Source organism: Plantactinospora mayteni (assembly GCF_016862935.1).
Taxonomy (GTDB): domain Bacteria; phylum Actinomycetota; class Actinomycetes; order Mycobacteriales; family Micromonosporaceae; genus Plantactinospora; species Plantactinospora mayteni.
Map to the genome: position 1 here is coordinate 57,672 of NZ_BONX01000052.1, position 57,671 is coordinate 115,342.

Annotated in this window: 45 protein-coding genes (2 of these 45 cut by a window edge); 16 read left to right on the top strand and 29 right to left on the bottom strand. The window is 70.9% G+C overall.

Annotation, left to right across the window (positions count from 1 at the left end):
• From Pma05_RS33955 to Pma05_RS33990, 8 genes are all read left to right on the top strand, one after another.
• Positions 1–4,441: the 3' portion of a WXG100-like domain-containing protein gene (locus tag Pma05_RS33955; protein WP_203861613.1), read on the top strand. It extends 2,945 nt beyond the left edge of the window; the window shows 4,441 of its 7,386 coding nt (coding positions 2,946–7,386); its start codon lies off the left edge, out of view; it ends in the stop codon at positions 4,439–4,441.
• Complete coding sequence (locus tag Pma05_RS33960) at positions 4,438–4,722, top strand: hypothetical protein (RefSeq protein ID WP_203861614.1); 285 nt, start codon at positions 4,438–4,440, stop codon at positions 4,720–4,722. The genes Pma05_RS33955 and Pma05_RS33960 overlap by 4 nt, the downstream gene beginning before the upstream one ends.
• Before the next feature lie 193 nt (positions 4,723–4,915).
• On the top strand, positions 4,916–5,545 hold the full coding sequence (locus Pma05_RS33965) for a hypothetical protein (protein ID WP_203861615.1): 630 nt from the start codon (positions 4,916–4,918) through the stop codon (positions 5,543–5,545).
• A gap of 1 nt (position 5,546) precedes the next feature.
• Positions 5,547–6,215: a hypothetical protein gene (locus Pma05_RS33970; RefSeq protein WP_203861616.1), complete on the top strand. Its 669-nt coding sequence runs from the start codon at positions 5,547–5,549 to the stop codon at positions 6,213–6,215.
• Positions 6,216–6,241: 26 nt separating this feature from the next.
• Entirely contained in the window at positions 6,242–6,793 is a 552-nt protein-coding gene (locus Pma05_RS33975) for a hypothetical protein (protein ID WP_203861617.1), read from the top strand.
• Between the two features lie 383 nt (positions 6,794–7,176).
• A complete protein-coding gene (locus Pma05_RS33980; protein ID WP_203861618.1) occupies positions 7,177–8,568 on the top strand; it encodes a hypothetical protein in 1,392 nt (463 codons plus the stop codon).
• Complete coding sequence (locus Pma05_RS33985) at positions 8,565–10,244, top strand: right-handed parallel beta-helix repeat-containing protein (RefSeq protein ID WP_203861619.1); 1,680 nt, start codon at positions 8,565–8,567, stop codon at positions 10,242–10,244. Before Pma05_RS33980 ends, Pma05_RS33985 begins: the two co-directional genes overlap by 4 nt.
• A 163-nt stretch (positions 10,245–10,407) precedes the next feature.
• A complete protein-coding gene (locus Pma05_RS33990) occupies positions 10,408–12,240 on the top strand; it encodes a serine/threonine protein kinase (RefSeq protein ID WP_203861620.1) in 1,833 nt (610 codons plus the stop codon).
• A gap of 6 nt (positions 12,241–12,246) precedes the next feature.
• Here Pma05_RS33990 and Pma05_RS33995 read toward each other — a convergent pair whose 3' ends face one another.
• The 6 genes from Pma05_RS33995 to Pma05_RS34020 are packed head-to-tail and all read right to left on the bottom strand — an operon-like array spanning position 12,247 to position 20,505.
• Positions 12,247–14,472 (bottom strand): transglutaminase-like domain-containing protein, encoded by a 2,226-nt coding sequence (locus Pma05_RS33995; RefSeq protein WP_203861621.1) that lies wholly within the window; start codon positions 14,470–14,472, stop codon positions 12,247–12,249.
• Complete coding sequence (locus Pma05_RS34000; protein WP_239313680.1) at positions 14,469–15,662, bottom strand: DUF58 domain-containing protein; 1,194 nt, start codon at positions 15,660–15,662, stop codon at positions 14,469–14,471. Before Pma05_RS34000 ends, Pma05_RS33995 begins: the two co-directional genes overlap by 4 nt.
• Before the next feature lie 2 nt (positions 15,663–15,664).
• Positions 15,665–16,621, bottom strand: a complete 957-nt coding sequence (locus Pma05_RS34005; protein ID WP_239313674.1) for an AAA family ATPase — start codon at positions 16,619–16,621, stop codon at positions 15,665–15,667.
• Complete coding sequence (locus Pma05_RS34010) at positions 16,618–18,540, bottom strand: fibronectin type III domain-containing protein (RefSeq protein ID WP_203861624.1); 1,923 nt, start codon at positions 18,538–18,540, stop codon at positions 16,618–16,620. Before Pma05_RS34010 ends, Pma05_RS34005 begins: the two co-directional genes overlap by 4 nt.
• A 52-nt stretch (positions 18,541–18,592) precedes the next feature.
• Positions 18,593–19,843 (bottom strand): sensor histidine kinase, encoded by a 1,251-nt coding sequence (locus tag Pma05_RS34015; RefSeq protein ID WP_203861625.1) that lies wholly within the window; start codon positions 19,841–19,843, stop codon positions 18,593–18,595.
• A gap of 5 nt (positions 19,844–19,848) precedes the next feature.
• Positions 19,849–20,505, bottom strand: coding sequence for a response regulator transcription factor (locus tag Pma05_RS34020; protein WP_239313682.1), 657 nt, complete (start codon positions 20,503–20,505; stop codon positions 19,849–19,851).
• A gap of 120 nt (positions 20,506–20,625) precedes the next feature.
• Between Pma05_RS34020 and Pma05_RS34025 the strand changes: the two genes are divergently transcribed.
• From Pma05_RS34025 to Pma05_RS34035, 3 genes are all read left to right on the top strand, one after another.
• On the top strand, positions 20,626–22,395 hold the full coding sequence (locus tag Pma05_RS34025; RefSeq protein WP_203861627.1) for an AfsR/SARP family transcriptional regulator: 1,770 nt from the start codon (positions 20,626–20,628) through the stop codon (positions 22,393–22,395).
• Between the two features lie 63 nt (positions 22,396–22,458).
• Positions 22,459–23,193 (top strand): LuxR C-terminal-related transcriptional regulator, encoded by a 735-nt coding sequence (locus Pma05_RS34030; protein WP_203861628.1) that lies wholly within the window; start codon positions 22,459–22,461, stop codon positions 23,191–23,193.
• A 37-nt stretch (positions 23,194–23,230) separates the two neighbouring features.
• Positions 23,231–23,884 (top strand): winged helix-turn-helix domain-containing protein, encoded by a 654-nt coding sequence (locus tag Pma05_RS34035; RefSeq protein ID WP_203861629.1) that lies wholly within the window; start codon positions 23,231–23,233, stop codon positions 23,882–23,884.
• A gap of 63 nt (positions 23,885–23,947) precedes the next feature.
• Here Pma05_RS34035 and Pma05_RS34040 read toward each other — a convergent pair whose 3' ends face one another.
• The 15 genes from Pma05_RS34040 to Pma05_RS34110 all read right to left on the bottom strand — a co-directional run bounded on the left by Pma05_RS34040 (position 23,948) and on the right by Pma05_RS34110 (position 41,196).
• Positions 23,948–25,078, bottom strand: coding sequence for an ABC transporter ATP-binding protein (locus Pma05_RS34040; protein WP_203861630.1), 1,131 nt, complete (start codon positions 25,076–25,078; stop codon positions 23,948–23,950).
• Entirely contained in the window at positions 25,075–26,829 is a 1,755-nt protein-coding gene (locus tag Pma05_RS34045) for an ABC transporter permease (RefSeq protein WP_203861631.1), read from the bottom strand. Before Pma05_RS34045 ends, Pma05_RS34040 begins: the two co-directional genes overlap by 4 nt.
• A complete protein-coding gene (locus Pma05_RS34050) occupies positions 26,826–27,887 on the bottom strand; it encodes an ABC transporter substrate-binding protein (protein ID WP_203861632.1) in 1,062 nt (353 codons plus the stop codon). The genes Pma05_RS34045 and Pma05_RS34050 overlap by 4 nt, the downstream gene beginning before the upstream one ends.
• Positions 27,888–27,986: 99 nt before the next feature.
• On the bottom strand, positions 27,987–28,727 hold the full coding sequence (locus Pma05_RS34055; protein ID WP_203861633.1) for a response regulator transcription factor: 741 nt from the start codon (positions 28,725–28,727) through the stop codon (positions 27,987–27,989).
• Positions 28,724–29,539, bottom strand: coding sequence for a sensor histidine kinase (locus tag Pma05_RS34060; protein WP_203861634.1), 816 nt, complete (start codon positions 29,537–29,539; stop codon positions 28,724–28,726). The genes Pma05_RS34055 and Pma05_RS34060 overlap by 4 nt, the downstream gene beginning before the upstream one ends.
• Before the next feature lie 209 nt (positions 29,540–29,748).
• Positions 29,749–30,459, bottom strand: coding sequence for an SDR family NAD(P)-dependent oxidoreductase (locus Pma05_RS34065; RefSeq protein WP_203861635.1), 711 nt, complete (start codon positions 30,457–30,459; stop codon positions 29,749–29,751).
• A gap of 234 nt (positions 30,460–30,693) precedes the next feature.
• The gene (locus tag Pma05_RS34070; protein ID WP_203861636.1) at positions 30,694–32,457 is read right to left on the bottom strand and encodes a CE1 family esterase; all 1,764 of its coding nucleotides are present in this window, start codon (positions 32,455–32,457) and stop codon (positions 30,694–30,696) included.
• 386 nt (positions 32,458–32,843) lie between these two features.
• The gene (locus Pma05_RS34075) at positions 32,844–34,088 is read right to left on the bottom strand and encodes a sialidase family protein (RefSeq protein ID WP_203861637.1); all 1,245 of its coding nucleotides are present in this window, start codon (positions 34,086–34,088) and stop codon (positions 32,844–32,846) included.
• A 23-nt stretch (positions 34,089–34,111) separates the two neighbouring features.
• A complete protein-coding gene (locus Pma05_RS34080; protein ID WP_203861638.1) occupies positions 34,112–34,888 on the bottom strand; it encodes an HpcH/HpaI aldolase family protein in 777 nt (258 codons plus the stop codon).
• A 13-nt stretch (positions 34,889–34,901) separates the two neighbouring features.
• Entirely contained in the window at positions 34,902–35,936 is a 1,035-nt protein-coding gene (locus Pma05_RS34085; protein WP_203861639.1) for an aldo/keto reductase, read from the bottom strand.
• A complete protein-coding gene (locus Pma05_RS34090) occupies positions 35,933–36,808 on the bottom strand; it encodes an ATP-binding cassette domain-containing protein (protein ID WP_203861640.1) in 876 nt (291 codons plus the stop codon). Before Pma05_RS34090 ends, Pma05_RS34085 begins: the two co-directional genes overlap by 4 nt.
• Positions 36,805–37,767: an ABC transporter ATP-binding protein gene (locus Pma05_RS34095; RefSeq protein WP_203861641.1), complete on the bottom strand. Its 963-nt coding sequence runs from the start codon at positions 37,765–37,767 to the stop codon at positions 36,805–36,807. The genes Pma05_RS34090 and Pma05_RS34095 overlap by 4 nt, the downstream gene beginning before the upstream one ends.
• Positions 37,764–38,696 carry an ABC transporter permease gene (locus tag Pma05_RS34100; protein WP_203861642.1) on the bottom strand — a complete coding sequence of 311 codons (933 nt, stop codon included), beginning with the start codon at positions 38,694–38,696 and terminating at the stop codon, positions 37,764–37,766. Before Pma05_RS34100 ends, Pma05_RS34095 begins: the two co-directional genes overlap by 4 nt.
• Positions 38,693–39,628 (bottom strand): ABC transporter permease, encoded by a 936-nt coding sequence (locus Pma05_RS34105; RefSeq protein WP_203861643.1) that lies wholly within the window; start codon positions 39,626–39,628, stop codon positions 38,693–38,695. Before Pma05_RS34105 ends, Pma05_RS34100 begins: the two co-directional genes overlap by 4 nt.
• 2 nt (positions 39,629–39,630) lie before the next feature.
• Positions 39,631–41,196: an ABC transporter substrate-binding protein gene (locus Pma05_RS34110; RefSeq protein ID WP_203861644.1), complete on the bottom strand. Its 1,566-nt coding sequence runs from the start codon at positions 41,194–41,196 to the stop codon at positions 39,631–39,633.
• Positions 41,197–41,475: 279 nt separating this feature from the next.
• Here Pma05_RS34110 and pdxA point away from each other — a divergent pair, with 279 nt between their 5' ends.
• Entirely contained in the window at positions 41,476–43,827 is a 2,352-nt protein-coding gene (gene pdxA / locus Pma05_RS34115) for a 4-hydroxythreonine-4-phosphate dehydrogenase PdxA (RefSeq protein WP_203861645.1), read from the top strand.
• A 33-nt stretch (positions 43,828–43,860) separates the two neighbouring features.
• Positions 43,861–44,655 carry a DeoR/GlpR family DNA-binding transcription regulator gene (locus Pma05_RS34120; protein WP_203861646.1) on the top strand — a complete coding sequence of 265 codons (795 nt, stop codon included), beginning with the start codon at positions 43,861–43,863 and terminating at the stop codon, positions 44,653–44,655.
• Positions 44,656–45,061: 406 nt separating this feature from the next.
• Here Pma05_RS34120 and Pma05_RS34125 read toward each other — a convergent pair whose 3' ends face one another.
• From Pma05_RS34125 to Pma05_RS43050, 6 genes are all read right to left on the bottom strand, one after another.
• Positions 45,062–46,465 carry a zinc ribbon domain-containing protein gene (locus Pma05_RS34125; RefSeq protein ID WP_203861647.1) on the bottom strand — a complete coding sequence of 468 codons (1,404 nt, stop codon included), beginning with the start codon at positions 46,463–46,465 and terminating at the stop codon, positions 45,062–45,064.
• Positions 46,466–46,469: 4 nt separating this feature from the next.
• The gene (locus tag Pma05_RS34130) at positions 46,470–46,904 is read right to left on the bottom strand and encodes a hypothetical protein (protein ID WP_203861648.1); all 435 of its coding nucleotides are present in this window, start codon (positions 46,902–46,904) and stop codon (positions 46,470–46,472) included.
• A gap of 326 nt (positions 46,905–47,230) precedes the next feature.
• Positions 47,231–48,013: a hypothetical protein gene (locus Pma05_RS34135; RefSeq protein WP_203861649.1), complete on the bottom strand. Its 783-nt coding sequence runs from the start codon at positions 48,011–48,013 to the stop codon at positions 47,231–47,233.
• A complete protein-coding gene (locus Pma05_RS34140) occupies positions 48,013–48,687 on the bottom strand; it encodes a hypothetical protein (protein ID WP_203861650.1) in 675 nt (224 codons plus the stop codon). Before Pma05_RS34140 ends, Pma05_RS34135 begins: the two co-directional genes overlap by 1 nt.
• Entirely contained in the window at positions 48,684–50,111 is a 1,428-nt protein-coding gene (locus tag Pma05_RS34145; protein WP_239313676.1) for a type IV secretory system conjugative DNA transfer family protein, read from the bottom strand. Before Pma05_RS34145 ends, Pma05_RS34140 begins: the two co-directional genes overlap by 4 nt.
• Before the next feature lie 3 nt (positions 50,112–50,114).
• Positions 50,115–51,407: a M48 family metalloprotease gene (locus Pma05_RS43050; RefSeq protein WP_239313677.1), complete on the bottom strand. Its 1,293-nt coding sequence runs from the start codon at positions 51,405–51,407 to the stop codon at positions 50,115–50,117.
• A 225-nt stretch (positions 51,408–51,632) separates the two neighbouring features.
• Here Pma05_RS43050 and Pma05_RS34155 point away from each other — a divergent pair, with 225 nt between their 5' ends.
• From Pma05_RS34155 to Pma05_RS34165, 3 genes are all read left to right on the top strand, one after another.
• Positions 51,633–54,005, top strand: a complete 2,373-nt coding sequence (locus Pma05_RS34155) for an ATP-binding protein (protein WP_203861651.1) — start codon at positions 51,633–51,635, stop codon at positions 54,003–54,005.
• 479 nt (positions 54,006–54,484) lie between these two features.
• Positions 54,485–54,688 (top strand): ATP-binding protein, encoded by a 204-nt coding sequence (locus Pma05_RS34160; protein WP_275414796.1) that lies wholly within the window; start codon positions 54,485–54,487, stop codon positions 54,686–54,688.
• A 309-nt stretch (positions 54,689–54,997) separates the two neighbouring features.
• The gene (locus Pma05_RS34165; protein ID WP_203861652.1) at positions 54,998–56,671 is read left to right on the top strand and encodes a right-handed parallel beta-helix repeat-containing protein; all 1,674 of its coding nucleotides are present in this window, start codon (positions 54,998–55,000) and stop codon (positions 56,669–56,671) included.
• Here Pma05_RS34165 and Pma05_RS34170 read toward each other — a convergent pair.
• Both Pma05_RS34170 and Pma05_RS34175 read right to left on the bottom strand, forming a co-directional pair.
• Positions 56,663–57,634 carry a hypothetical protein gene (locus Pma05_RS34170; RefSeq protein WP_203861653.1) on the bottom strand — a complete coding sequence of 324 codons (972 nt, stop codon included), beginning with the start codon at positions 57,632–57,634 and terminating at the stop codon, positions 56,663–56,665. The genes Pma05_RS34165 and Pma05_RS34170 overlap by 9 nt on opposite strands.
• Before the next feature lies 1 nt (position 57,635).
• Positions 57,636–57,671 carry the end of a hypothetical protein gene (locus tag Pma05_RS34175; protein ID WP_203861654.1) on the bottom strand. 1,413 nt of this gene lie beyond the right edge of the window, so 36 of the gene's 1,449 nt are visible here — the last part of the coding sequence; its start codon lies off the right edge, out of view; it ends in the stop codon at positions 57,636–57,638.

Genomic DNA, 57,671 nt, shown 5'->3' on the forward strand with positions numbered 1-57,671 from the left:
CATCGACGAGTACGCGGCAATCCGGCCACTGCTGAGCCACGATGCCGCGTGGCGCTCGCCCGAGCGGCGGGTGGCCCAGCTGGCACGAACCGGCGAGGTCGAGACCGTCAAACTCCACGACGGGACCCCCGTGCTTGTGCGGTTCCGTCGACGCAGAGACGGGGGCGGGACCGGATTCACGGTCAACCCGCCGAAACCGCGATCCGATTCGGACGGACTACCCGTACGCGGTCCGGACGGGCGCGTACTCATGGACCCTGCCGAGGTCGTCCTCGATCGGTGGGCCAACATCCCCAAGTTGGTGAAGCACGGCCTCCTCGACCACGTGCGGGCCAGGTTGGAGCCGCCCACCTTCGTACCGTGGACGTCGCGGGCTAGTACGCCGGACGAGTTGGCCAAGCTGGCCGAGGCGGTCCACTCCGCGAGCGACAAGATCAACGATGGTTTGGCCGAGGTCGATGCGAAGCTCATCGGCTGGCTCGATACCGGCGACCAGATTGTTGTCCAGGTTAGGACCAAAGACGGTGACATCGACGTAAAGCTGCGGCTCGGTTCGCTGTCTGAGGGTGAGACAGCCCGGCTGGAGGCGGTTGTCGATCCCAGCCCTGGTACGACGCGTCAAGCCCGGCTTGTCATCGCGGAGAACGTCACGGAGCTGAACGCAACCGTCGCCGAGGCGGTGGTGTGGACGGTCGAGAGGCTCCGCCAGGTCGATGACATGCTGCGCGTCGCCCGCCGCGGCGCCAAGGTGGACAAGGCGCTGCTCGCGGCCGTCGAACAGGCCCACCGGATGGGGAACCCCGACCGGGTCGTGGCGAATCTCGCCAAGGCGGGCCTGCTCAGCGACCAGCCCGGGTCCCGGCAACTGGTCAAGGGACTGCTGAACTGGCTCAGCAAGACGAAGGGGACGATCATCCCGCGGAAGACGATCATCCCGTTGCGGATGTTCGACACCGGCTTGCCGCGGAAGGACGTCGACGCATTGCAATCTCTGCACCGGGCGCTCGACATGGCCGTGAAGGAGAATTTCACGAACGGCCACGTCCGCGGTGCCGGGATCCGTCACCTGAACGGTTTGACGCCGGTGGCGAGGATACGCATCGACGACTCTTACCACCAGATTCCGGTCGAGGTCACAACGCCTGGCCAGCGTGACTTCGCCGTACAGCTCGTACCCGACAAGAACGCCCCGAACGGGTACCGGATGCAGGTGCGGGAGGACGCGAGCGAGGCGGCGATCCTCACCGAGGTCGCCAGCGCACTGGCGGAGTACGACGTTCTCGCGCGTCTGGTCGGCCCCGGCATGGTGGCCGAGCAGGATCCGGAAAGGTTCACCGAAGCTGCGACGCGCAGTGCTCGGCTCGCGGTGCTCACGTCGTTCTACGGCCGTGCCACTCCGGCCGAACGGCTCTTGATCGAACGGTACGCCAACGCGACGATGTCCCGCCCGGAGGATGCCGTCAACAAGCTGCGCGAGGTGACCAGGCATCGGGGGGGAAGACTCAAGGGGCCGCTGGTCGCCGGCCCTCAGGGGCGAAAACCGTACCGGCCTGCCATGTTTCGCCGGCTCGTCTCGCAGGTCGGCAGCGTCGCCAACACCGTGCTGGTCGGCGTGGAGTACGGCCGCAGCCCGGTCGGCATGTGGACGAGCGTGTATTCGGGGCTGGTCGGCAATATCGCCCAGGGCTACGCCGACGGGAACCTCGGCAAGCCGTTCCCGAACGTCCAGCTCGTTGCCGACCCTGAGGCCAAGCTGGTCAACAAGGAAAAGGTGCGCAACCCACCCGCCCGCAGTACGGGCGACCCGATCATGGACAACGTCCAGAAGCGGGTCCTGAATGCCGCTTCTTCAAGCGTGACCACGTATGTCGTCATCCAGCTCCTGGGCGGCGACCCGAGCAGGGCCGGCGTCGGCGGTACGTTCACGCTTGTGGCGTCGCTCAGCCAGGCGGTTGCGGACAAGGCCGCCGATCCGTACGAGATGACCGCGACCGGCAAATACAGCGCCCTGGAAAAGCTGGAGCCGGACACGGTCCGCAACATCTGGGCGGAGAACTTCTACTTCTTGATCCGGAGCCTCCACGACGAGGGGCAGACGCCCGACGCCCAACTGAAACAGCAACTGGAAGATGCTCGGGAAAACATCCAGAAGGCGATCGACAAATCCGAGGAGGAGGTCGAGAACAAGGTCGCCGCCCTGCACCGGCGCCGCAGCGTGGTGGTCCAGCCAGCCAAGAACCTGTGGAACCGCACGGGCGGGCGGGTTTCCGACGGGTGGAAGTTCAAGCCGGCGCCGGGCCAGAGCTACGAGTTGCGCCATCTACTGATGAAGGCGCAGGCGCCCGCTCTGGTCAACCCGCTGCGCGTCGGGTGGCAGCACGCGGTGATGCAGGGGCCATCGCTGTACCTCGGGTTTGGGACAACCCCGGAGCTGATGCTCGCGAACATGCTGGGACAGGCAGGGCGCGGCGCCGGCTACGGGGCGGTCTGGACGCACCTGTCGGCGTGGGAGGCCGACGACAAGACGGCAGTGGCCGCCGCGAGAGCCCTGAACCAGCTCCGTGAGTCCAAAAAGATGATCGATGAGCTGCTCAGCGCCGATCCGCGCAACAGGCGCCCCGGTCCGCCATCCGGACGCCTGGCGATTCTCACGCAGACCCAGCGGGATCGTGCGGCCAATATCCCGCCGGAGCAGTCAGCCCGGTTGCAGTCGCTGAAGCACGTCGCGGGCTTCGTCGGATCGGCGATCGCCGCCAGTCCGCTACTTCTGGCGGACATTCCAGACGGTAGTGAGCACATCTGGCTGATCGGGTCGGCCGCCGTCGCCGCCGCGTACGCCCTCGGTGAGGGCGTCATGCGCGTGGTCACCCCGATAATGAAGCGGATCGATGCCGACCGGCAGCTTGGAGAAGCGGCCAAACGGATCCCGTTAACTCCACTGGAAAGGGCGCAGGACGCGACCAGAATTGCCGAGCAGGCCGCCAAGGCGGCCGAAGAGATCATGCCAATGCCGGTGCCGGACGAGGAGCGGGTGCCGTTGGCGATCAGGATCGCCGAGGGCATGGTCCGAGCTGGGCTTGGCGCTTGGCGCCTCCTCGCCGAAAGTGGCACGGCGTTGCGGCCGGGGGACAATCCCCCTGGTGGCGTGCACCTGAGCCGCCGGGACGCGGCGGCGGTCAACCGCCTGGTCGAAATCGTCCGGGACCTGGATCGGGTCGTGGCGATGGAGCAGAATCATCAGCGGATGCCCGTCGGCCAGCCCCCTGAGATGCTGCGCGGAGACCTGCGGCTACAGCTGGAGTTTCTGGGCCTGCTCGCCGGCCAGGCCGGCTCGGCCGCCCGGTGGGAGGCCGTGGTCAAGGACGTCCAGCTCCGGTTCGATCTGGACCTGGAAAGCGAGACGGCGCTGGCCGAGCTGCGCAAGGACTTCGATGAGGATTGGTCGGACAACGCGACGCGGGACGCGGTGCACACGTGGGTGGACAAGGAACACAAGAAGAACCTGCTGAGGTACAACCTGATTCAGGCACTCGACGTGATGGCCCGTAATGGATGGTCCACGGTCAACGTTGCGGCGCCGGGCGGGCTACGCGATCTGCGTCTCACCCCGGACGGTACGGTCCGGGTCAGTACTTGGAGGGGCTCGTTCGAGCTAGAAGTCCAGCCCCGCCGAAACGGGGACGATGCCGGCGTGGCCATACTCGAACCTCGGCCAAAGGGACCGCACCGGCTCTACGTCGACCCCGCCGTCATCGGTGACCCGACCCCGCCCGCCGTCATCGGTGACCCGGCCCGGCTGGCAAAGGTGCTGCACGGCGCCGTCAATGCCTGGCTCGCCGATCGTGGTCCGGACCTGACCGCTCCGGACTTCGGCGGTGCCACCATCCTGGCCTTCCACGATCCGAGCGAGGGCAGCACCGCAGCAAGCCAGGGAAGCCCCGCACCGGCCGGTGGCGGAAACACGACGGCTGGGGCCGCCGGGAAACCGACGGGCGCAGTGCCGGACGGCGCCCCGTCCATGGCCGGCCCCGGCGGCAACTGGCGTACGATCGACGAAACGCCAGGCGGGGCGATAGGGCAGCAGAACAATGCCTCCTGTGTCTCCGCTGTCGGCGCGATGCTGTCCGGAAAGTCGCAGGATGACCTCATCGATACGCTCGGCGCGCCGGCACCGATCGCCCGCCTGGCAGCGGCGCTCGGCCCCGACTGGCGTGGCGGGTACGTCGGCCCCGACGCGTTGCACCTACTCAACCAACGCGCACCCTGGGGCGCTGAACTCAAGGACCCGCTCAATCCCATCGGACACGCGGTCGTGGTCGACGGGGTACGCCCCGACGGGCGAATCATGATCCGCGACCCGTGGGGCGGCGGTTCGTCATACGCGATGGACGTTGACGAATTCCTCGACTACTGGAACGGAAACGCGGTGTTCAAAGAATGACGGACAACCTACCCCCGGCCCGCTGGCGGCTGACCGGCATGGCAGCCAAGGACGACTCGACCTATACCGTCAGCGTGGTGGACGACGACGGAGAGACCCGCGAGTACGAGTTCACCGCCGAGAATGTCGACATCGCCGGCAGTCCCGTCCTTCTGGTCTCCGGTTTGGAGTTCGGCGACGACACCATCTGGGATCGCGAGGGTGCGGTCGCCGTTTCCGAGGCGGTACGAGCCTTCCACATAGCCCGCCAACGCACCCTCCGCCTCGGTCGCCCGTCGTAGCTTCTTCGCGGACACCAACGAGAACCACCCGGCCCCGGGCACGGTCCAAGACGGTCCAAGACGTAGCTCCCGGTCCTGGCCGCCGACGCCGCCAGGGAAACCCGCCACACCGCACCTGCGGTGCCTCAGGCCCGCGCTCGCTGGTTTCAGCACTCGAGCATCTTCACTGTCTTCGATTGGAGAAGCTGGCTACGTGTCGAACATCGAGAAGATCAACGCCGAGCCGCATGCGTTGATGGCCGACATCGATCGAGCGCGAGGGCTGACCGACCTGGGCCTGCCGACCTCCGGACTGGTCGCGATCGGCCACTACCTGGGCGTCTTTCCCACCGAGGAGGGCCGGTGGCATCACGAGGTCCGGCGCGGACCCGACATCGAGCGGCTCACCGAGCCCGAGGCCAGGGCCTGGGCGGCACCCGGCGACCCGAGCCACGCACCAGCCACCCTGGATGCCCTGGTCAGCCGCGGCCTGCTGGTGCCGGTCTCCTGGGACGACGCCACCGGGTTCGCCCGCGCCCACCGGCTGCTGCCGCTGCTCTCCGGGCTCGGGCCCGACCCGCAGGAACCGGACAACTGCCGCATCGGCACGTTCGGGAAACCGATCGTCACCGTGGACCGGCTCGGCTACGAACTGTGGATCGAAGCGGGCGGCCAGCCGTCGCTGTGGGACGCCTGCCGCAGGTTCGCCGTCACGAACACCGAACCGGCCCTGATCGACCCGTACGCGGTCCTCCTCGCCCTGCTGGACCGGCTCGACACGCTCACCACCGCCGGGGCGGCCTGCCTCGACCTTGCCGTGCCCGCCGCTCCGGGATCTGAGTGACATGCCCACCAGCACAGCACCGCTGATGTTCCCCGTCGGCCACTACCTCGGACCGACCGTCGGAGCCTCCGACCCCCTCGCCGGCCCGCACCGGGTACGCGTCGCCGGACAGATCCGCCCGCTGCCGGGCGGTGACCCGTACACCCTCTGGCTGCTCGCCCACACCGTCGGCGGCGGCCCGCAGCCCTGGGCCCCGGACCAGATTGCCGAGCCGGCCCAATTCGCCACCCCAGCCCAGATCGCCGATCCGGCGCCGTGGCTGACCCCGGAGCGCTTCGACCGGGCCGTCGCCCAGCTCGCCGAGCGCCGGCTGCTGCTCGTCGTCGATCCCGACGACCCGGCCGAGGCCACTGCCATGGCGCGGTCGTACCGGTGGAACAGCATGCTCCACGGGCACGGCATGCGACTCGAGTGGAACGGCCTCTACGGCATCGGTGGACCCGACGGGCCGTGGATTCTTACCGACAACCTGGCTCATGACATCTGGCGGTGGGCACCGGTCACCCCCACGCTGTGGGACGTCTGCGAAGCCCTCGCCCCGGCGTACGAGGATCCGCTCGACGACGACGATCCCACCGTGACCGGGGCCGACGAGTTGCTGCCCTACCTGCTCCGCCGGCTGCATCTGCTGGTCTGCTCCGACGCGGGCTTCCTCGACGAGGCGTACTGAGAGGCGGGTGCCATAGCATGGGCGGCATGGCGTTGCGGCTGGCCCGGACGAGCGCGGAGGCGCACCTCTACATGGAGCTGCACCCGTGTGAATCCTGTGGGGAGAGCGGCTTCGCACCAGCCAGCTCGATCGTCGAGGCCGAGGGTGACCTGGCCAGCCGGTACACCGGCAGTTGCCCGTCGTGCGGCACGGCCCGCGAGTTCACGTTCCGGATCCCCGACGAGATCCTGCTGCCCGGTGACGAGGACCCGCGGTTCGGCGACGATCGGCCGTCCGAGCTGTTGGACGCGGGCGAGTGGCTGTGGCTGGCGGACGCGCTCGCGCGCGACGCGCCGGCCCACCCCAGCGGGGTGGACGCCGAGGATCGCCAGAGCGCCCGGATCGATCTGCTCACCGCGGCCTCGGCCCTCTCCGAGGTGCTGAAGTTCGTCCCGGCGGGTGCTGACGCGGTGCCGGCGGAGGCGCTGTGGAGCGGCCGGGGTCGTGAGGTCTACGCGGCCGGGCCGGGCCGATTCCGTCGGCTCCGCCTCGAAGCCGTCCGCGACACCTACCGTGACGTCGCGGCGCGTTTCGGATAGCGCGGTAGGGCATGGTGCCCTCGGCACCTGACCGGACGTAGGCAACGCGGAGCGTGAACGACAAGCTCAGGACCTGCGGGACAGATCGGTATTCGGACGCGCATGACGCTGCCGGGCCGCCGACGGCGGGACGTTCGACTTCGGATGGATCACGCGGCGGATCGGGCGTCATGGAAACCTCATGTCTTCCGTCCGATCGTGTACGGCGGTGGCGCGAACGCGTCGACCCGGCCGCGACGGACAGAGTGAGGATCCCGTGCGCTCTCCCCTGGTGATGGCCACGCTGGCCACGACCGCCGGCAGTAGCTCAGGCGGCGCATCGCCGCGCGACGCGACCCGCCCGGTACGGGCAGCGGGTGAACCGGCGGGGCGGGAGGTCAGCCATGACCGCCGCTGACCGAGGCGCCGCCTCCGGGGCAACGGTCCCGGCGCCCGACCGGACGGCCGGGCCGCCGGGCGCCGGCCAGGCCACGCCCGCCGAGCCGGCACGGGTCGCCCCCGGCACCGCGCGGCTCACCGTGGCAGCCGCCCATCAGGCCGCCGGCCGGACCGCAGCCAGCCGACAGGCAGCCGGCCAGACCATGGCCGCCCGACAGGCCACCGGTCAGACCACCCGGTCGGTCCCGGACGCCCGGCCTCTGGTCCCAGCCCGGACGACCCCGGCCCGCGCGCCGAACCCCACGACAGTCGCCGCCGGACCGCCGCCGCAGACTGCACCGGACGGCAGCCAGCGCCGGGAGTTTCTCGCCAACCTCAACCTGGTCCAGGTCGTCTGCTGGCAGGTTGCCGTGCTGGCTGTGGCGCTCGCCGTCCGCCAGCCGGTGCCGGTGCTGGTCTGCGTGGCGGTCGGTGCGGCGGTACTGGTCGTGCTGACCACCGTACGGATCGGCGGTCGCTGGCTCTACGAGCACGGCGCGCTGGCCGTCGGCTACCTGTCGCGTACCCGACGCCGCGACCTGCCCGAAGACGCCGGGAAGACTCCGGCGCTGCTGGACCTGCTGATCCCGAACTGCGCGGTACAGGCCGTCGAGACCGGTCACGGGTTGGCGATGACCGCCAGCCACCGCGGTGGCCTGACCGCCGTGCTGCAACCGCACGGCGGCGGCACGGATCTGATCGACCGGTTGCCCACGCCCGCGGCACTGGTCCCGCTCGTCGACGGGCAGCAGCGTGCGTTGGGCGTCCAGACGGTGTACCACGCCGGAGTCCGCCGGGACGTCCCGGCGAAGGTGTGGCTGGCCGTACACGCCACCCGCGGCGTCGACGTTCCCGGCGACGACGAGCTGGCACTGGTCCTGCGCAACGCCATGCGCCGGATGCGACGCATGCTCGGCCGTGCGGGCGTACCGACCGAGCCGCTGGCCGAGGAGGCGGCGTTCGCGATGCTCGCCGGGCTGGCCCATGTCACCGGGGGACGCAACCAGGTACGCGAGGACTGGCGGTTCTGGCGCACCGGGCCCGTCCATCAGGCCGCCTTCGAGCTGCGGGGCTGGCACCGCCTCGCCGACTCGCATGCGCGGCGGTTGGTCGGTGAGCTGCTCACGGCGCTCACCGGCGTCGCCGTCACGGTGACGCTCGCCGCCCGGTCCGATGACGACGGGCCACGGGTGGACGCCGTGCTGCGCATCGCCGCGACCAGCGAGACCGCCATCGAGACGGCACTCGCCACCACGGTGGTACGCGCCACGGCCTGCGGCGTACGCCCCGCTCGACTCGACGGCACGCAGTCCCGTGGCGTGGCCGCCTCGCTTCCGATCGGAGTGTTTCTGAAGTGACCGCACCTGCCGTAAACGACGGCCCCCACCCGGGCCGGCCCGGCCCCCGGACGCTGCTGGTCTCGCCCGGGCGGCACGGCGCGTACCAGACAATCGGGGCGGCGCTGCGCGACGTACCGGACGGTGGCGTCGTCTCGGTCGCGGACGGCAGCTACCCGGAGACGTTCGAGCTGCTCGACCGCTCGCTGACGGTACGGGCGGTCGACGGTGCGACAGTGGTCCTGGACGGCTCCGGCGGCGACTGGCCGGTGCTGACCGTACGGGGCGGGTCGTTGACTCTGGAAGGGGTCGAGGTGCGCGCGAGCGTCGCCGCCATCCAGGTGGAGAACGCGCACCTGACGGTCGAGCGGTGCACGATCAGCGCCCGGGTGGGCCCGGCGATCAGCGTACGGGGCTGCCCCCGGTTCGCGGTGCGCCGATGCGCCATCTCCGGCTCGGCCCAGGGCATCGTGGTGGAGAGCTCGTCCGGCCGGGTCGACGACACCTCGGTTGACGACGTGGCCAGCGACGGTGTGGTGGTCGGGCTCGGTGCCGACCCGGAGATCCGCAACTGCACCATCTCCGACTGCGGGCAGCGCGGCATCTACGTCTACCAGTACGCCCGCCCGGTCATCGAGGGCTGCGACATCTCCGGTACGACCGGCCCGGGCATCGCGGTGGCGCACCAGAGCCGACCGGTCGTCCGCCGTACCCGGGTGCGGAACGTGCAGGGCGTCGGGATCGCGTTCGGCCCCGGCTGCGCCGGCTCGGTGGAGGAGTGCCAGCTGGACAACACCGCCGAGCCGAGCATCGAGGTCGCCGAGGGCGCCACGCCGACGGTGACCGAACCCGCACGACACCCCGCCGCCACCGGCGACGTCGGGCTCGACGACCTCCTCGCCGAACTGGACGGCATGGTCGGCCTGGCCGCGGTGAAGGCGGAGGTCCGGGCGCTGGTGGACGAGATCCAGGTCAACGAGTGGCGCCGCAAGGCGGGGCTGCCGGTGGGCGGCGTCAGCCACCACCTCATCTTCACCGGGGCGCCCGGCACCGGGAAGACCACGGTGGCCCGCACCTACGGAAAACTGCTCAAGGCGCTCGGCGTCCTCGCCCGCGGCCAGTTCCACGAGGTCTCCCGACGCGATCTGGTCGGCCAGTACATCGGGCACACCGCGGAGAAGACCACGCAGGTCTTCGAGGCGGCCAAGGGCGGGGTGCTCTTCATCGACGAGGCGTACACCCTGTCCAGACAGGCCGGCTCCGGCGGCGACTTCGGCCAGGAGGTGATCGACACCCTGGTCAAGCTGATGGAGGACCACCGGGACGAGGTCGCGGTGATCGTCGCCGGCTACACCGGGGAGATGTCCGACTTCCTCGCCGTCAACCCCGGCCTGGCCTCGCGGTTCTCCAAGACCATCGAGTTCGAGAACTACACCCCGGAGGACCTGCTCCAGATCATCGGCCGGATGGTCGCCCAGGGCGACTACCTGATGGACGACGACGCGCGCCCGGTGCTGCTGGACTACTTCGACCGGATATCGCGCGACCCCAACTTCGGGAACGCCCGGGACGCCCGCCGGCTCTTCGAAGGGGTACGCAAGGCGCAGTCACAGCGGCTGCGTGCACTCGGGCGGATGCCGGACGTGACCGAGTTGCGTGCGGTGACCGCCGCGGACGTACGGACGGCGAGTGCCTGACCTGGCCTGGCCCGGAGCCGCTCCCGGCTCGTTCCCGTCCCACGGCAGCAAGCTGCCGCCCCACGCCGGGCCGGAATCCCCGTTGCCTAGCATGAACGAGACGACCCACAGTGGCACCGGCACGACAGCCAGCGAAGCTCGCCGCCGGAGAGGACACCACCGCATGACGACCGATCCCCCCGACGGCGAGCTGGTTCCGCTGGGTGTTGGTCCGGTGGCCACCGTGTTGGCGGGCGTGCATGCCACGGCCGGCGAGGCGTTCGCGCTGAAGGTCTTCCCCGGCCGGATCGACCGGCGCACCCGGGCGGAGCTGAGTCGCGAACTGGCCCGGCTCTCCGCCCTACGCGCGCACGCCCCGGTCCTCGTCGCCGACCGCGTCGAGGAGCGCCCAGACGGCCGCTGTGCCCTGCGCATGGAGCTGTGCGCACAGTCGTTGCCGGAACTGCTCGACTCGTTCGGCCCGCTCTCCGTGGCGGACACCCTGGTGCTGGGGACCGTCCTCGCGACGGCGCTGGCAGCCGCCCACGCGGCGGGACTCGTCCACGGCGGGGTCGTCCCCGGGAACGTGCTGTTCCGGCCCTCCGGCGAGCCGGTGCTGTCCGACTTCGGCCTCACGTTGCGCCACGCGTTTCCCCGCGATCCCCTGCGGACGGCGGACCTCCTGCCGCCGGAAACCGTACGGGACGGCACGGCCGACGAGCGATCCGATCTCTACGGCCTCGGCGTGGTGCTCTACCTGGCCCTGTCCGGCCGCTCCCCGCATCAAGGCCCGCCCGGTGAGCGGCCGGAAGAACGCCTGTTGCGCGTGCTCGGCGACGCAGTGCCACCGCTCGATCGCCCCGGGGTGCCGCCGGAACTGGTGCAGGTCGTCGCGGCGCTCCTGGCGACGGACCCGGCGGACCGCCCGGTCTCCGCCTCGGCGGTGGCCGCGCACCTGGACGCGCTGCGGGTACGGGTCGCACCGGCGGACCAGCCACCGCCTGCCGACCATCGGCCAGAGACCACAGGCCAGCAGTCGCCCGCCGACCAACAGCCAGAACCCCCGGACCATCCGTCGCCGGACCCGGATCACCAACCGGCGCCTGCGGAGCAACGCGGGTTCGACGACTTCGCCACGTCGAGCCCGCCCGAGCCGACACCGCCAGAACCCACGAACCACCCGTCGCCGGACCCGGATCACCGACCGGCGCCTGCGGAGCAGCGCGGGTTCGACGACTTCCGCACGCCAGGCCCGGTGGAGCCGGCAGCGCCAGCGCCGACAGTGGAGAAGTCGCCGGCCCCGGGAGCGGAACCGCCCGAGCCCACGGCGGCAGCATCGATCCGGCCGGCGGAACCGCCGGCGACCGTGGCGGAAGCACCAGCGACCGTGGCGGAACCGCCGGCGACCGTGGCAGAACCGCCCAGTTCCGGAGTCGAACCACCCGACCGGACGGCGGAACCGCCGGAGACCACAGCCAAGACGCCGGAGACCACAGCCAAGACGCCGGATCCCGGCGCAGAGGTCTCCAGTCCTGCGGCACCACGGCCGCACGGGGAGCCGATTCTCGTCTTCGGCTCGGAGAAGCGGCTCCGGCGCGCCACCCGTACCCGATCCCTGCTGATCGGGGTCGGGGGGTTGGCGCTGCTCGCGGCGGTCGCCGTACCGCTCCTGCTGAACCGGCCCGGCGAGCTCACCGTCCCACCGGCCCCGGCGGGGGTCGGGGTGGTCGGCACGGCGAGCAGCCCGGCCCCGGTGGTACGGCTGGAACTGGCCGATCCCGCCGATCACGGCAACTTCGTGGAACTGTCCTGGCAGAGCAACGAGCCGCTGAACTTCGCCGTGATCGTCGCGGCCGAGGGCGAGGCGAACCGGACGATACTGGCGCAGCGGAAAACCACCTATCGGGTACCCGTGGATCCGGTACGCCGGTACTGCTTCGCGATCCAGGGCACCGACGGCAACCAGGTGTACGAGAGCGACCCGAAGCCGATCCGTGGTGCCCGCTGCGTGAAGTGAGGCGGATCAGCGGGGTGGCAGCAGCGCACGCGGGTCGAGCAGCGCCCGGAGTCGGGCCCGCCAACCGCGCCGGGCCAGTCCACGACGTACCGCCCGCACCGCCGCCCACGCCTGGCGGCCGTCCCGCTCCCCCGGCGCGGCCGGCGCCCACAGTGCCCGGTCGACGATGGCGGCCAGCTCGCGGATGGCGGTCACCGTGGATCGATCGGCGACGGCGGTCGCGCTGGTCGCCAGGTCGCGTACCGTCATCCCGGCCGACATCAGGACACCGTGTGCGCGAAGTCGGTCCCGGACCTCCTCCCAGGCGCCCACCACCGCGCCCGTACCCGGGCGGCGCCGGCGGCGCCAGGCCCGTCCGGCCGTCGCCGCGGGTACCCCGACGATCCACACCGCCAGCAGCACCACCGGGGCGGCGAGCAGCAGGCGCCACGCCGCGGTGCCCGGCAGGCCGCCACTGTCGGGTCGCTCCACGGCGGCCTGCTGGAGCGCGACCGACGGGTCGCGGAGCTCCTCCGGTGCGGGAAGCTGCGCCCGTACCTGCGCCGCGGCGGCGGACAGCCCGGCACCGGACGCGGCGCCCGCGGCCGACGACACGCCCGCCGGATCCAGCGGTACCCAGCCGATCCCCCGCACGGCGACCTCGGGCCAGGCGAGTACGTCGCCGTTGCGGACCGTGTACCGCCCGTCCGGGTCGGGACTGGTCGGTGCGCGAAAGCCGACGACCAGGCGCGCCGGGATGCCCCGGATCCGCGCCAGCGCCACGTACGCGGCGGCGAACTGTTCCGTCGTGCCCCGCCTGGCCTGCAGCAGGAAGTCGGCCAGCTGTGGCCAGGAGTGCCCGGTGGGCAGGTCCTGCCCGGTGGCCAGCCGGTAGTTCTCCCGTAGGAAGCGTTCCAGCACCAGGGCAGACTGGAAGGACGGGCGCAACCCGCCGGTCGCCCGCTCGGCGAGTTCGGCCACCCCGGACGGCACCGGGCCAACGCCGCCGAGCCCGCCCGGGGCGAGCGGGTCGATCGCGGCACTCGCGAGCGCCTCGGCGTCGACCGCCGGCTGCCACCAGCTCAACGTGTACCGTGCCGCACCGTCGGATCCGGGCAGCAGCAGCGTTCCGTGGTCCTCCTCGACCAGCGGATCGACATCGCGTACCCCGGCGGGCCAGGTCTGGCTCGGCAACCACGGGCCGGCACCGGCGGCGTACGCGTCGATCTCGGCGGACCGGGCCCGCACCGGTACGGTCACCGCGGGGCCCGGCCGCAGCTCGATACCGAGCCGCCGGTACCGGCCGCCGGGGTGCCAGTTCACCCCGTCGAAGCCTTCAAGCACCACCAACGGCCACCGGTCCACGCCCTCGCCGCCGCTCACCCGGAACACGGCGGTACCGGGGTGGGCGAGCCGGTACGCGATCTCGTCCAACGGGCTGGCCACCCGGGTCTCGGCGAGCGGGGCCGTCCGGTCCGCGCCCAGCGAGTATCGCGGCGGTACGGTCGGCGGCAACAGCCCGGCCAGCATCACCGCCACCCCGGCCAGGGCCACCGCCGGGACGATGCGCGGCAGCAGGGCCGCAGCCGCGCCCCAGGCAGCGACAACTCGGCCTCCGCGCCGGTGGCCGGCGCTCCGGACCGGGCGAGGGCCGGACCTCGGTGGTCCCGCACGGTCGGACTCAGTCCCGCCGCTGGTGGCAAGCAGGACTCCTCCGAGCGCGGCGTAGCCGAGCGCGGCGGCGACCGCCGGGCCGGGCGGCAGCGGGGCGTAGAACTGGCTGAGGAGGGCAACGGCGAAACTCGGTGCGAGGGCCAGCAACGGGCTGCCCAGCCGGTCCAGCAGCTCGACCCCGAGCACACCGGCGAGCACCACCAGCAGCGGGACGAACAGCAGCAGCTCGGGATCCGGCCGGGCCGGCCAGGTCGACTGGAGGGCGAGCTGCCAGGAGTCGGTGAAGCCGGCGGCCAGTGCGCGCAGCGTCCGCCCGGTGGGCAGCCCGGCCACCGTCGTCGACCGGAGCACCGTCTCGACGACGGCCAGCAGGCCGACGACCGCCAGCAGCAGCGGGCGCCAGGGCAGCAGGGCCTTGCGCCGGGCACAGGCCAGCGTGGCCAGCAGCACCGCCAGCGCCGGTACGCCGATCGGGAACAGCAGCGCGGACACGCCGAAGACCGGTGCGAAGAGCATCCCCACGACGACGGCCGTGAGTACCACGCACGTGGCGGGTACGGCCCGGGGTAGCGGGCTCATCCGAGCGTCTCGTTCCACCGGCGTACCGCCTGTTCGGCGCTGTCCGCGTGCAGGACCCGGCACCGGGTCGCCGCGTCGGGCCGGCGGCGCGCCGGCTCCGGCTCGGCAGGGCTTTCGCCGGACGGCCGCCCGGAGCCGTCCCCGGTCCGGCCGAGGACGATGACGACGATCATCGGAAACCGATGCCGCAACGCGGTCAACACGGCGAGCGGCGTCTCCCCGGCGGTGACCGCCACCAGGCAGCCGCCGGCCGGGCCGCTCGTGGCCAGCGACGGCGGCACCAGGCCGGCCGCCCGTACGTCGTCCCGCCCCAGCTCGCACAGCTCGTCGAGCAGCCGGCGCGCCGCGGGTGCCCCGCCGGCGACAACGAGGTCGAGACCGGCCGAGGTGACCAGGCGGGTGTGGTGGCCCGCCCGGGCTGCGGCGCCGAGCAGGGACGCCGCCAGGTCCACCGCTTCCTCGAACTCGGCGGCAGTGAGCGGGGCGGGGCGGGTGTCGAGCAGCAGGGTGAACCTCGGCTGTTCCGGATCGGCCAGGTCGCGAACCATCAACCGCCCCGTCCGGGCGGTCGCCTTCCAGTGCAGGTGCCGTACCTCGTCGCCGGGGACGTACTCCCGGACGTCCAGGAGCTGCGCCGAACCCCGCAGCGCACCGTCGGTGGGGCCCTCGTGGTGGTGCCGGGGGTAGCCGGCCATCGGCGCCCGCGTCGGAAACTGCCGGGGGTGCACCCACAGGGTCGCCGACTCCCCGACGTGCGGCTCGCCGCGGGCCAGCCCGAACGGATCCACCCCGTGCAGCGTCAGCGGGCCCACGGTCAGCCTGCCGCGCACGGCGGTCGGCAACTCGTAGTGGTGGACCGCCTCAGCACCGGCCGCCAGGGCCCGTACCCGGACGGTCCGGGTCGCGCCCCCGGCCGCGTCGGTGGCCACGAATCCGCTCCGCCGACCACCGCCCGGATTGCGGACCCGCAGGCTGGCCAGCGCGGGTCTGCCCCGCTCGACCCGTTCGGGGTAGACCGAGCGCCGCACCTCGACCGGCCGGCGGCGCGCGGTGAGCAGGACGGCTGCCAGCACGGCGCCGAGCAGTACCGCACCCAACGCGCGCAGCATCGGGTAACCGCCCCAGAACCCGAAGGCGAGCAGCGGCACCGCGACGGCGAGCACGACGATGCCGCGGCGGGTCAGGCGCACGGTCAACCAGCCGCGCTGGCGGCGGGCGTCGGGACCGAGGCGAGCAGGTCGGCGACGATCTCGACGCCGGCCCGGCGGTTCATCTCGGCCTCCGGGGTGAGCACGAGCCGGTGGGCCAGTACCGGCCCGGCCACGTCCTTGACGTCGTCGGGCGTGACGAAGTCGCGTCCCTCGATCGCCGCGAGCGCCCGCGCGGTACGCACCAGCGCGATGCTGCCCCGCACGCTGGCTCCGTACCGCACCGCGGGGTGGTCGCGGGTCGCCGCGGTGAGCCGGGCGGCGTACTCGTACACCGCTCGGTCAAGGTGCGACGTCCGTACCTCGACGATGGCCTCCCGCAGCGCCGCGACGTCGACGACCGCCGGCAGGTCGTCCGGGGTCACCCCCGCGCAGTCACCCATCATCACCAGCACCTCGGAGTCGAGGTCGGGGTAGCCCACCGACAGCCGCATCAGAAACCGGTCCAGCTGCGCCTCGGGCAGTCGGTAGGTGCCTTCCAGCTCGATCGGGTTCTGGGTCGCGATGACCAGGAACGGCCGGGGTACCTCGTGTCCGGTCCCGTCGATCGTGACCCGCTGTTCGGACATGACCTCCAGCAGCGCCGACTGGGTCTTCGGGGTACCGCGGTTGATCTCGTCGGCCACCACGATGTTCGCGAACACGGCGCCGGGGTGGAAGGTGAACCGCTCGTCCTTCTGCTGGTAGACGGTGACCCCGGTGATGTCGCTCGGCAGCAGGTCCGGGGTGAACTGGATCCGGCTCCACCGTCCGCCGATGCTGCGGGCGAGGGCCCGGGCGAGGCTGGTCTTGCCGAGCCCCGGCACGTCCTCGATCAGCAGGTGACCCTCGGCGAGCAGGCCGGCGACGGCCAGCCGTACGAGCTCGGGCTTGCCGCGGATCACCCGCTGCACGTTCTCGGAGATCCGCGCGGCGATCTCCGCCGGGCTAGAAGCGCTCACCCTGCCCTCCACAGGTGGTGATTGGACTCGACGCCGTCGACGGTGACCCAGACGTACGACCCGACGGAATCGTACGGGAAGTCCTCGAAGGTGAGGTTTCCACTGCTGTCGGTACGCCGGGTGGCGCCCGGATTGAAGTCCGGCCACCTGCTGGAATCCGGCTTGATCAGGTAGGCGGTGTTCGGGCTGAACCCGCGCAGCACGATCCGGAGGTACGCGCAGTCCGGCTCGTGGCACCTGTCCTCGTACGTGGTGTCGCTGCCCCGGGAGACGGTGACCGACCGGGGTGGTGGTGGCACCGTGGCCCGTACGGTGGCCGGCGATCCGCGCCCTGCGGAGTTCCGCGCGACCACGGTGATCCGGTAGGTGGTGTCCCGGGTGAGACCGGTGATCGTCGTCGAGCGGGCGCCGCCGGGCCGGGTGGCCGAGCGGCTGGTCCCGCCCGCGGCCGGCACCCACGTGACCTGGTACGCGCTGACCGCGGCTCCGTTTGCGGCGGCGCCGCTCCAGGTGACCCGGAGATCGGCGCCCTGGCTGGTCGCGCGCAGGTTCCCCGGCATCCCGGGCGGGCTGGCCGGTATCGAGCGGGGCGTGGAGGCAGTCCGCCGTGGGGAGCTCGGACCGTCCCCCGTGGACCTGTCCGGGGGCGGCGGGCCGGGGCTGGGCGAGCGCGGGCCGGGATCGGGCCCGGTGGACGGGGGAACCGGGGTACCCGACGGTCCCTGCCCCTCGTCGCCCGTCACCGGCACCAGCCCGACCGTGCCGCCGGGGTCGACCACCAGCACGTGCCGGCCCTCGGCGCCGTCGACGTAGACCCGCTCGTCCTCACCACGGAGCAGCGTGGGTTCACCGGCCTCCGGTGGCAGCGGGGTGCTCCGCTGCTGCTCGCCGGCGCTGTTGTAGGTGAGCACGGCGTTGCGTTTCAGGTCCAGCAGCACCACGGACGACCCGGCGACGGACGGGGCCGAGTACGTGCCGTCGGGCAGAGCGACCGTGACCGGCGGCGCACCGGTCCGGCCCGCGTCCAGCCCGGCGGCGTCGACCAGCTGCATCCGCCGCGCGGTGGGATCGAGGATGGCGACCCGGCCACCGGCGTCGACCGGCGCGACGCGTGCGGTGGGCGGGACGTCCAGCCCGATCGGCGTCGGGCGGCCGAGGCCGTGCTCGGTGACCCGGCTCAGCGTGTCCGCCGCGGTGTCGACGAAGACCGGCTGCTTGCCGACCACGGTGAGCGCGCCGGTGTGTCCGGCCGGCGCGACGGCCGGGCAGGAGATCCGGTCGGTGCGGGCCGCCAGCCGGCAGAGCACTCCGGAGTCGACGCGGTGCAGCCAGAGCGTGCCGTCCGGGGTCACGACGGGCTCACCGAGTACGCCGCCGGCCGGAATCGTCGCCGGGGAGTCGCCGAGCCGCACCACGCGCCCGGCCTCCCGGTAGACCAGGTACGGCCCGCCCGCCACCTCGATGGCGACCGGACGCTCGTCGGTGGGCGGGGTGAGGGTCCGTTCGACCGCCAGGCTCGACTTGCCGAACTCGATGACCCGGGAACGGCCGACCACGTAACCGCTCGTGTCGCCCTGCACCACCTGGCTGCCTGGTTCGATGCCGGGCACCGCCGCCCGGGCGTCGACCCGGCGTGCGGACCCGTTGACGTGGACGACCTGGCCCAGCGACGGGCTCGCGACCCAGTGGCCGCCCTGGGCGAATCGCAGCTCCGGGGTCGGCGCGACCGCCCCGGTGGCCGCTGCCGTCACGGCGGCGAGGCTGGCGCCCACCAGCAGCACCAGCGGCAACCGTCGGCGCCACAGCGGCCCGCGGTCACGCCACGAGCGGGCGTCGCACCAGGCGCGAAGGCGGTGCCGCAGGCGCATGCCGCGCCAGGAGCGTACGAGGTGGCGAAGCGAAATGCCCAGCTTGGTCACCCAACGAGCATAAGAGGCCGGGTACACGATCGGTCCATCATCGATACAACGCTCAGGAATCGGAGGTGGGCAGGACGAGTTCGAAGATCGCGCCACCCTCCTCCGCGTTGTAGACGCGCAGCACACCGCCGTGCGCCTGCGCCACCCAGCGCACGATGGAGAGACCGAGTCCGTTCGACCCGCCGCCGCTGTTGAACCGGTCGAATTTCTCCTGCGCCATCGCGGCGTCGATGCCCGGTCCGTGGTCGGCGACCATGAGCCGCCCGCCGGCGACGGTGATGTGGACGATCGCCGAGTCACCCGGCCGCCGGCCGTGGCGCAGCGCGTTGTTCAGCAGATTGCCGACCGCCCGCTGCATCAGCACGGGGTCGACGTCCACTTTCGTCGGCGCGGCGGTCACCGTGACCTGCGCCCCGTCAGTCGGGGTCTCCTCCACCATCGTGGTGACCAGTTGGTCCAGCCAGACCGGCTGGATGGCGAGCTGCTCGACACCGGCGGCCAGCCGGGCCCGTACCAGCAGCCCGTCGATGATGCTGCCCATCCGCACCGCGAGCTGGACGGTACGCGGCAGCAGGTCGGCGCGCTGGGTGGGGTGCTCCAGTGCCGTCTCGGCGAGCGCGCGCAGCGCCGCTACCGGCGTACGCAGGTCGTGCGCGGTGTCGGCGAGTAGCACCTCCTGCTGTTCGAGGGCGGCCGCGGCGGGCCGGAGCGCCCAGCCGGAGAGCAGGTGGCCGGCCACCCCGACGGCGCCCACCAGCAGCACACAGCCGGCGACCGCGAACAGGAGTACCCGGTTGTGCCGGTCCCGCTCCGGTCCCGCGTCGACGGCCGCGACCACGGCGCCGATGTACTGCCCCTGGGAGTTGCGGAACGGCTCGGCGCCGACCCGGACCAGTTCCCCGCCCGTCGCCCGGACGTAGCCGTTGAGCAGGCGGCCGGTGCGCACCGCCTCCGCCGCCAGGCTGGCGAGCAGCGCCGGATCCAGCGGTACGCAGCTCTGCTGACTGAAGTGGCCGGTGAACCCGTCGGCGTCGCCGGGCAGGATCGCGAACTGCGGACACCGGGTGTTGAGTTCGTCCTCGCTGACGAACGCCGTGATGAGGGTGCCGTCGTACTCGATCAGCCGGGTCACGGTGGAGGTCACCCGGCGCAGCTCGCCGTCGAGCCGTTGCTCCCCCAGGTCCGCGTCCAGCCGAATCGCGAGCCCGGCGAACACGATCGAACCAGCGGCGGTCACCATGGTGAAGAGCAGCGCGAGCCAGCGGCGCCGTCGGTGCAACCGGGCCGTCGTCGGGGTGGCCACCGGGGTCACCGCGGCCCGGCGAGTCGGTACCCGTGCCCCCGTACGGTGTGGATCAGCTCTGGTTCGCGCAGCTTCACGCGCAGCCGCCGTACCACCACGTCGACCACGTTGGCCATCGGGTCGGTGCGGGTGTCCCAGCAGTGCTCGATCAGCTCGGCCCGGCCCACCGCCTGCTCCGGCCGGGCGATCAGGTATTCGAGCACGGCGAATTCCTTCCCCGTCAGGGTCAGCAGCACGCCGGCGCGGCGGACCTCCCGGCGGGCGCAGTCCACCACGAGGTCGGCGTGCCGCAGCACCGAGGGGCGCGCCGAGCCGGCCCGCCGGACCAACGCGTGCACCCGGGCCGCCATCTCCGCCACGGCGAACGGCTTCACCAGGTAGTCGTCGCCGCCCTGGGCGAACCCCGCCACCCGGTCGGCGACACTGTCCCGCGCGGTCAGGAACAGCACCGGTACCGCCCACCCCTGCTGCCGGCGGCGGTGCACGTATCCGATGGCGTCGCCGTCGGGCAGCATCCGGTCGAACACGACGCAGTCGTACCTCCCGGCGGAAAGCGCCGCGTCGGCGGCGGCGATGTCGGCCGCCTGGTCGACCCGCAGTCCGGTTCCGAGCAGTTCGGTGGTGACCGCCAGCCGCAGGTTCTCGTCGTCCTCGACCACCATCACGCGCACCGGGGCCCTCCCGTGGATCGTGTCATCGGAACCTCATGTACCGGGACGGATGCTAGTGCCCAGTGAAAGCCGCCGCTGGCGGCGCGGGTCGATCGAGGAGATACGGCATTGGTGCTCTTCCACGTGCTGGGCCCGCTCGAGGTGCACTGCGCCACCGGCACCCGCTCGATCGGCGCGGGCAAGCGCGCGGCTCTGCTGGCCATCCTGCTGACGAAGCCTAACGTCTGGTTGACGACCGACGAGTTGATCGCGACCATCTGGCCGGAACAGGCCGTGCCGACCTCGGCAGAGGCCAACCTGAAGACCTATGTCTGGACGTTGCGCCGGGGCCTGCCGGACCACAACGGTGGCCCGCGGATCGAGAGCCGTCCCGGCGGGTACCGGATCCGGATCGGTCGCGGTGAGCTGGACGTCGACCGGGTCGGCGAACTCGCCGAGCAGGCCCGGCTCGCCTCGGCGGGTGGTGACCCCGGCACCGCGGCCGCCCGGCTCGAACAGGCGCTGCGGATGTGGCGCGGGCGGCCGTTCGCGGAGCTCGACGGGGCGGCGGCCACAGAGGTGCTGACCAACCTCGACGACCTGCGCCTGGGGTTGGCGGAACGGCTCGCCGAGGCCCAGCTCGCGGCGGGTCACGGGCAGGACGCCCTGATCACGCTGCGGGCGATCACCGTGGACGCCCCGCTGCGGGAGGCGGCCTGGGCACAGCTGATCCGGGTACTTCACGTGACGGGCCGGCGGGCCGAGGCACTGGCCGCGTACCGCCAGGCCCGGGAGTTCCTCTCCGCCGAGCTGGGAGTCGAACCGGGAACCGCGCTCACCGAGGCGCACCGGCTGGCGCTGGGCGATTCGCACCGGACGGCGCTCGGCGGCACCCCTGTCGGGTCGGTACGCCGGGAGCTGCCCCGGGACGTACCGCTCGCCGGTCGCCGGGCCGAGCTGGCCGCCGTACGCCGGGCCGCGCACGACGCCGTGCCCGTGGTGCTGGTGGAGGGCATGGCCGGGGTGGGTAAGACCGCGCTCGTGGTACACGCGGCCCACCAGTTGGCGGCGGACCATCCGGACGGACAGTTCTTCGTACGCCTGGGGGACGCCGGTCACCCCGGTACGTCCGGAGCGGCGGCCGCGCTGGACCGGCTGCTGCGCGGCGTCGGCGTACCCGACTCGGAGATCCCGCGCGACCTGGACGAACGGTCCGCGTTGTGGCGCTCGGAGCTGGCCCGGCGGCGCGTACTGCTGGTGTTGGACGACGTCCCCGACCCTGATGCGCTGGCACCGCTGCTGCCCGCCGCTCCCGGCTGCCTGGCCCTGGTCACCACGCGGAACCGCGGCTGGCATCCGGGCGGCGCGACCCGGATCAGGCTGGCACCGCTGGGAGCGGAGGACTCGGCCGCGTTGTTCCGGTCCGCGCTCGGTGGGCGGGGTGCGGACGCGGACCAGCGGACCCTGCTCGCCGTCGGGCAGCGCTGCGGTGGGCTTCCGGCCGCGCTGCGCGACGCCGCCGCCCGGTTGCAGTGCCGACCGCACTGGACACCGCGGCGGCTGGTCGAGGAGCTGGACGACGATCCGTGCCGGGTGCTCTCCGACGCGGTACGACGCTCGATGGTCGACTCCGGTCGCCGACTGGCCGGTCGGGAGCTGGCGGCGTGGTACGCCCTCGGCGACCTGCCGGGCGAGTTCGGACCCCCCGCCGCCGCACGGGCGCTGGGGGTCACGGTGGGCGCGGCGCGACTGGCCCTGGAGACGCTGGTCGACCAGGGCCTACTGGACGTCGCCAGCGCGGACCGCTACCGCAGCCACGTCCTGGTCCGGCATCTGGCCCGGTGTACGGCGCCGGCCGGCCGCCCGCTTCGGGAACACCACCGTGACCGCCGGGTCGCCTGAGGCGGGCGGCACACCGATGACCGCCGATCCGGGCAACCGCACGAGTGGCCGAGGAGGAGCCCCATGACCGTCAACCCGCTGACCACTCTCCGGGACCGGTGCTCACCGGCCCGGCCCGCTCGCCCGTCCGTGCCGCACCGGTACGGGCAGCCGCTGGTGTTGTCGACCCATGCCGCGATCACGGCGGCACTGGCGGCAGCGAACCACGACGTCCTCATCGCCAGCACGCAGTGCACGGCCGGGAACGAGCCGCTCGGCATGCTCCGGCGCATCGACCACGAGAACCTGCGGCGCGGGGTGCGTTACCGCGTGCTGTTCCCCGACCGTGCCCGTACCGTCCCGGCGCTGGCCCTCCAGCTGGGCAGCCTCGCCATGGCCGGTGCCGAGGTACGTACCGCGTCCGACGTCCCGACGGACGCGACGGTGGTCGACGGGGCGGTGGCCATGCTCCCCTTCGAACTGCCGGACAGCCGGTCGGGTGACGTCGCGGTGTTCCACCTGCCCAGTGTGGTGAGCGCGGTCGTCGAACTCTTCGAGCAGGTCTGGCCCTCGGCCGTGTCGCTCATGGCGTCGGACGTACCGGACCAGGCCGGGCTGACCGAGCGGGAGCGGGAACTGCTCAGGCTGCTCTCGGTGGGCTGCACCGACGAGTCGGCGGCGAACCGGCTCGGCGTCTCGGTGCGTACCGTTCGCCGGACGATGTCCGGGATCATGAACCGGCTCGGCGCCCGCAGTCGGTTCCAGGCTGGGATCAAGGCGGCCGACCGCGGCTGGCTGGTACGGCGACCGGTCCGGTGACCCCGATGGACGCGCCGGCCGGATACCGTGTGCGGTTGTGCGGGTACTGATCACCGAGGACGACGACATTCTCCGGTTGGCCCTGGACGCGTCGCTGCGGGGTGCCGGGTTCGCCGTGGACACCGTGATCGACCTGCCCGAGGCTGACGAGGCGCTGAGCGTCAACGACTACGACTGCGCGGTGTTCGACCGGATGCTGCCGGCCGGCGACTCGCTGCGCTACGTGGCGGGCCGCCGGCGAACCGGGTGGGACGTGCCGGTGCTGTTCCTCACCGCGCGGGACGCGGTGAGCGACCGGATCGACGGACTGGCCTGGGGCGACGACTACCTGGTCAAGCCGTTCGCGGCCGCCGAGCTGGTCGCCCGGGTGGGCAGCCTGTGCCGGCGGGGCGACACCGGCCGAGCCCCGGTGCTGCGGCACGGCGACATCGAGCTGGACGTCGGAAGGCACGAGGTCCGGCGCGCGGGCCGGCTACTCGCCCTCACCGTCAAGGAGTTCAAGGTGCTCGAACGGTTGCTGGCCGCGGGCGGCGAACCGGTCCGCCGCGCCGAGTTGATCGCGGTCGCCTGGGACGAGCTGGTCCCGCCCACGTCGAACGTGCTCGATGTGCTGATCGCGCAGCTGCGGCGCAAGCTCGGCACGCCACCGGTGCTGCACACCGTACGCGGAGTCGGTCACCTGCTGCGCTGACTCCCGCCGCTGGCGGGACCACCCCGCCCCACCTCGCCGCCGGACCGGCCGGACGGCCGCCGGTCAGTCCCGGGTCAGCAGGTAGGCCCGATCCGGGTCGATCCGCACGTTGACGTTGGTGCCCTCGGCGAGGGCCTCCCGGGGATCGGCGCCGGGGTCGGTCACGGCCAACGTGCCGCTGGTGGTCTCGATCTCGTAGTCCACGGCCGGTCCGTGGAACGTCGAGCGGAGCACGACGCCGATGCCGGTCCGGCCGTCGGTGACGGGCGTCAGCTTCATGGTCTCCGGCCGGGCCATCAGGTAGGCGTTGTCGTCGTTCGCCGACACCGTCGGGTGGGCCGCCGCGGTCAACCGCTGACCGAGGGCGTGCACCACGGCCCGGCCGTCGCTGACACTCTCCGGCACCACCTCGATGAAGTTGGCCCGCCCGATGAAGTCCGCGACGAAGACACTCGCCGGGCGCAGGTAGATCTCCCCCGGCACGGCCACCTGCTCGACCCGTCCCTGGTTCATCACCACGATCCGGTCCGACATGCTCATCGCCTCGTCCTGGTCGTGCGTGACGTAGATGCTGGTGATCTCGAACATCCGCTGGATCCGGCGGATCTCCGCGCGCATCGAGCCCCGCAACTTGGCGTCCAGGTTGGACAGCGGTTCGTCGAAGAGCAGCACCTTCGGCTGCACGACCAGGGCCCGGGCCAGGGCGACCCGCTGCTGCTGGCCGCCGGAGAGCTCGTGCGGGCTCCGGTCCTCCAGACCGACCAGGTTCATACTGGTCAGCGCCATCCGCATGCTGGTGGCGACCTCCTCCCGGCTACGCCGACGCAGCCTGAGCCCGTACGCGATGTTCTCGCCGACCGTGAGGTGCGGAAAGAGCGCGTAGCTCTGGAACACCATCGCCATCGGACGCCGCTGCGGGGGCATCGAGTCGATCACCTTTTCGTCGAGCCGGATCTGCCCGCTGGTGGCGTCCTCGAATCCGGCGACCATCCGCAGCGTGGTGGTCTTGCCGCACCCCGACGGCCCGAGCAGCGTGATGAACTCGCCCGGGGAGACGTCGAGGTCGACCGCGTCGACGGCGGTGACCGTGCCGGTACGGCTGGCGAACGTCTTGGTCAACGCCTCCAGACGCAGGCGTCCGGTGCCGGCACCGGCGGACTCGGCGACGGCCAGGTCGGGCACCACAACGGTCATCGTTTCGGCCTTTCGTTGTCGGTGGCGACGCGGTTCAGGTTGGCGCCCGCGCCGACGATGAGACGGATGAGCGCGAAGGCCGCCAGCACGATGGCGGTCAGCACGGTGCAGTAGGCGAACGCCACCCCGTACCGGCCGGTGCTGGCGGCGCTCAGCACCTGGGAGGTGATGATCTTCGTCTCCGGCGTGACCAGCAGGACGATCGTCGAGATCGAGGTCATGCTGCGGGCGAAGCTGTAGCTCAGGCCGGTCAGCAGCGCCGGCCGCATCAGTGGCAGGGTGACCCGCCGGAAGGTGTGGAGCGGACCCGCTCCGAGGTCCGTCGATGCCTGCTCGATCTGCGGATGGATCTGGGTCAGGGCCGCGACCGCGGTGCGCTGGCCGGCGGGGAGACTCCGGATGACGTATGCGACGACGATCGCCGCCGCCCCGCCTGCGATGGCGCTGCCGCCGACCAGGCTGGGGAAGACCTCGACCGGGCCGAGCCACCGCTCCGGCCGGTACGCGAGCACGAAACCGATCCCCAGCACCGTGCCCGGTACAGCGACCCCGAGCGTCCCGGCCAAGTCCAGCAGCCCGGCGGCCCGGCGCAGGTGCCGGACCACGAGCCAGGCGATGACCAGCCCGAAGACCGCCGCGATCGGGGTGGCGAGGGCCGCGAACATGACGGTGTCGAGCACGGCTTCCCGCCCCACCCCGGCGACCACCTCCCGGAGGTACTCCAGGGTCAACGTGTTGTCCACGCCGAAGACCCGGGTCACCGAACCGAGCAGCACCGTGCCGTAGATGCTGACGATGAGTGCCGCGGCCAGGAGCGCGAGACCGAAGATCGGCCACCGTACCCAGTTGTCGATCAGGTGCACGCTGCCCGACGGCCGCCCGGTGATGGTGGTTCGGACCTTGCGGTTCAGCCAGTACCGCTGCGCGACGTACAACCCGAGCGAGGGCACGAGCAGGATGACGCAGTAGACGGCGGCGCTGGTGGTGTCGTACTCGCCGGTGACCGCCAGGTAGGCCCGGCTGGCCAGCACCGTGTAGTCACCGCCGAGGACGAGCGGGTTGGCCAGGTCGGCGATCGCCTCCACGAAGAGCAGTAGGAATGGCGCCACCAGCCCCGGTGCCAACAGCGGCAGGATGACCGTGCGCAGGGTCCGCCACCGGCTGGCCCCGAGGTTCATCGCGGCCTCCTCCAGTGCCGGGTCCAACCCGCGGAGCATGCCGAGCAGGCCGAGGTACGCCACCGGGAAAAGCGACAGGGAGAGCACGAAGACCAGTCCGTCGAGCCCGTAGATGTCGTACTCCAGGCCGAGGAGGCCGTTGCTGATCACGCCCCGCCGGCCGTAGAGCACGACGGTGGCGGTGGCGACCGCGAACGGCGGGCTGACGATCGGCACCAGCGCCACCACGTGCAGGATCCGTTTGCCCGGTACGGCGAGGCGGGTCTGGACGAAGGCGAAGAGGAACCCGAGCGCCGTCCCGCAGAGCCCGACCAGGCCGCCCAGGACCAGCGTGTTGCGCAGGATCGTCAGGTCGACCGGGGAGCTGAAGAAGCGCGCGTAACGCGGCAACGCCTCCGGGCCGAACGCCGCCGCGAGGACGGCGACGAGCGGGACGACGCTGCCGACCGCCACCAGACCGACGCAGGCGACGAGCAACAGTCGGATGCCGAGGTCGAGCCGCCGCCGGCGCCGGCGGCGCGGTGGCGCCGCCGGGCCGGGGGCCAGCTCCGGTTCGTGGATCAGGGCGGTCATGACTTCGGCGCCTGGGCCACTTCAGCGTCGAACCGCCGGTTCAGCGCGGTCTTCGCCGCACCCGCCGCGACCGCGTCGTATTCGACCAGCCTGATCGTGCTGAGATCCACGACCTTCTCCGAGACCTTCGCGCCCGGATTGGTCGGGAACTGGTACGACTTCACCGTCGGCCCGATCTCCTGTGCCTCGACCGTCAACGCCCAGTCGACGAACTTCCGGCCGCTCTCCGGGTTCTTGGCGCCGCTGACCAGCGCCACCCCACCGGTCTCGTAGCCGGTTCCCTCGGACGGGAAGGAGACCACCAGGTCGGGGAAGCCCGCTTCCTTTGCCGCCACGCAGTCGTGGGAGAAGATCACCCCGACCGCCACCTCGCCACGGGCCGTCATCTGGGCGGGTGCCGCACCGGACTTGGTGTACTGCAACACGTTCGGGTGCAGCCGGCGCATGTACTCCAGCGCCTTGTTCTGGTCGCCGCCGACGAGCAGCACCTGGGTCCAGAGCGCGGTGTACGCCGTGCCCGAGGTGGACGGATGGGCGATACCGACGTCCTTGGCCAGTTTCGAATCGAGCAGGTCAGCCCAGGAGTCCGGCACCTCGATCCCGGCCTCTCGTAGCAACTTCGGGTTGCTACAGAACCCGAGCGCCCCGACGTAGACGCCGGTCCAGAGCCCGGACGCGTCCTTGTACTTGGCCGGGATCGCGTCGGCGTTCGGCGAGGCGTACGCCTCCAGCATCCCCTCCGCGGCGCCGGCGGCGTAGCCGTCGGCCGGGCCGCCGTACCAGACGTCGAACTCCGCGTTGCCCTTACCGGCCTTGATCCGGGCCAACGCCTCGCCGCTGGAGAGCCGTACGAAGTCGGCCCTGACCCCGGTCGTCTCGCTGAACTGGGCCGTGGTCGCCGCGCACCACTCCTCCGTCCCGCCGCACACGACGTGCACGACGCCGCCGTCCGCCGTACCACCGGAGCCGTTGCCCGGCTCCCGGGCGCAGCCGGCGACCAGGGCGAGGACCGCCGCGCACCCCAGCCAGCTCACGCCGCGCCGAAATCGACTCGTCATCGAATCCCGACCTCCCAGGTTGTCGCAATGTTGCGGCCAGGTTAGAGGCGAGTGACAGAGGATCCGGTAACACATCCGTGAGCCCTGGTGACACCGCCGTTACCTGGATCCGCCCTCAGGGGCGTCGCCGAGGGAGTCCGGCATCAGATAGCCGACACCGCGCAGGGTGCGGATGCACTCCGCTCCGTCCGGGGTCGCCGCCAACCGGGAGCGCAGCCGGTAGACGGTGGACTTGACCACGTCCCGGCCGCCGATCAGGTCGGTCGTCCCCCACACCGCGCGGAGCAGGTCCTGCCAGGACTGCGGGGTGCCGCGTCGGGCCGCGAGGTGGGCGAGCAGCTTGAACTCGGTGTACGGCAGGTTGAGCTGACGGCCGGCGAGTACGACGGTCCGGTTGGTCAGGTCGATCACCAGTTTGCCGACCCGGATCGCGGAGCCGGTGTCGCGGCGCCGGCGTACCAGCGCCTGGGCCCGCAGCGCCACCTCGCGGGGGTGGAACGGCTTCGTCACGTAGTCGTCGGCCCCGTGCTCCAGCCCGGCGATCACGTCGTCCTGTTGGGACAGTGCGGTGAGCAGCATGATCGGGACCTCGGACCGGGCGCGGATCAGCTGGCAGAGGCTCAACCCGTCCATGGTCGGCATGAGCACGTCCAGCACGACCAGGTCGATCGGCCGGGTCCGCAGCAGGTGCAGCGCGGTCGCGCCGTCGTACGCGACGACCACGGAGAACCCCTGGGTCTGTAGGGCGAACTCGATGATCACCGTCATCTGCGGTTCGTCGTCGACGACCAGGGCCGTCGGACCGGACCGGTCGGGCCGGGCTTCGACCGGACCGGTCACGACCCGGTACCGGCCGGCGCGGTCCGGGGCAGGGTGAAGAGGAATGTGGTTCCCCGCCGCGACGCGGTGTGCACCATGATCTCGCCTCCGTGTAGCTCCACTATCGTCTTGGTGATGACCAGGCCGAGCCCGGTCCCGTCGGCCAGCGGTCGGCCGGTGGCGAACCGGTGGAACAGCCGGTGGCGCTCCTCCCGGCTCATGCCTGCCCCGTCGTCGGTCACGTAGACGGCGATCCCGGTGTCGATCGGCGTTACCCTGACGTCGATGCTGCCACCGGTGGTGGTGAACCGGCTGGCGTTGGAGAGCAGGTTGGTCAACGCCTGGGCCAGCAGCATCGGATCGGCCTCGATCCGCAGCGTCACCTGCGGGGCGTCCAGGCTGACCCGCTGCTGCCGCTGCGCGCAGAGTGGACGCATCGCCGTGACGACGTCCCGGGCGACCACTGACAGGTCCACCCGTTCCAGTTTCGGGGTGAAGAGTCCCGACTCGATCTTCGCCTGGATCAGCAGGCTCTCACAGAGCCCGATCACCTGGGTGGACTGGTGGTCGAGCACCTGGAGTAGCCGGCGCTGCGCCGGAGTCAGCGGGCCCGGCATCCCCTCTCGGAGCAGGTCCACCGCCCCTTTGATCATGCTGAGCGGGGTCCGCAGTTCGTGGCTGAGCGAGGTCACCTGGTCGGCCCGCCCCTGCACCGACTGCTCCAGTTCGACGAGCTCGGCCCGGAGCCTGCCGCGGGTGCGGCGGCCGCGCAGCGCCATCAGACCGGCGCCGGTGAACCCACCCGCCAGCACCGCGAGCGTCACGAGCCACATCGATCCCATCTCTCGGCCGAAGTCCGGGTTTCAGCTGCCCATCAGCTCCTCGGCGCGCACGCGTCACGATCGGCCGGGGTGGCAGGGAGCTGGATTACCGGTGACATCGATGTGCCCTCTTTCCGAGAGTGCAGGCGAATGCACAGGATCAAGTATGCGCCCAGTGGTGATCGCGGATGGTCCCCCCGTCTACCGGACCATCGTCGCCGTCAGTCCGGCAACCAGGACAACGAGGCACCGCCGCAGATCACGAGATGCTGGCCAGTTATCGCGCCGGCGTCAGGGCCGAGGAGGAACGTGACCAGGCCCGCGACCTCCTCCGGACGGATCAGTCGGCCCAGTGGAGGTACTTTGGGCGGCGTACCGGACCGGGCGGGATCGTTCAGCATCGGGCTGTCAGTGGGGCCCGGCGCGACGACGTTCACGGTGATCCCGCGAGGCAGCAGCTCCATGGCCCACGACCGGGACAGCCCGACGAGCGCGGCCTTGGTGGCCGCGTAATGGCTCTTACCGGCAGCCCCTTCCCTGGTCCGGCTACCGATTAGGACCACCCGGCCGCCGGGCACGAGTTGCCCGCTGAGCGCGTTGACGAGGTGACTGGCGGCGGCGACGTTCACCTGCCACATCGCGGCGGCGTCGGCCGGGTCCAAGGCACCGAGCCTAGCGGTACGTTGCAGACCGGCGGAGTGGACGATGGCGTTGACGCCGCCGCTCACAGTTGTCAGGGTCTGGCCAAGCGCATCGAGGTCGGTCAGGTCGACGCGCAGCCAGGACCATCTGGGGTTGGCTGACCCGCCGGTTTCAGCAGAGTGGCGCACCGTGCTGGGCGGCGGCCTTCGGGAGATTCCGGTGACCCGCCAACCCTCGGTCAACAGCCGGCGTACCACGGCGAGGCCGATTCCCGAGCTCGCCCCCGTCACTACCGCGTGCTTGCCGGCTGAGGTGCCGGGACTTCTGGTCGCCTGGGCGGGCTGCCCGAGGGTCGAGCCCGGACCACTAGCGCCGAAAGCTGCATTCGTCATCAAATCGCCTTCCGGCATGAATCCTGAGATCGGGCTCCAGCCGAGCAGTCGGGCCGGTGGGTGGCCCCGAGGAGCGTGCTCCCCGGGGCCGCCCCCAGCACCAGCACATGACGTGTCTGCCCGGCTCGACCCCTACGGACCTACGTAGACGTTGTTTCCCTCCGCGTCCTTCTGCCACAGCTCGTACCAGTCCCAGATGAGCTCCATTTCCTCTGGAATGATGCTGTGACCACGGCCCTTTGTAACGGTGTAACGCACGACGTTCACCCCGTCCTCGTTGTTCCATTTTGAGGTGACGAAGCGACCGGACATTTCCTCCGAAGCTGCGGTGGTCGGGGTTCCGAGCGCATCATTCCGGTTGATCCAGTAGCTGATCATGCCGCCCACCGGCGGCGTCGACGGCTGGTAGGGCCAGAAGTCGAACTCCCCCATTGCCATGTAGTACGGTAGCGTTTCGCCGTCGTAGTTCGTCGATGTGGATGGGAACGACGTCGCGCCGACCGCAGTGAAGTTCTGCGAAAGCGCGAGGTTCCTGCCGACCGCCTGGGACATCGCGGCGCCGTTGGACTGTCCACCGATGTAGACGCGGCTCTCATCGACGTTGTAGTTCGTCTTCAGCTCGTCCAGCAGCAGCCCGAAGAACGTGTGGTCGCTGCTGGTCGGAGCCGTAGCCCACGACGTCGCCCTCCCGTTGTTGGTCGAGGTCGGATGCACCAGGATGAAGCCTTCCCGGTCGGCGACCTCCCACCAGCGCGAGTAGTCGAACATCATGTACATCGTCATGCCGGAGCCGTGCAGAGAGAACACGAGCGGCACGTCCTTGCCGCGCGCCGCGGCGACCTTGGCCTTGTGCGGCACGTAGACCAGGTACTCGCGAAGCCGTCCGTCGACCACCATCGTCTGGTAAGTGACGCCGAGCTCGTCGAGGTCCTGACGCGACCCGATGGTGTTGCCACCGACGTTGCCGCCGTAGCGGGTGTAGCTGGACAGGAAGTCATAGATCTTCTTGTCGAGTTGCCGCTCCTTCGGCTCGTTCTCGCGGATATTCTTCTTCTCCAGCACGCCCACCGCGACCCGGGAGGTCTCAGCGACGTAGCCGTACAGCATGTTCGGCTTCTGCTCGAAGATCTTCCCGCCTTCGAACCCGGTGCCCTTCGAACTGGTCTGGTTGGCGTCCTTCCAGTAGTCGATGACGTCGTCCGACGCCTGGGACTGCCGGGAGTTGATGATCCAGACCGGCACGGGCACGTCGGCACTGGCGACCAGGTCGCCGTTCCAGTCCGGCGTGGGGTAGAAGTTGCTGTTCATCGAGGCCAGGTACTGCGTATCGATGTCACTGGCGTCGACGAACGCAGCCGCGGCAACCAGGATGGGGTCGTCCATGACGAGCTTCTGCAGGACCGACCCGGCGGTGTCGTAGCCGACCACGTAGTAGCTCTCCGACGGTTGGTACCAGTCACCGCGTCCGTCGACCCCGTTCGCGCCGATGTTGGTGTAGGCGGTCTCGATGTAGGACTGCTCCTCAGCGGCCGTCCCCCACTCACCGGACGCGCCCGGCTCGAGCACGTAGAGGACCAGCTTCTCCTTGTCCGCACGTTCGATCCAGCCGCTCTTCGCCAGCCAGCTCACGGTCTCTTCACCCTCAGGTGTATTCAGGACCACGATGTAGCTGCCCAGGTAGGCGTCCTTCGAGGCATAGATCTTCGCTGTACGACCTCCGGTCCCCGCCACCGTCCGCTCGAACAGACCGCTGACTCCCATCCTGATGCCTCTCATGGGGTCGTACGCCGGAACCGTCGTCTCGAGCGTTCGCACCTCAGGCGGTTCCGGCTGCGCCGGCGGGCCGGCGTGCGCTATCCCAGGGGTCAGCACGGCGGTGGCCAGCAGCACAGACATGACAGCCTTTCGCATTGTCATCCTCCAATCTTCGACGTGTCGCGTAGGCAGAATTGATCCTGTCCCAGCCTTCTTCATACGCACTCGTGGCGAATCGGCAGATCGATGCCAGGCAGGAACCCGTGGAATCGCGGGCGCGCATCTGTCAATTCGTCGAATTGTTCGCTGAGTGGCGAGTGTCGAGGATCAACTGGGTTGAGTGGGTGTTCGAAAAGGTCATGGCCCACCGTGCCGCCCCCTGGTGAGGGCGCGTTATCGGACGCCGTCTGGGTCTCGGCCCGCTACGGGTGGCCTTCTCGAACACCTTCTAGGGTCGCGGGGTTACCGCGTGGCCGATGGTCTGGGCGGGGGTGTCGCCCTGAGCCGGTTCGGGCCCTCGGCGCCGGTCACCGAGGTGCCCAGCCGATCTGATCTGCTCGCAGCCGGACGTGTTTGATCGCCTGTCGGTAATAGGTGAACGCAACGTGCAGATCCCCGTCCGCTGTCTGCTGCACGGACGGATAGGAGTACTCGCGGTTGAGGCCGTCCCGGGAGTTGTTCGTCAGGCAGTAGCCGTCGCCGACCTCCAGGTCCCGGCGTACCGGCCAGGTGGCTCCGTCGTCGGTGGAGAAGGTGAGGGACAGGGGCGCGCGAGGCGCTCCCCAGAAGGCGGTCGGGTCCCCCGGCACCTGCGGCGGCCCGGCGACTGTCGGCTGCCGTTCGCCGACGGTGTGGCCGGGCGGCTCCGCGAGTCCGTCGTCGTCGATCTCGTCGTAGAGGGAGACCCGCCGGTCGGTCGCGTTGGCGGCGCTGCTGTGGTTGTAGACGAGTGCCAGCCGGCCGCCGGCCAGCCGGACGTACTGGATCGACGAGTTGTTGTTCGGCAACCCGGTCGGGGTCGGTGCCGACCAGGTCTCGCCCCCGTCGTCGGAGCGGCTGGCGTAGACGAAGTCCGCCCAGCGGCTGCGGAACAGCGCCCGCAGGGAGCCGTCGTCGGCCGGTTGGATGTTCATGTGTACGCATCCGGTGCTGTGCGGCACCGGGATGTCCCGCCAGCTGCGCCCCTGGTCGTCGGAGATCATGACCGAGCTGGTGTCGTGGTCGCCGACCCACTTGCGGCCAGGCGTACGAACACAGTGGAACACCGGCAACAGCCAACGTCCGGAGTCGAGCACCAGGATCGGCTGGCGGACGAATACTCCGCCCTCATCGGTGGCTGGGAACAGCGTCCGGGTGGGAGACCAGGTGTGGCCGTCGTCGGTCGAGACCCGGTAGCGGATCTCGGAGGTGTCCTGGTTGCCCGCGAGCTGAGCGGTGTGGAGCAGCCACAGGTCTCCGGTCGGTGCGGGGAACAGGACGGGATTCTGCTCGGAGCGGGTCGGGTCGTCGGAGAGCTGTACCGGCGTGGACCAGGTGTCGGAGCCGGCGGTCAACCGGGACATCCAGATCGAGATGTCGGCCACCCCTTCCTGTGTACCGCCGAACCAGACGCAGCCGAGGTCCCCGTTGGCCAGCGGCATCAGGTTGGCGGAGTGGTTCTGCACGGCGGGGACGGGCAGGAAGGCATCGGCCCGGCCGGGTTGGTCGGTCCGGTCCCGGAGCACGCCATCGGTGCGCAACCGGTCGGGTGTGGTGGAAAGGGGTGTGGCCACGGACGTCTCCTTGGGTGCCGGTGTCACGGGTGCGGGCGGCTGGCACGGACGGTGCCGAGGTGGGCGCGTGCGGCCTGTTCCAGGTGCACCAGATCGGAGGAGACGCTGGCGAAGGTGTACCCCTCGGCGAGCCGCTTGGCGGCGTTCTCCCCGTCCGGAGTGTGTATCCCGGCGGCCACCCCCGCGTCGGCGGCGGCCTCCCGGATCCGTACCAGAGCCGCCTCGAACACCTCGGCCACGGCGGGATCGTTCGGGTACGCCCCACCCACGGCGAGGCAGAGATCGGATGGCCCGACATAGACCCCGTCCAGACCGCGGGTACGGCAGATCTCCTCGACGTTCTCCAGACCGGCCGGCGTCTCGATCATCGCGAGGACCAGGGTGGTGGCGTCGGCCTCGGCCGGCTTCGGTCCGATCCTCAGGGCCGAACGCATCGGTCCGTAGGAGCGCCGGCCGGCGGGCGGGTAGCGGGTGGCGGCGACCGCCTCGGCCGCCTGCTCGGCGGAGTCGACGAGCGGGACGATCACGCCGGTGGCGCCCGCGTCGAGCGCCCGACCGATCGGGGCCGGATCGTTGGCCTCGACCCGGACCAGCCCGACCGAGGTGCCGCCCGCGTCGATCGCGGTCAGCCCGGCGAGGAGTCCGGAGTAGCCGAGCAGCCCGTGCTGGCCGTCCAGGCAGACGTAGTCGTACCCGATGCGGGCGATCCGCTCGGTGGCGACCGGCGAGTCGAGGGTCACCCAGTAGCCGACGACCTGTTCCCGGGCCCTGATCCGGGTAGCGAACTCGAGGGGGTTCATCACAACTCCAAACTCACCGGTTGTACGCGGGCATCGGGCCACGGAGGCGGGTGCCGACGGCGTCGCAGGCGTCGATCACATCGCTGGGCAGCGGGCCGGCCTGGGCCGCGGCGAGGTTGGCGCTCAACTGCTCCTCGTTGGAGGCGCCGAGCAGCAGCGCGTCCACTCCGTCCCGCCCGAGCAGCCAGCGCAGGGACAGTTCCACCAGACCGATGCCCGACTCCCCGGCGACCCGGGCGAGCGCGGTGACCGCCTCGAAGAGCTGCGGGTCCCAGTAGCGCTGCCGGTACATGCCGGCGAGCCGAGAGTCGCCGAACCGGCCGCTGCTCGGCTCCTCGCCGAGGTGGTGCCGCCCGGTGAGGAGGCCACCGGCGAGCGGGTTGTAGACCATGGTCAGCAGCCCGCCGATGGGCGCGAACTCCAGGTACTCCTCCTCGACCCGGCGGGCGACGAGGTTGTAGAGCTGCTGGGCGACGACCGGGCGAGGCGCCCCCACCGCCTCGGCGGCGTGGTTGACTTCCGCGATCTGCCAGGCGGCGAAGTTGGACACTCCGAGCGCCCGGATCTTTCCCTCGGTGACCAGGTCCGCGACGGCACCGAGCGTCTCCCGGATCGGGGTACGCCGGTCCGGCTGGTGCAGGTAGAACAGGTCGACGTGGTCCACCTTCAACCGCCGGAGGCTGCCGTCGAGACTGGCCCGCAGGCCGGGCGCGGAGAGCGGGGCGTGGTCACCGTGGTCGGGGTGGGGCATGCCGGCCTTGGTGGCCAGCACGATCCGGTCCCGTCGGCCGGGGAGCAGGTCACCGAGGAGATCCTCGGTGACGCCTGTGGCGTAGGCGTTGGCGGTGTCCACCCCGGTCATCCCGGCGTCCAGAGCCAGGTCCAGCAGCCGAGCCGCGCCCGTGGCGTCCACGGTGTCGCCGAAGGTCATGGTGCCCAGCACGAGCCGGGACAGCGGTACGTCGACGCCGGGCAGCCGCGCCGACGGCGCACTCGTGGTGTCGGGCGGGCTCGTCGGCTGGTCGGCCCGTGGGGGAAGACTCGTCATCGGGCTGCTTCCTGGGCTGTCTCCGGACGGGCGTCGCCGGCCGTCGCCTCCGGTGGTCGCGTGCCGGCCCGGACCATGGCCCGGGGCTTTCGCCCGCGCATGGTGGTCGGATCGAGGGCGGCCCGCCGCAACGCCCGCGTCACCTGCGCACGCGGGGAGGTGAGGACGTCGGTGGTGGCGCCGCTCTCGACGACCTTTCCCTCGCTCATCACGACGATGTTCCGGCTGAGCTGCCGGACCACGCCGAGGTTGTGCGAGATGATCATGTACGCCAGATGTGTCTCCGCCTGGATCTGCCGCAGCAACTCCAGCACCTGCGCCTGCACCGAGACGTCCAGAGCGCTGGTCGCCTCATCGCACACCAGCAGCTCGGGTCGGCTCGCCAGCGCACGGGCAATGCCGATCCGCTGCCGCTGCCCGCCGGAGAACTCGGCCGGTCGGCGGTGCAACGCGCTGCTCGGCAGACCGACCAGATCGATCAGCCGGGCGGCCTCCGCCGCCCGTCCGTTCCGGGAGCGCACGCCGCGCAGCCGCAGTGGCTCGGCGACGATGTCCTGCGCGGACAGGTGCGGGTCGAGCGAGCCGTACGGGTCCTGGAAAACCATCTGGATTCTGGACCGGAGTGGTCGGAGCTGCCGTTCGTTGAGCCGGGCGATGTCCGTACCGTCGACCAGGATGCGTCCGGCGGTGGGGGTGAGCAGTCGCACGATGGAGCGGGCGACGGTGGACTTGCCACAGCCGGACTCGCCGACGATGCCGAGCGTTTCGCCGCGCGCGACGGTGAAGCTGACGTTGTCGACCGCCCGGAAGGTGCCGTGCGGTACGGGATAGTCGACCACCAGCCCGTCGACTTCGAGGAATGGACGGGTCATCGGGTTTCTCCCGTCTCGGCCGACGCCGTCGCCGATCTCCCGGCCGGCGCTGCGGCACCGGCATCCGGATCCTCGTCCCAGCTGCCCAGCGTGGGCACCGCCGCCAGCAGGGCGCGGGTGTAGTCGTCCCGTGGTTCGCCCACGACCTGCTCCACCTCACCCGACTCGACGAACCGACCGTCCCGCATGACGTACACGCGGTCCGAGACGAGCCGGGCCACGCCGAGATCATGGGTGATCATGAGGATGCCGACGCCGCTGTTCTCCTGTAGATCCAGCAGCAGGTCGAGGATTCCGGCCTGGACGGTCACGTCCAGGGCCGAGGTGGGCTCGTCGGCCACCAACAGGACGGGCTCGCCGGCCAGCGCGATGGCGATGATCACCCGTTGCAGCATGCCGCCGGAGAGTTGGTACGGATAGCTGGACAGTTGCCGCCGGGGGTGGGGAATGCGTACCTGTTCCAGCAGGTGAACGGCTCGGTCGGTGGCCGCGGCCCGGGACAGCTCGGGGCGCCGCAGCCGGACCGCCTCGACGAGTTGCCGGCCGATGGTGTGCACCGGGCTGAGCGCGGTCATCGGGTCCTGCGGGATGAGTGAGACCGTCCGGCCCCGGATCTTCTCGATGGCTCGGGGCTCGGCGATCACGTCGACACCCTGGAACTGGACGGTGCCGGAGATGACGGCGAGGCCGGGTGGAAGCAGGCGCAGGATGCCCATCGCCGTGGTGGACTTGCCCGATCCGGACTCGCCGATGATGGTCACCGTCTCGCCCCGGTGGATGGTGAAGGTGATGCCGTCGACGGTACGGATCACGCCCGCCTCGGTGATGAGTTCGATCTGCAGGTCCGCCACCGTGAGCAAGGGCGTACCCGTTGCGCCGGTGGCGGTGGGTTGCCCGGCGGCGTTGGTTGTTCCGCTGTCGCCTCCGGCGGTTGCCGCGGCGATCTTGGTGGCCGTCATGTGTCACTTCCCTTCCGGCGGCGTACCCGGTCGCGCAACCCGTCGCCGAACAGGTTCACCCCGACCACCAGGATGGCGATCACCAGTCCGGGCATGGTCACCAGCCACCACGACGTGGTGACGAAGTCCTGGCCGTCGGAGATGATCCGGCCCCAGGTCGCGAACGGCCGCTGCGGACCGGCGCCGAGATAGCTCAGCGCGCTCTCCAGCAGTACCGCCTGGGCCAGCAGCAGCAGGACCACCACGGTGGCCCGCTTGATGACGTTCGGCAGGACGTGCCGGACCAGGATGGCGATCCGGTGCAGGCCGAGCACCCGGGCCGCGGCAACGTACGGCTTCTCCCGCTCGACCAGCACGAGCGAGCGGGTCAGCCGGGCGACCTCGGGCCACTGGGCGACCGCGATAACGAAGGTGATCACCGGAATCGACGAGCCGAAGAGGGCCACCACCAGCAGCAGCATCATCAGCAGCGGCAGGGAGAGCTGGGCTTCGAGCAGCCGGGACACGGCCGAGTCGACCCAGCCGCCGAGGAAGCCGGCCGCCGATCCGGCGACGATCCCGATGATTCCCGAGACGACGACGGCGAGCACGCCGACGGTGAGGGAGACCTGACCGCCGTGCAGGATCCGGGAGAGCAGGTCGCGGCCGAGCTGGTCGGTGCCGAGTAGATGCCCGCCGGTGAGCGGCGGCAGCAGCCGGGCAGTGAGTTGCTGCTGGTCCGGTCCAGGGAGCGGCAGGACGTTGGCCAGCGCCACTGGCAGGATCACCAGGAGCGCGCAGGTCGCGCCGATCCACATCTTCGCGTGCGCGCTGCGCCGCTGCCGGGTCGCGGTGGCCCGGCTCAACTGCTTCGCGGTCACCATGCTGGGCCGGTCGGCCGCCAGCGCCGCTGTGGCGGAGGAGGTGGAGGTCGCGGTGTCGGTGCTCACGAGGTGGCCCCCTTCCCGAGTCGGACCCGCGGATCGAGCAGCGGATAGGCCAGGTCGACGAGGAGTTGGACGAGAACCGCCAGGGCGGCGGTGACCAGCACCGTCGCGGTGATCAACGGATAGTCGCGGGTTTCCAGCGCCCGTACCACGAGGGAGCCGACCCCGGGCCAGCCGAAGACGACCTCCACGACGACGACGCCGTTGAGCATGGCCGCGAACCGGGTGCCCAGCGCGGTCAGCACCGGGATGGCCGAGTTGCGCATCGCGTACCGCCAGGTGAGCGCACCGTTCGACAGGCCGCGCGCACGGGCGACAACCAGATAGGGTGCGTTCAGGTTGGCCACCATGTCGCGACGGACCATGCGGGAGATGAGCGCGATCTGCAGGATCGCCACCGTGACCGTGGGCAGCACCAGCCCGTCCCAGCCGGCGAAGCCGGCGGCCGGCAACACCGGGATCAGCACCGCGAAGATCGTGAGCAGCATGATGCCGCTCCAGAAGTCCGGCATGGACTGGGCGGCGATGGTGACGACGTTGGCGCCGAACTCGCGGGCGGTGTCGGCGTTGCGGGCCATCCACACGCCGAGGGGTACGGCGATGACCGTGGTGAGCAGGATCGACGTGACCGCCAGGGTGATGGTGTACGGCAGGCGGCTGAGCACCACGTCCAGGGCCGAGCTCTGGAACGAGAAGGAGGTCCCCAGGTCACCGGTGAACAGGTGCTTGATGAAGATCCAGTACTGGTTGATCAGCGGCTTGTCCAGCCCGAACTGGGCGCGGACCCGGTCGAGCTCCGCCGCGGTGGCCACCGGGCTGGACAGGGCTGCGGCGGGGTCGCCGGGCGCCAGGCGGATCAGGAAGAAGACCCCGGAGACCGTCAGGAACACGGTCAGGGCACTCTGCGTGATCCGCCTGGCGAGATACCGGAACACGGTCAGGCCCCCAGCCGCACGTTCAGGACGTCGTAGTTGTTGGCCGGGGTGAGGGCGATCCCCTCGACCTGGCTGCGACGGGCGGTGACGGCCTTCGGAACGAACGCCCACAGACACGGCCACGTGTCCCAGATGGCCTTCTGCGCGTCGGCCAGCAGCTTGTCACGGGCGGTCCGGTCCACTTCGGACTGCGCCTTCACCACCAGATCCGTGATCGCGGGATAGACGTAACCGTGATACGTGTCGCGGGTGGCCTCCTTCGCGGCGGTGCCCGCGTACATGCCCTGCATCATGGTGGACGCGAGCCCGGTCGGGCTGGGGAAGCCATTGCCCAGGATGTCCCAGTCGCCGGCCCGGCCCTGCCGCCACTTCAGGATGTCGCCGCCCGGCTCGAACTGCTGCAACGTGGCCTTGACGCCGACGTCACCGAGCATCTGGGCGACCGCCTCCATGACCGAGGCGTCGTTGGCGAACTCGCCGCTCTCCCAGATGATCTTTACTTCAAGGTTCTTCACCCCGAGGCTGTCGAGCATCTGCTTCGCCTTGGTCGGGTCGTAGACGTACTCGCCGGTCTTCACCGCACCGGCGAGGGTCAGCGGGACCGGACCCGCCGCGGCCGTGACCACGCCACCGAGGACGTTGTCGATCAGTGCCGGACCGTTGATCGCGTGCGACAGAGCCTGCCGAACCTGCGGGTTGGCCAGCGGGTGCGACCTGGGCTTCCGGAAGTTGTAGAAGAGCTGGTTGAGCCGGGTGCCGTCGACCGTCTCCACCTTGATGTCGGACAGACCGGCGAGTTGCTTCACGGCATCCGGTGAGACCGAGTCGATCACGTCGACCTGGCCGCTGCGCAGGGCGACCACCCTGCTGGATTCCTCCGGCATGAACCGGACCTCGATGGTGTCGATCTTCGCGGCGATGCCCCAGTACTTGGGGTTTCTCTTGAGGGTGTACTCGCCGGTGCCCCGGTTGGCCGCCGTGACGACGTACGGGCCGGAGCCGACCCCGTCCTGGAGTTCCTGCGGCTGGTTCGCCCCGGCCGGCGTGATGAGGATGTTCGCCATCACGTAGTCCAGCGTGGGGAACGGGCTCTCGGTCTCGAGGGTGAAGGTCTTGTCGTCGACCGGCACCACCTTCGGCCACTCGGGGAAGAACGAGGCCAGGAACGAGCCGTTGACCTGCTGGTACATCGTCAGCGCGGTCACCACGTCGTCGATCTTGACGGGGGTGCCGTCGGAGTAGGCGAGGTTGTCCCGCAGCTTGACGGTCCACTGGGTGGGGGCGGTCAGCTCGAACTTCTCGGCAAGGACGAGCTGCGGGGTGAGCTTCTCGTCGATGCGGGTGAGGGCCTGCCGGACAGCTCGCTGGACGGTCACCGCGGCGTCGAACTGGTTCAGCTTGTTGTCGAGGCTCACGAGGGAGCGGTTCAGGGCCAGGGTGAGGGTGCCGCCAGCGGCACCACCGGCGCCACCGGCCCCGGTCGGGCTCGAGCAGGCGGTCAGGGTGCCGCCGAACGCGGCCAGGCCGCCGGCAAGCGCGATCCCGCGGAGCAGGGAACGGCGTGACAACTCGGGCGGAGGTGTATGGATGCTCATCGTAAGCCCTCGATTTCTCTACACGCATCGGCATCGCGGCGGATGACTTAGATGTGTCAGCCGGGTTAAGGGGCCTGTTAGGCCGCTCACTCTGACACGTCTGCGCGGCGCACGCAATAGATCTAGCGCAAGTCGCGCAGGTATGCGATTCTGGGGCGGCTCGGCACCGTGTCCGCCGGTCGGCAGGCACTCTCGACGCCGCCCTGCGGGGGTCGAGGCCAGAAACGCTGGACATCGGCTTATGGAGGTCTTATGGAGGGGCCGAACGACGACCGGCTGCTGGCCCTCGCCGATGACCTGACCGGCGCAGGCGAAGTTGCCGCCGCCCTCATGTTGCTCGAAACGCGCATCACGGTGCGTCTGCTGACCGACCCTGCGTCGGTTACGCCGGCATTGCCGACCGATGACGACGCCGGCTCCCCGCTCGGACCTCTGGTGGTGGACCTGGACTCCCGGCACCGACCCGCGGCAGACGTGACCAGCCTCGTCCGGGCGGCGCTCGTCCACCACCAGCCGCCCCTCGTCCTCGCGAAGGTCGACTCACTGCTGCGCGGTAGTCCGAGGGCGATCGTTCAGGCGTTGCGCGCGGACCGCGCTCCGGTTGTCGTCGCCACCGCGTTACCGTCCGCCGACCGCGTCGTGCTCGACGGCGTGGTACGGCTGTCCGGAGTGCCGCTGCACCAGACCGACGCCTGGCGGATGGAGCCCGGCGATGCGCCGGAATCGGTGCCGGCGGCCCTCGCCCCGGTGCCGACCCGGGTGGTCGGCCTCGACACCGTCCGGTCGCCCCGACTACCCGCCGTGCTGGGCTCGATCATCGACGCGAACGTGGTACCCGTCTGCGACGCCGAAACCGATACCGACCTCGACCGGGTCACCACCTCGGCGCTGACCCTGCCTTCGGTCCGCTTCGTCGGCTCAGCTGGGCTCGCCGCCGCCCTGGCCCGATCGCTCGCCCGGTTCGACCCCGACGGGCAGCCGGCCAAGCCGGTGCCCTCCGGCCGTTCGCACCCGGTGCTCGTCGTCGTCGGCACGGCCGAACCCGTGGCCGTCGAGCAAGCTCGCCGGCTGGTGGCCGCCGGACTCAGCCGGGTACGACTCGTCGCCGAAGCCCTCGACCACGACGACCAGCGGTCGGCCGCCGTGACCCGGATCCGTACCGCCCTCGACGCCGGGCAGGCCGTGGTGACCCTCGACCCGCCGGGCGACCGTCGCACCGCGACGCGTACCACCGCCCGGCGACTGGCGGAGGTCGTCGCCGAGGCGCTCCGCACCCGCCCGGCGGCGCGCTCACCGGTGGACCTGGTCCTGACCGGCGGCGAGACCGCCCGTCGGGTGCTCGACGCACTTGGCATCGACACGCTGACCCCGGTCGGCCTGGTGCACCCGGGTGCAGTCCACTGCGTCACCGAGGACGGCCGGGCCGTTGTCACCAGGGCGGGCAGCTTTGGAGACCCCGATTCCCTGCTCGACATCGTGCGATTCCTGCACCGCACCCCCATGCCGACCCGCCCGATCCCGGGTGGCGGCCAGACGAGAGGTACTGCCATGAGCACCGTCGCCCATTCCGCCAACCAGCGTCCGCTGGCCGACGAACCGGCCCCGTCGCCGGCGCCGATCATCGCGGTGACCATGGGCGACGGCGCGGGCGTCGGGCCCGAAGTTGTCGTCGGCGCCCTGGTGACCCCGGAGGTCGCCGGCCTGTGCCGCCCCGTCGTGATCGGCGACGCCGCCCGGCTGCGCGCCGCCGCCGCGATCCTGCGCGTGGAGGTGGACATCGCGCCCGTCGAGACGGTGGCCGACGCCGTGTTCGAGCCGGGGCGGATCAACGTCATCGACCTCGGACTGCTGCCGGCCGACCTGCCGTGGGGCAAGCTGTCGGCCGCCGCCGGCGAGGCTGCCTACCAGTACATCCGGGTCGCCGGAGACCTGGCGATGAAGGGCGAGGTGCAGGGCATCTGCACCGCCCCGCTGAACAAGGAGGCGCTGCACGCCGCAGGCCACATCTACCCCGGGCACACCGAACTGCTGGCGCACCTGACCGGCACCGACGAGGTGTCGATGATGCTCGCCACGCCCAAGGTAAGCGTGATCCACGTGACCACCCACCTCGGGTTGATCGACGCCGTACACAAGATCGAACCGGGTCTGGTGGAGCGTACGGTCCGCCGTGGGCACGAGGCGATGGTCCGCTCGGGCATCGCCAACCCACGGATCGGGGTCTGCGGGATCAACCCGCACGCGGGCGAGAACGGGCTGTTCGGGTACGGCGAGGAGGACGCGAAGATCGTCCCGGCGATCGCGGTGTTGCGGGCGGACGGCATCGACGCCCGTGGTCCGATCCCCGCGGATACGGCCTTCTTCGTCGCGGGGCGGGGTGACTACGATCTGATCGTGGCGATGTACCACGACCAGGGACACGGCCCGGTCAAGATTCTCGGTATCGAGGCCGGCGTCAACATCACCGTGGGGCTGCCCGTGATCCGCACCTCCGTTGATCACGGCACCGCGTTCGACATTGCCGGCAAGGGTGTCGCCGAGGTCGGCAGCATGATCGAAGCGCTACGCCAGGCGGCCCTGATGGCGCCTACTCCTGCCGCCTGACATGGTTGGGAACTTGACGACAAGGAGCCGGTGGTGACGGCGGCGCTGAACTCGCGAGCTCGACGCGACGAGATCGTACGACTGGCCATGACCACAGGTCTGGCCACTGTGGAGGAGCTGGCCGGCACGTTCGACGTGACGGCCTCGACGATCCGCCGCGACCTCGCCCTGCTGACCTCCGAGGGACGGCTGACCCGCACCCTGGGTGGAGCCATCGCCCCCAACGCACATCCCGAGGCGTCGTTACGGCAACGCACCGGCGAGGCATTCGAGGCGAAGCGGGGCATCGCCCGCTGGGCCGCGGCGCAGATTCGCCCCGGCGAGACCGTCCTGCTCGACGCCGGGTCGACCGTGGGTGCGCTCGCCCATGAGTTGCGCTCGGCAACCGCGCTGACCGTGGCGACCACCGGCCTCACGGCCCTTCAGGAACTCGCCGACGTGGACGCCGTGCACGTCGAATGCCTGGGCGGGACGCTACGGCATCTCAGCCAGGGATTCGTCGGCCCACTGGCCGAGGCGGCGCTGGAGAGGATGACCTTCGACCGCGCCTTCCTCGGCGCCGACGGGGTCACCCCCGACGGCGGGATCTGCGAAGCGGATCTGCAGCAGACCCGGCTCAAGGAGCTGATGGCGCGCCACGCCGACCAGGTCTACGTCCTCGCGCACGCGGGAAAGCTCCTCCGCCAGCCATTCCACGCCTGGGCTCCGCTGTCGCGCAAGTGGACCCTCGTCACCGACCACCAGGCGGATTCCGCCGTCATCGCGGCCTTCGCCGCCAACGGCGTCGAGGTGGTCATCGTCGATCCCGACGGACACCGCATCAACTGAGGTTCACCGGGTGCCATTACCGGGTCACAGTCACCATGCTGGGCGTATGTTACGCGGTGGCCATCGATGCCCTGCTGGATGATGGGCGGGGCCCGGCACGACCACACATTCGTCAGCGCAATCCTCGAACACCTCTGCCGCGGTGATGACGCGTTCTTCGCCGTGTGCGACCAGTTCGGCCCGCCCGCCTACACCGCCGACTTCGCCCGCTGCATGCTGCAGCTGGTCGACCCCACGCGGTTCGGGGGTGGCGGCACACATCCTGGGCGAACTCGACCTCGCCGGCCGAGCGCGACTGGTGACCGTCGACTCCGACCACATCGCCGACCGGTATCCAACGGCCCGACCAAACTCCGAGCTGCGCGACCGCTACGATCAGCGCGCCGAGTTCGTCCGATCGGGTCGGCTATCGTCCGGTTGGCTGGAACACCACCTTCCCGTCCTCGACGCGGGCCGTACCAGTCACCGCGAAACTGACGGAATCCCGGTACTGGGTCGGCGACAGGAAGCCGCGGGCCGTACCGGTCGCCTCGGCGGTCCCCCGCCGCGTGTTGGTCACCCGGACCTGCTTCCCGTCCCGGCTGAGCGCCACGGCGATGGTGGGGTACGTCTCGATCCGCCAGGAGACATCGGTGACCGTGTAGAACGTGTAGCTGGAGAACGGGCAACCGTCCGGCGAGAGCTCCGTGCTGGCGGCACACCTGTCGACGTACGCCTTGACCGCCTGCTCCACCTCGCCGCGCGCGGACTCCCTGACCGTCGTCGCCAGCGTGACCTCGGCGCCCCGGCCGCCTACCGCCGCGGTCACCGGCGCCGCCGCCAGCAGCGGCTGGTCGGGCAGGCTGACGGTGTAACTGCCGGGGAAGGCGCTCAGCCGGCCACCGCCGCCGCCCCCCGCGTCGGACCAGCCGACCGGCACGCCGTTGACCAGGACCTGTTCCGTGCCGTCAGCGGAGATCCGTAGCGTGGAGAGCGCGCCATCGGTGATCCGCCAGCGTGGGAAGAGTCCGGCGGTCCGCCCGGCCGGTTCCAGGACGAGAGTCGCCGTGAACCGCTCTCCGCCAGCGGTGTAGGCGACGGTGGCCACGGTGAGGTCGTCTCCGCCGTCCGCCGCTTCGTTCCCGGCCTCACGTTCGACGGTTTCGAGCTTCTCGACCCGCACCTCACCGGGCGGCTGGTAGCCGTCGGCCGTCAGGACAGCGTCGGTGAGCAGTGGGCTGGTGAGCGTGCCGTCGCCCGGCTCCCCGCTGTCTGGCTCCCCGTCGCCCCTCGGTGGCTCGGGCTCGGCTGGCTGGTCGCCGTTCGGCGGGTTCAGGGCGCGTAGGGCGGCGGCCGCGTCGCGGTCGGCCAGCGCGGTGAAGTACGCCTCGATCGTCGGCTCGGGCCCGAATGCCACCGACCGTACGACAGCCAGCGCCACCACCCCCGCGCAGAGCACCCCGACCACCGCCGCGATGGTGACGCGTAGCCCGCGCCGCCCCGGCCCCGGCGCCCGAAGCGGCAGGAAGGCCCGCTCGGGGTCGACCCCGGGATCCGCCAGTGGAACGGGTCCGCGTGCGGGATCCGCTGGCCGGCTCTGCCCGCCCGGGTCGCCGGCCGCCGGATCTGCGGCGTCTTCAGGATCTGCGTCGCCCTTCCGGTCGAGGTCCCGGCCGCAGTTTCCGCAGAAGCGGCTGGCCGGCGGGCTCTCGGCGGTGCAATCGGGGCAGGCACGGGTCGGATCGCCGACCGCGGCCCCACACCGCAGGCACCGCTGCTGTCCGGGCAGCAGCACGGTACGGCAGGCCGGGCAGGCATCCAGCGTCCTCAACGGGTCACTCCTCGGTTTCGAACTGCTGCTCGTGGTTGGCCGGGTCAGCCGACCGACGCGTCATCGCCTCGGCGGCGAACTCGTCCCGTCGGTCACGCCGGGCCTGTTCGATCCGCCGCTGTTCCGGCGACGGCTCCCGATGGTCACAGGTCGCCAACGCCCGCCACGCGTTCGCCGCGTTCCGCAGGTCGACGTGCCACTGGATGCCGGAGATCGGATCGGTCGACCTGTACAGAGCGGCGTCGTGCGCGTACCAGAGCAGGGTCAGCTCGAAGCGCAGCGCCTCATGCACGGGCCAGCACGGCGGGAGCACGACCCAGGGCGCGTACTCCCGTTCAACCCAGTCGACCCAGCGGACGAACCGGGCCCACAGGTCCTCGTACGCCTCATCGGTCGCGTCGTCCCACGCCCAGGGCGCCGGGGCCGCGCTGTCAGTCACTGACCCGCCTCTCGGTCTTTCCCACTCTGGCCAGGGTCGGTACGCCGCTGCTGCGGGTCGATGACACGGCCACGTACTACTTGTGTTTTCCTGGTTGTGCCGTCGTGTTCCCGGCCGGTGGTGGTGTTGGGGGGTCGGGTGCTGCTTTTCGACTCGTTCTGTCTGGTCAGATCGCGGTTGGGGTTGTACGGCCGGTTCGACGAACCCTTCCCACGGGAATCCTGGATCCGGCCGTCACCGTCCTGCGTTCCGCGACGTTCGGGCGAGTCACTCATTGCCCGCGCTCCTTCCTACGATGTTCGGACCTGGTTGGTAGCCGGGCCGGCTTACCGGCCTGAGCCCGGATCGGAACGTCCGCCCTGGTCGGAACTCGGTTCCCGACCCCGCTGTGGCCGGGGGTGCTGTGTTCGGCCCGGCTCCGCCCCGGCGGTCCGGCGCTGGGCGTTGGGGGGCCGCCTGGCGTCAGCCTGCTTGACGCGGGGAAGCTTGTCGGTCGCGTCCCGGTCCAGAGCTGTCGGTTGTCCGGGCGCGGCCTGCTGCTCCGACAGTGGTTTGGTCGGCTTCTGGCTGACGTCGTTCATCAGGAGCTGTCCGGTACTGAGCCTGCCGAGCTTGAGAGTGTCTCTCTTGCCGATGTCTTCTTCAGGTTTCTGGCTGCTGCCTTTGGCGAGCTTGACGAAGTACTCGCCGATGCTGGCGCCGAGTCCGGCGGTCACCATCACGCCGACCAGGGGAATGGCGGGCGCGATGCCCGCCCCCACCGCCCCGCCCGCCATGGCCAGAGCCGTCTTGACGACGCGCGCCGCGGCAAGCGCGATCAGCTGATCCGGGTCCTGATTGTCGCCGCTGCCTGGGCGGGTCATCATGGCGTCGGCGACGGCCTCGCCGGCCTGTCCGACGAGGGCGCCGACCGCGGCACCCGTCATCGGACCCAACGGTGTGTGCTGACCGATGACGAATCCGAGGCCGGCTCCCAGCAAGGGCGCCCCGATACTGACCAACTGCGCCCTGAACACCGGTGGCTTCCAGTCAGCCTTCTCCCGGCCGCTCGGGGGGCGCTGTGCCGCTCGCGGGTCCGGGTGTTGTCGCTGGGGCTCGAACTGCTGCATCACGTCGCACCATGCGTGATGTCGATCCGTACGGCGTTGACGGTCAGCAGGGGCCGCAGGCCGTCGAGTAGGGCAGCAAGGATCGCGCGAGGTTCCGTCCCCCGTCCGTCCTCGGAGCCGTCGGCCAGATCGCTGTCGCCGAACCGGCTACAGGCGGCCCACAGGTTGTCGTCGAGATGCGCCTGGTGCCACATCAGGAAGAGGGGGCCGGTGACCTCCACGATCGGGGCGCCCGGCAGGCCGATACCCCACGACTCGGGGTGCTCCGCGGAGTTTCCCAGCCCCATCAGCGTCGGGAATATGTTGTGTCGACGAGCGAAGTCGACGGCGGCCTCGGACTGAGGATCGATCTCGGCGAGCAGCCCCTTGCCGATGAGCACATCAAGTGTCCGGTCAAGACCGAACGAGTACTCATGGTTCGGTAACGCCTCGAGCAGAACCGCCCGGGTCCAGGGCACATCGGTCGGCGACGGACGCGGCAGTCCGTGTGCGACACCCCAGGCGAAGACCTCGTTCTCGGTCAGGGACACCGTCGTGTTCCCGAGGCGGACGTCATGGTGGACCGGACCGTCGGGAGAGTGGACCTCGCCCAGGAACATGCCGACCGGAAACAGGAGAGGGTAAGCGGTGTGAGCAGCGAAGGGGCGGGTGCTGGTCGATGCGTGTGTGCTCACGGTGCGTACCCCTTCAGGGCGGCGAATTCGGGGATCAGGCCGGCTGGGCGGGTCTCCACCTGGCGGGGTTCGTCGCTGCGGTAGAAGAGCCAGGCGTGGCCGGGCGGCAGCATCTGGATCATCTGCACCGGCAGGGCCGGGCGGTAGAGGCTGCCGACGCTGGTGCTGGTGTGCGCACTCCGTCCCCAGTCGCCGTTGCCCGGATCAGGCAGCCGGCCCAGACCGCCGCCGGCCGTACCGGTCTCGGCCTGGACCCGCTGCGTCCGGGACGGGTTCTGGTACGACGCGTTCGTCTCCCGCTGCTCACCCGCCCAGGCCGAGACGTTGGACAGGTCCTGGCTGTTCGACATCCCGCCGAAGATGAGCTTCGCGGTGGTCGCGGCGAGGATCGCGGCCTGCTGCTCGACGCCGTACCGGGCGCGCAGTTGGGCCAGGCTCTGCACCGCCCACATGGTGACGATGCCGCGCCCGCCGCCCTCGCTGACCAGCGACGGCAGGCTCTGCAACGGCGCTATGTTGGCCACCTCGTCCAGGGCCAGCAGCAGCGGCGGGTCCAGCCGGCCGCCGGGTCGCCGGGCGGCGAGCTCGGCGGCGCGTTGGGCGATGCTGTCCACCAGGGCGACCACCAGTGGGGCGATCGCCTGCTGATAGTGCGACGGTCCGATCAGGAACAACGCGGACCTGCTGGTGAGGAAGTGGTCGATGTCCAGGTCGGTCGCCGCGCAGGAGCGCAGCACCGTCGGCTCGGCAGTCGCCTCCAGGCAGTTGCGGGCGACCGAGAAGAAGCTGCCGCGTTCACGGTCGCCGAGCAACTGCACGGCTTCCAGGTCGTCGGCCCACATCGTCGCCGTGCTGTCGGACAGCCGCAGGATCGCCACCGGATCACGAACCTCCTGCCGGGCCAACCACCGGCGTACGTCGGCCAGCGGTCGCCCGCTCAGCGCCGCCGCGTGGAAGTACGCCCGCAGGATGCCGGCACCGCCGGCCCGCCAGTGGTCCCCGCCCCCCTCGATGCCCTTCCCGGCGACGGCGGTCATCGCGGCCACCCGCCGGTAGCAGACCGCGGGGTCGGCGCACCCGGCCAGCGGCGACCAGCGCAGCGAGTGCTCCGGGTACTCACTGCCGAACGGGTCGTACACCCGCACGTTTCCGCCGTGCGGGGTGGCGATCGCGCGTCTCCGGTTGCCGGTGAACTGGAGGATGTCCCCCCGGGTCGAGGTGACCACCACCGGTCCGTTCCATCCCAGCACGCTGGGCACGATCAGTCCGGAGGTCTTGCCGTACCGGGGTGGGCCGACGATGCCGACCGAGTCCTCCGGCGCGCTCCAGAACCGGGTGTATCCGCCAAGGTGGTTCCAGCCGAGGAAGACGTTGGCCCGGGGACGGACGTCGAACGAGGGGATCGCCGGCCAGGCTGAACGCACGGCTCAGTCCTCACGCAGCGAGCCGACCATCGCCACCGGCAGCGGTGCCGCCGGAGCGTCGCGATCAGGCAGCGGGTACGTCTCGCCGCGTGCCTCCAGCCGCTCCAACCGCAGCTCGTACGGCGGGTGGCTGGCGCAGACCGCGTCGTCCCAGCCGCCTCCCCCCGTCTCGAAGGAGCGGCGCAACCGGGTCAGCACCCGCCGCATGCCGGCCCGGTGGCCGGCGAGCGCGGCTCCGGCGTCGGCCCGGTACTCGCTGGCCCGGGCATCGAAGCTCTGCGACGGCACGACCAGGAACCGGACCGTCAGGGTCACCGGCCAGGCGATCAGCATGACCAGCAGCTTGACCAGCGGGTGCGGGAAAACCCGCAGTAGATAGTTGGCGGCGCTGAACAACAGGTAGAGCGGTAGCGCGAGGCCCCGGACGAAGACCCGGCTGACCGGGTCACCGTTGCGCCAGTGCACCAGTTCGTGCGCGAAGAGCGCGGCGACCGCCTCGCGGTCGTAGTTGAACTCGTCCAGCAGCCCCTGGCTGAGCACGATGTGCCGGGTGTGTGCCATGGCCCGGGGCGTGCGGTCGGGGTCGATCAGGATCATCGGGATGCTGGACAGGCCGAGCGCCGCGCCGACCTGGCGGGCGATCGGCAACAGCAGCGCCGCCTCCCGCCGGCTGAGCCGGCGGGCGCCGCCGATCCGGAGCAGCCACGGTTCGCAGCTCACCCGGTAGAGGGTGTAGACGACCGCCAGGGTCACACCCGCCACGCACTGCCCGATGAGCATCAGGGGTGCGTCGACCGGGTTGGAGAGCCAGGGCATCGCGAGGCCGGCGAGGAAGACGGCCGCGATCTGTAGCGGGAACGTGACGATCGCGACGACGATCCCGCCGCTGACCAGGATGCTGATCGCTCCGCCCAGACCGACCTGCTCCGGCAGGATGTCGCCGCCGGACAACTGGCTGATGAGGTCTTCCGCACTTCGGAACAGTCCCGCCGTACCCGGACCGCCGAGGAAGAGCAGGCCGATCGCCTGCACCAGGTAGAACAGCAGGAACAAGCCGGTGAACAGGACCGCCAGCGGTACGTTCAGCCAGGCGCCGGCGAACGCGCCGAGCGCCGCCCGCCAGTCGCGCAGCGCGGCGACGCGCAGCCACCCGACGATGCTGGGATAGCCCGGGGGTCGGTGCGCGAAGAGCCGGTCGACCCATCTGGTCGGGGTCTGTGGAGCGGAGCCGTCCGGGCCCGGTGCGCCGTCCGGCGCCACCGTGTCGTCCGAACCGGGTACGGAGGCCGGCGGCACATCGCCATTGACTGTGGCCGACCCCGGTTCGGGTTGGTGAGTTGCCCCCACGGTTCCTCCCGACACGATTCGTCGACCCGCGCTACCCGCCGGCCGACCTGGTAAACGCGCACAGCCAAGCACGACGACGGCGGGATTTGTGTTCTGCCGAACTAATGAGGAACACTCTGAGAACGCGGTGGACACTCGCCCGCGTCATTGGCCCCCGCCGGAAAGCGCGATGCCGTGACTACCTCTCCAGACGAATTCCCGTACGCCGAGTTGGGTGAGGTCCTCTACCGCTGTCGCCGTACGGCCGGGCTGTCCCTGCGTACGCTCGCCCGCAAGCTCAACATGAGTGCCCATAGCGGACTCGTCGACTACGAGCGGGGCAAGCGGCTCATCCCGGAGGACCTGCTGACCAGGTACGAACGGATCTTCGAAGACGGTGGCGAGTTACGTCGACTCCGGACCGCCGTACTGGCGGCCCAGGCCGGACGGTCCGCCACCCGCTACCGGATCGCGCAGCTTCCTGCTGACCTGCCCGATTTCGTCGGCCGGAAGGCCGAACTCGACATGCTGCGGGCGGCAGCCGAGGCCGCGCGACCGGCACCGGGACTGCTGGTGGTCACCGGCCCGCCGGGGATGGGCAAGACCAGTCTCGCCGTACACCTGGCGCACCGCCTCGCCGGCCGTTACCCGGACGGTCAGCTCTACCTCGACCTGCGCGGCGCGGACGAATCGCCGGTGCCGCCCGCCGACGCCCTGCGGTGGCTACTGCGCGGGCTCGACGTCGCCGATCGCCAACCGACAACCGACACCGCCGAACTGGCGGCCTGGTACCGGTCGATTCTTGATGGCCGGAGAGTTCTGTTGTTGCTCGACAACGTGGCCGACGAGGGCCAGGTGCGCCCGCTGTTGCCCGGTGCCGCCGGGGTGCTGGCCGTGCTGACCAGCCGCAACCCGCTGCTCGGCCTGGACGGTGCCGTCCGCTGCCAACTGGACTCGTTGTCCACGGCGGAGTCCGTCGACCTCATCGGCCGGGTTGTCGGCGCCGACCGGGTGGCCAACGAGCCGGAGGCCGCTGTCCGGATCGCCGGCAGCTGCGCCGGCCTGCCGCTCGCCACCCGGATCGCCGCGGCCCGGTTGGGCAACTGGCCCCGGTGGTCGCTCGCCGACTGCGCCCGGATGCTCGCCGCGGAACAGCGCCGGTTGACCTGGCTGTCGACCGGCGATCGGGCGGTGCGGGGCACATTCGAGATGTCGTACCGCGCCCTGTCCGACCCGGCCCGCCGACTGTTTCGCCGGCTGGCCCTGCTACCCGTACCGGAATGCGGGCTGGTCGCGGCGGGCGTGCTGGCCGGCACCTCCGAGTCCGGGGCGGACTCCCTGATGACCAACCTGGTCAACGTCGGATTGGTCCAGCCGGCCCTGGTCGGAAACCGGTACCGGCTGCACGATCTGACCGCGCTCTACGCCAGCGACCGGCTGTCCGCGGAGGAGGACGAGCGGGCGACCCGGACCGCGGAGGAGGCGTACCTCGACTGGCTGTTGGGCACCGCGCAGGACGCGGCGACCCAGCTCGACGAGAGTGGAGCCAATTCCGGTACGTCCGTCTTCGCCGGATCCCCCGACGCGGTTCGGTGGCTGGACACCGAACGGGTGACGGTACGCGCCGGGATAGCTCGGGCGGCTGCCCTCGACCTGGCTGATCTGGTCTATCCGCTGATGGCCACCCTGCCCTGGTTCTACGACCTGCGCTGTCACTGGCAGGACCAGCGGGACCTGGCCGAGACCACGTTGGAACTGGCCCGCCGCCGAGGCGACGCCACCACGGAGGTGATGGCCCTCAACGGCATCGCGTTGGCCTGGACGCCACTGCGCCGTCCCGACGAGGTCATCCGGTGGAGTGTGCGGGCCGTCTCCCTGGCCCGGCGGGTCGACGCCGTGGAAGAGGAGACCTGGGCGCTGGATCGCTGGGGGATGGCGCTCACCGAACTCGGGCGGTACGAGGAGGCGCGCGTTGTGCTGCTCCGGGCGGCCGCGCTCGCCCAGGAGTACGGCGACTGGTGGATGGTGGGCGGCGCGTTGAACCGCCTCGGCCACGTGTCGTACGAGGCTCGGCGCCACGAGTCGGCCATCGACGCGTACGACCAGGCGTTACTCGTCTTCCGGGAACTGGACCGCCCGCGTGGCGAGGCGATGGCGCGGCTCGGACTCGGCCGGGCGCTGGCCGCGCTCGGGCGCCCCGACGAGGCGGTCACGTACCAGCGGACCGCGGTCGCGCTGTTCGCCGGTGCGGATGACGGTTGGGGCCTGGCCCGCGCCCACCAGGAGTTGGCCGCCGCGCTGCGAGCGTTGGGGCAGTACCAGGCCGCCGCCGAGCGCCTGCGGCTGGCAGCCGGGCTCTTCGCGGATCACGGTGACCGCCATGCGCAGGCGCGAACTCTGCTGGCACTCGTGGAGTTGGCGGTGGCGGAGAGCCGGTACGGCGAAGCGTCGTGTTGCCGCGACGAGGCGTTGGCGGTCTTGGCGGGTCTCACCGATCCAGAGGCGCGGGATCTGCGTGCGGCACTCGCGGTACCGGCTGGGGCGCCTGGGCCGGCGGCTGACCGGTGAACCTTCTCCAACCTGGACAGCGCGGCGCCCACGAGCGCGTCGCTCCTGTCACTCGCGGTCATCGCGTCCGGTTCATCCCTTGACGCTTCCGGCGGTCATACCGGAGACAATGAACCGTTGCAGAAGGAGGTAGAACGGCACGGCCGGCAGTGTGTACATGGGGGCGACGGACATGCACCGCACCGAATCCAACCGCTACACAGGATGAAAGAGGCTCATCGCACCTCCCCGCCGCCCGCCCGGCACTGTAGCCGGGCGGAACGGCGGTGTTCTTCAGTCAGCGAGGTACGGCCACGACGGTGAAGCGGTAGGTGCCCGAACCGATCTCGTAGACGACGGCGTCGTCCTCGACGCTGACCCGTCGGGCACCGCGCGGATCAGCATCCGGACTCGCTTCTCACCGAGGAACCGCCAGGCGTAGGGGCTGGTGAAAGACTCCGCGAACCTCTACATGTCGCAGTTGATCTTCACCGGGTCTGATGACACGCCGGCGAACTGCCGCTCGAACTCATCCCCGGCGGAGCAAGCCCGCACCCGTCCGGCTTCGACGAGATCATGCCGAAACCCTGGCCACCGCCACCGTCGACCGGCTCCTGCACCATGCCCACGTCGTCGTGACCCAGCGTGACAGCTACCGCTTCAACCAAGCCATCGCCGGGCATGGCGTCAAAGCCTTGCACTAACCTCAGCACCACCCCGCGGCGGGCAACGGCTTGGTCGACACCGCAATGGAGGCCGGCGCCAGCGTGAGGCCGGTGCCAGCATGCTGAAGCCCGCAGCGAAATCACAGTGGGGGTACGGCGACATCGTCCATGCACCGGATGGAACCATCGTCACCCTCGCCTCGTCGTCCAAGAAGGACACCGGCCGACCAGGGCCGGGATGGCAACGTACTCGCCCGGCATGCCGACCTGATCTGGATCGGACTCGGGTGCGATAAGGTCGGCACGGCTCTACCGATCCGCCGCCGGTTCCCCGACCCCCACGGAGCGATGACGCACACCCTGCTGGTTTCGGCCACCCAGTCCGACGCGTACCCCTCCATCGCGGACGCGCTCGACGGGGCGCCGGACGGTGCCACCATTCTGGTGACCCCAGGGGAATATCTGGAACACCTACGCATCAAGCAGCGGAGCGTGGTCATCGGGGTCACCGGAGGGCCCGGGTCGGTCACCATCCGCGCCCGCCAGGCCGACGAGTCCATCCTGGAGTGCCGAGACGCCACCGTCGAGCTGCGCGAACTCGTGCTGGCCGCGGGTGACGCCCCGGCCGTGGTGGTCTTCGGCGGCACCATCCGGGTGGTCGACACCGAGGTCTCCGCCGGCCGGGCCGTGGCGATCCAGGTGGGCTCGCACAGCGAGTTCGAGTTCACCCGGGTCCGGGTCACCAACGCCCAGCGCGGCATCCTCTGGGACAACTGCGCCGGCACGGCGGTCGGATGCGAGATCACCAACATCGTCGAGGACGGGCTGCTCATCCGCTCCGCCGATCCGACGATCCGCAACTGTACGGTCGCCGGGTGCGGCTACCGCGGCATCTACGTCTACGACTATGCCCGTCCCGTACTGGAGAACTGCGAGGTGGCCAGTTCCGGGGTGGGTATCGCGGTCGCCCAGGGCAGCTCCCCGACCCTGCGGCGCTGCCGGGTACACGACGTACGCGGGCAGGGCATCACCATCGGCCCCGGCTGCGGCGGGCTGGTCGAGGACTGTCATACCGAACGCACCGCCGCACCGGGCATCCAGCTCGATCCCGGCGCGACCGCCCGGGTGACCGCCAGCCAACGTGGCCTACCCCGCTCGGTCGGCGCGGGTGACGTACCGGCGGTCCGGAGCGATCCACAGCGGATCGAGGAACTCACCGCCGAGCTGGACCGGCTGATCGGCCTGCCCGGGGTGAAGGCCGAGGTACGGGCGATCATCGACGAGATCCAGGTCAACGAGTGGCGGCGCAGCGGCGGCCTCTCCGTCACGCCGAGCAGCAACCACCTGATCTTCGCTGGCGCTCCCGGCACCGGAAAGACCACCGTCGCCCGGATCTACGGCCAGCTCCTCGCCGCGCTCGGCGTGCTGCCCAGGGGTGGATTCCGCGAGGTGAGCCGGCGGGATCTGGTCGGCCAGTACCTCGGCCACACCGCCGAGAAGACCTCGGCCGCGTTCGAGGCGGCGCTGGGCGGGGTGCTCTTCATCGACGAGGCGTACACCCTGTCCCGCACGTTCGGCTCCGGCGGCGACTTCGGTCAGGAGGCGATCGACACGCTGGTCAAGCTGATGGAGGACCACCGCCACGAGATCGTGGTGATCGTCGCCGGCTACACCGACGAGATGGCCGACTTCCTGGCCGCCAACCCGGGGCTCGCCTCGCGGTTCAGCCGGGCCATCGAGTTCGAGAACTACACCGCCGCCGAGCTGGCCGAGATCCTCGTCACCATGGCCGAGAACCACGAGTACGCCCTGGGCCCGGAGTTGGTGGTCGCGGCCCGGAGCCATTTCCAGACCGTCCGCCGGAACAAGGACTTCGGCAACGCCCGGGACGCGCGCAAGCTCTTCGAGGGTATGCGCAAGACCCAGGCCCAACGGCTACGCCAGTTACGGCGGGTGCCGTCGGCCGAGGAGCTGCAACTGATCACCCTGGACGACTTCGCCCTCGTAACCCGGTCAGGCTGAGGTTTCGGTCACCAAACCGGCTTCGGAGCCCTCATCGCGCAACGCCCGGACCACCCGGTCCAGCACCTCGTCGTCCAGGTCGACCGGCCACTCGTAGTCCTGTTCCTCGATGTGCGCGAGCAGTTCGGGTTCGGGTGGTACGCCGTACCGCTCGGCGAAGTAGGCCAGCGACTCCGACCAGACCCAGTGACCATCGCTGCGCAGGTGCGCCGGCACCACCTCAGGCTGCGCCGGGTCGAACGGGTCCGGGTCAAGGCCCCAGCAGGCCAGGACCATCGGCGCCCCACGAAGGTAGCCGGCCACCGCTGCCCGTTCGGCCTCCGCCAGCAGCCGGTCGGGGAGCGCCACACGCCCGGCACCGTCCCTGGGAGGCACGGCTCCGGAGAACCGCGGCCGGTCGCCGGGCCTCCTGGCTACCCCCGTCACCTGCTCCGCCTCGGCCAGCAACCGGCGGTACGCCGCCCGGCTCGCCGCCAGCCGCAGCCGGCTGAACCGGTCCGGGTCCCGCTCCCGGACCGCGCGGCCCCGGTCCGACCAGAACGCCGACTCCGGGACCTGGTCGGCGCCCTCCGGGACGAACTTCAGCACCTCGTCCAGAGCGGCGGCTGCGGCTCGGCGGTCGACCCGGACCCGTACGCGCTCGTCCTCCGACAGTCCGGTCAGGTCGGCTGGTCCGCCGCCGAAACTGTCGGCGACCCAGCACCACTCCCCGGCGTCAAGCAGTTCCGACGGGTCGGCGCTGTCCGACCACACCGCCCCGGAGAGCGCACCGGCCAGTTCGGGCAGGCGGAACTCCAGCAGGCGCGGACGGCCGCAGCCGGCGCAGTCCTCCGAATACCGGACGACCCAGCCACCGTCCACTCGACGCACACTGCTGCCGCCTGGCTCCGACTCGCCGCACTCGCAGGGGTGTAACCGCAGGTAAAGCTCGATCTCCTCGGTGCTGTGCGCGAGCGGCGGCATGTCACCGACCATAGCGCGCCAGGAAACTCTCCACCCG

Bases quoted from the DNA above. Each gene is read 5' to 3' on its own strand.
- Pma05_RS33960 (WP_203861614.1), top strand. From the start codon at position 4,438: ATGACGGACAACCTACCCCCGGCCCGCTGGCGGCTGACCGGCATGGCA.
- Pma05_RS33970 (WP_203861616.1), top strand. From the start codon at position 5,547: ATGCCCACCAGCACAGCACCGCTGATGTTCCCCGTCGGCCACTACCTC.
- Pma05_RS33975 (WP_203861617.1), top strand. From the start codon at position 6,242: ATGGCGTTGCGGCTGGCCCGGACGAGCGCGGAGGCGCACCTCTACATG.
- Pma05_RS33980 (WP_203861618.1), top strand. From the start codon at position 7,177: ATGACCGCCGCTGACCGAGGCGCCGCCTCCGGGGCAACGGTCCCGGCG.
- Pma05_RS33990 (WP_203861620.1), top strand. From the start codon at position 10,408: ATGACGACCGATCCCCCCGACGGCGAGCTGGTTCCGCTGGGTGTTGGT.
- Pma05_RS33995 (WP_203861621.1), bottom strand. From the start codon at position 14,472: ATGAGCCCGCTACCCCGGGCCGTACCCGCCACGTGCGTGGTACTCACG.
- Pma05_RS34020 (WP_239313682.1), bottom strand. From the start codon at position 20,505: ATGGTGGTCGAGGACGACGAGAACCTGCGGCTGGCGGTCACCACCGAA.
- Pma05_RS34030 (WP_203861628.1), top strand. From the start codon at position 22,459: ATGACCGTCAACCCGCTGACCACTCTCCGGGACCGGTGCTCACCGGCC.
- Pma05_RS34040 (WP_203861630.1), bottom strand. From the start codon at position 25,078: ATGACCGTTGTGGTGCCCGACCTGGCCGTCGCCGAGTCCGCCGGTGCC.
- Pma05_RS34045 (WP_203861631.1), bottom strand. From the start codon at position 26,829: ATGACCGCCCTGATCCACGAACCGGAGCTGGCCCCCGGCCCGGCGGCG.
- Pma05_RS34050 (WP_203861632.1), bottom strand. From the start codon at position 27,887: ATGACGAGTCGATTTCGGCGCGGCGTGAGCTGGCTGGGGTGCGCGGCG.
- Pma05_RS34060 (WP_203861634.1), bottom strand. From the start codon at position 29,539: ATGTGGCTCGTGACGCTCGCGGTGCTGGCGGGTGGGTTCACCGGCGCC.
- Pma05_RS34070 (WP_203861636.1), bottom strand. From the start codon at position 32,457: ATGTCTGTGCTGCTGGCCACCGCCGTGCTGACCCCTGGGATAGCGCAC.
- Pma05_RS34080 (WP_203861638.1), bottom strand. From the start codon at position 34,888: ATGAACCCCCTCGAGTTCGCTACCCGGATCAGGGCCCGGGAACAGGTC.
- Pma05_RS34085 (WP_203861639.1), bottom strand. From the start codon at position 35,936: ATGACGAGTCTTCCCCCACGGGCCGACCAGCCGACGAGCCCGCCCGAC.
- Pma05_RS34090 (WP_203861640.1), bottom strand. From the start codon at position 36,808: ATGACCCGTCCATTCCTCGAAGTCGACGGGCTGGTGGTCGACTATCCC.
- Pma05_RS34095 (WP_203861641.1), bottom strand. From the start codon at position 37,767: ATGACGGCCACCAAGATCGCCGCGGCAACCGCCGGAGGCGACAGCGGA.
- pdxA (WP_203861645.1), top strand. From the start codon at position 41,476: ATGGAGGGGCCGAACGACGACCGGCTGCTGGCCCTCGCCGATGACCTG.
- Pma05_RS34135 (WP_203861649.1), bottom strand. From the start codon at position 48,013: ATGCAGCAGTTCGAGCCCCAGCGACAACACCCGGACCCGCGAGCGGCA.
- Pma05_RS34160 (WP_275414796.1), top strand. From the start codon at position 54,485: ATGACACGCCGGCGAACTGCCGCTCGAACTCATCCCCGGCGGAGCAAG.
- Pma05_RS34165 (WP_203861652.1), top strand. From the start codon at position 54,998: ATGACGCACACCCTGCTGGTTTCGGCCACCCAGTCCGACGCGTACCCC.
- Pma05_RS34170 (WP_203861653.1), bottom strand. From the start codon at position 57,634: ATGCCGCCGCTCGCGCACAGCACCGAGGAGATCGAGCTTTACCTGCGG.